44 protein-coding genes, 1 other RNA gene and 2 pseudogenes (2 of these 47 cut by a window edge) are annotated in these 57,671 nt (G+C 37.8%); 21 read left to right on the top strand and 26 right to left on the bottom strand.

The genetic code is table 11. The features are described 5' to 3' along the window. A protein-coding gene (locus ACFIML_RS05200; protein WP_375607004.1) for a hypothetical protein crosses the window boundary here: on the top strand, positions 1 to 365 show its 3' portion. The gene continues 49 nt to the left of window position 1, outside the view; the window shows 365 of its 414 coding nt (coding positions 50-414); its start codon lies beyond the left edge, outside the window; it ends in the stop codon at positions 363 to 365. Between the two features lie 1,344 nt (positions 366 to 1,709). On the opposite strand, the gene ACFIML_RS05195 is transcribed toward ACFIML_RS05200, so the two are convergent. Continuing rightward, positions 1,710 to 2,381, bottom strand: coding sequence for a hypothetical protein (locus tag ACFIML_RS05195; protein WP_375607003.1), 672 nt, complete (start codon positions 2,379 to 2,381; stop codon positions 1,710 to 1,712). A gap of 78 nt (positions 2,382 to 2,459) precedes the next feature. Continuing rightward, positions 2,460 to 2,875 (bottom strand): annotated as a pseudogene (locus ACFIML_RS05190) (DEAD/DEAH box helicase family protein); the annotation flags it as partial. 574 nt (positions 2,876 to 3,449) lie between these two features. Between ACFIML_RS05190 and ACFIML_RS05185 the strand changes: the two are divergent. The 4 genes from ACFIML_RS05185 to ACFIML_RS05170 all read left to right on the top strand — a co-directional run bounded on the left by ACFIML_RS05185 (position 3,450) and on the right by ACFIML_RS05170 (position 9,277). Further along, entirely contained in the window at positions 3,450 to 4,058 is a 609-nt protein-coding gene (locus ACFIML_RS05185; protein WP_375615091.1) for a fumarylacetoacetate hydrolase family protein, read from the top strand. Then, positions 4,055 to 4,687: a LysE family translocator gene (locus tag ACFIML_RS05180; protein ID WP_375615090.1), complete on the top strand. Its 633-nt coding sequence runs from the start codon at positions 4,055 to 4,057 to the stop codon at positions 4,685 to 4,687. Before ACFIML_RS05185 ends, ACFIML_RS05180 begins: the two co-directional genes overlap by 4 nt. Before the next feature lie 783 nt (positions 4,688 to 5,470). Then, positions 5,471 to 6,871, top strand: coding sequence for an amino acid permease (locus tag ACFIML_RS05175; protein WP_375607000.1), 1,401 nt, complete (start codon positions 5,471 to 5,473; stop codon positions 6,869 to 6,871). 1,014 nt (positions 6,872 to 7,885) lie between these two features. Beyond that, the gene (locus ACFIML_RS05170) at positions 7,886 to 9,277 is read left to right on the top strand and encodes an amino acid permease (protein ID WP_375606999.1); all 1,392 of its coding nucleotides are present in this window, start codon (positions 7,886 to 7,888) and stop codon (positions 9,275 to 9,277) included. A gap of 116 nt (positions 9,278 to 9,393) precedes the next feature. Here ACFIML_RS05170 and ilvC read toward each other — a convergent pair whose 3' ends face one another. From ilvC to ACFIML_RS05155, 3 genes are all read right to left on the bottom strand, one after another. Beyond that, positions 9,394 to 10,413, bottom strand: coding sequence for a ketol-acid reductoisomerase (ilvC, locus tag ACFIML_RS05165; RefSeq protein WP_375606998.1), 1,020 nt, complete (start codon positions 10,411 to 10,413; stop codon positions 9,394 to 9,396). 1,287 nt (positions 10,414 to 11,700) lie between these two features. Further along, complete coding sequence (locus ACFIML_RS05160) at positions 11,701 to 12,435, bottom strand: pyridoxine 5'-phosphate synthase (RefSeq protein ID WP_375606997.1); 735 nt, start codon at positions 12,433 to 12,435, stop codon at positions 11,701 to 11,703. Between the two features lie 84 nt (positions 12,436 to 12,519). After that, positions 12,520 to 13,641 (bottom strand): ATP-dependent RecD-like DNA helicase, encoded by a 1,122-nt coding sequence (locus ACFIML_RS05155; RefSeq protein WP_375606996.1) that lies wholly within the window; start codon positions 13,639 to 13,641, stop codon positions 12,520 to 12,522. Between the two features lie 1,012 nt (positions 13,642 to 14,653). Here ACFIML_RS05155 and ACFIML_RS05150 point away from each other — a divergent pair. The 5 genes and pseudogenes from ACFIML_RS05150 (at position 14,654) to ACFIML_RS05130 (ending at position 17,863) form a co-directional block, all read left to right on the top strand. Then, on the top strand, positions 14,654 to 14,989 hold the full coding sequence (locus tag ACFIML_RS05150) for a hypothetical protein (protein WP_375687545.1): 336 nt from the start codon (positions 14,654 to 14,656) through the stop codon (positions 14,987 to 14,989). A 2-nt stretch (positions 14,990 to 14,991) separates the two neighbouring features. Beyond that, positions 14,992 to 15,579 (top strand): NAD(P)-dependent oxidoreductase, encoded by a 588-nt coding sequence (locus ACFIML_RS05145; protein WP_375614619.1) that lies wholly within the window; start codon positions 14,992 to 14,994, stop codon positions 15,577 to 15,579. 474 nt (positions 15,580 to 16,053) lie between these two features. Then, positions 16,054 to 16,356, top strand: a pseudogene (locus ACFIML_RS05140) (MFS transporter); the annotation flags it as partial. Positions 16,357 to 16,366: 10 nt separating this feature from the next. Continuing rightward, positions 16,367 to 17,017: an MFS transporter gene (locus tag ACFIML_RS05135; protein ID WP_375614623.1), complete on the top strand. Its 651-nt coding sequence runs from the start codon at positions 16,367 to 16,369 to the stop codon at positions 17,015 to 17,017. Positions 17,018 to 17,122: 105 nt separating this feature from the next. Continuing rightward, complete coding sequence (locus ACFIML_RS05130) at positions 17,123 to 17,863, top strand: TauD/TfdA family dioxygenase (protein WP_375614618.1); 741 nt, start codon at positions 17,123 to 17,125, stop codon at positions 17,861 to 17,863. A 760-nt stretch (positions 17,864 to 18,623) separates the two neighbouring features. On the opposite strand, the gene ACFIML_RS05125 is transcribed toward ACFIML_RS05130, so the two are convergent. The 7 genes from ACFIML_RS05125 to ACFIML_RS05095 all read right to left on the bottom strand — a co-directional run bounded on the left by ACFIML_RS05125 (position 18,624) and on the right by ACFIML_RS05095 (position 27,446). Beyond that, the gene (locus ACFIML_RS05125) at positions 18,624 to 20,423 is read right to left on the bottom strand and encodes an acetolactate synthase 3 large subunit (RefSeq protein ID WP_375687542.1); all 1,800 of its coding nucleotides are present in this window, start codon (positions 20,421 to 20,423) and stop codon (positions 18,624 to 18,626) included. 271 nt (positions 20,424 to 20,694) lie between these two features. Further along, positions 20,695 to 21,567, bottom strand: a complete 873-nt coding sequence (gene miaA / locus ACFIML_RS05120) for a tRNA (adenosine(37)-N6)-dimethylallyltransferase MiaA (RefSeq protein ID WP_375687540.1) — start codon at positions 21,565 to 21,567, stop codon at positions 20,695 to 20,697. A 704-nt stretch (positions 21,568 to 22,271) separates the two neighbouring features. Beyond that, the gene (locus ACFIML_RS05115) at positions 22,272 to 23,795 is read right to left on the bottom strand and encodes a Do family serine endopeptidase (protein WP_375615085.1); all 1,524 of its coding nucleotides are present in this window, start codon (positions 23,793 to 23,795) and stop codon (positions 22,272 to 22,274) included. A gap of 151 nt (positions 23,796 to 23,946) precedes the next feature. Further along, on the bottom strand, positions 23,947 to 24,885 hold the full coding sequence (hflC, locus tag ACFIML_RS05110) for a protease modulator HflC (RefSeq protein ID WP_375615084.1): 939 nt from the start codon (positions 24,883 to 24,885) through the stop codon (positions 23,947 to 23,949). Positions 24,886 to 24,887: 2 nt separating this feature from the next. After that, positions 24,888 to 26,027: an FtsH protease activity modulator HflK gene (gene hflK / locus ACFIML_RS05105; protein WP_375606989.1), complete on the bottom strand. Its 1,140-nt coding sequence runs from the start codon at positions 26,025 to 26,027 to the stop codon at positions 24,888 to 24,890. 118 nt (positions 26,028 to 26,145) lie between these two features. Next, a complete protein-coding gene (locus ACFIML_RS05100) occupies positions 26,146 to 26,655 on the bottom strand; it encodes a dihydrofolate reductase (RefSeq protein ID WP_375606988.1) in 510 nt (169 codons plus the stop codon). Next, entirely contained in the window at positions 26,652 to 27,446 is a 795-nt protein-coding gene (locus tag ACFIML_RS05095; protein ID WP_375606987.1) for a thymidylate synthase, read from the bottom strand. The genes ACFIML_RS05100 and ACFIML_RS05095 overlap by 4 nt, the downstream gene beginning before the upstream one ends. A gap of 221 nt (positions 27,447 to 27,667) precedes the next feature. On the opposite strand from ACFIML_RS05095, the gene ACFIML_RS05090 reads away from it, so the two are divergent. The 3 genes from ACFIML_RS05090 (at position 27,668) to ACFIML_RS05080 (ending at position 33,186) form a co-directional block, all read left to right on the top strand. Beyond that, positions 27,668 to 28,975, top strand: coding sequence for an MFS family transporter (locus ACFIML_RS05090; protein ID WP_375607008.1), 1,308 nt, complete (start codon positions 27,668 to 27,670; stop codon positions 28,973 to 28,975). A 908-nt stretch (positions 28,976 to 29,883) separates the two neighbouring features. Continuing rightward, positions 29,884 to 31,194 carry an MFS family transporter gene (locus ACFIML_RS05085; protein ID WP_375606986.1) on the top strand — a complete coding sequence of 437 codons (1,311 nt, stop codon included), beginning with the start codon at positions 29,884 to 29,886 and terminating at the stop codon, positions 31,192 to 31,194. Positions 31,195 to 31,878: 684 nt separating this feature from the next. Next, complete coding sequence (locus ACFIML_RS05080) at positions 31,879 to 33,186, top strand: MFS transporter (RefSeq protein WP_375606985.1); 1,308 nt, start codon at positions 31,879 to 31,881, stop codon at positions 33,184 to 33,186. A gap of 68 nt (positions 33,187 to 33,254) precedes the next feature. On the opposite strand, the gene ACFIML_RS05075 is transcribed toward ACFIML_RS05080, so the two are convergent. Beyond that, entirely contained in the window at positions 33,255 to 33,560 is a 306-nt protein-coding gene (locus tag ACFIML_RS05075; RefSeq protein ID WP_375606984.1) for a DUF2853 family protein, read from the bottom strand. 96 nt (positions 33,561 to 33,656) lie between these two features. Here ACFIML_RS05075 and ssrA point away from each other — a divergent pair. The 5 genes from ssrA to ACFIML_RS05050 all read left to right on the top strand — a co-directional run bounded on the left by ssrA (position 33,657) and on the right by ACFIML_RS05050 (position 37,656). Continuing rightward, positions 33,657 to 34,013: a transfer-messenger RNA gene (gene ssrA, locus ACFIML_RS05070) on the top strand. A 178-nt stretch (positions 34,014 to 34,191) separates the two neighbouring features. Further along, on the top strand, positions 34,192 to 34,743 hold the full coding sequence (locus tag ACFIML_RS05065; RefSeq protein WP_375606983.1) for an SspB family protein: 552 nt from the start codon (positions 34,192 to 34,194) through the stop codon (positions 34,741 to 34,743). Positions 34,744 to 34,751: 8 nt separating this feature from the next. After that, positions 34,752 to 34,934 (top strand): DUF4169 family protein, encoded by a 183-nt coding sequence (locus ACFIML_RS05060; RefSeq protein ID WP_375606982.1) that lies wholly within the window; start codon positions 34,752 to 34,754, stop codon positions 34,932 to 34,934. Positions 34,935 to 34,944: 10 nt separating this feature from the next. Further along, positions 34,945 to 35,196, top strand: coding sequence for a ribbon-helix-helix domain-containing protein (locus ACFIML_RS05055; RefSeq protein WP_273788067.1), 252 nt, complete (start codon positions 34,945 to 34,947; stop codon positions 35,194 to 35,196). 120 nt (positions 35,197 to 35,316) lie between these two features. Then, entirely contained in the window at positions 35,317 to 37,656 is a 2,340-nt protein-coding gene (locus ACFIML_RS05050) for an ATP-dependent helicase (RefSeq protein ID WP_375686613.1), read from the top strand. Between the two features lie 56 nt (positions 37,657 to 37,712). Here ACFIML_RS05050 and ACFIML_RS05045 read toward each other — a convergent pair whose 3' ends face one another. Continuing rightward, positions 37,713 to 38,342, bottom strand: coding sequence for a DapH/DapD/GlmU-related protein (locus tag ACFIML_RS05045; protein WP_375615080.1), 630 nt, complete (start codon positions 38,340 to 38,342; stop codon positions 37,713 to 37,715). A gap of 139 nt (positions 38,343 to 38,481) precedes the next feature. On the opposite strand from ACFIML_RS05045, the gene ACFIML_RS05040 reads away from it, so the two are divergent. The 3 genes from ACFIML_RS05040 to ACFIML_RS05030 are packed head-to-tail and all read left to right on the top strand — an operon-like array spanning position 38,482 to position 41,803. Continuing rightward, a complete protein-coding gene (locus ACFIML_RS05040) occupies positions 38,482 to 39,063 on the top strand; it encodes an SCO family protein (protein WP_375606979.1) in 582 nt (193 codons plus the stop codon). 26 nt (positions 39,064 to 39,089) lie between these two features. Next, on the top strand, positions 39,090 to 39,959 hold the full coding sequence (locus ACFIML_RS05035; protein WP_375687537.1) for a 50S ribosomal protein L11 methyltransferase: 870 nt from the start codon (positions 39,090 to 39,092) through the stop codon (positions 39,957 to 39,959). A gap of 17 nt (positions 39,960 to 39,976) precedes the next feature. Beyond that, positions 39,977 to 41,803, top strand: coding sequence for an aminopeptidase P family protein (locus ACFIML_RS05030; protein ID WP_375687535.1), 1,827 nt, complete (start codon positions 39,977 to 39,979; stop codon positions 41,801 to 41,803). A 608-nt stretch (positions 41,804 to 42,411) separates the two neighbouring features. On the opposite strand, the gene ligA is transcribed toward ACFIML_RS05030, so the two are convergent. The 12 genes from ligA to ACFIML_RS04970 form a co-directional block, all read right to left on the bottom strand. Beyond that, on the bottom strand, positions 42,412 to 44,571 hold the full coding sequence (ligA, locus tag ACFIML_RS05025) for an NAD-dependent DNA ligase LigA (RefSeq protein ID WP_375687533.1): 2,160 nt from the start codon (positions 44,569 to 44,571) through the stop codon (positions 42,412 to 42,414). A gap of 112 nt (positions 44,572 to 44,683) precedes the next feature. After that, the gene (gene recN, locus ACFIML_RS05020) at positions 44,684 to 46,345 is read right to left on the bottom strand and encodes a DNA repair protein RecN (protein WP_375687531.1); all 1,662 of its coding nucleotides are present in this window, start codon (positions 46,343 to 46,345) and stop codon (positions 44,684 to 44,686) included. 6 nt (positions 46,346 to 46,351) lie between these two features. Next, positions 46,352 to 47,245, bottom strand: a complete 894-nt coding sequence (locus tag ACFIML_RS05015; protein ID WP_273790773.1) for an outer membrane protein assembly factor BamD — start codon at positions 47,243 to 47,245, stop codon at positions 46,352 to 46,354. Between the two features lie 158 nt (positions 47,246 to 47,403). Next, positions 47,404 to 48,288, bottom strand: coding sequence for a UDP-3-O-acyl-N-acetylglucosamine deacetylase (lpxC, locus tag ACFIML_RS05010; RefSeq protein ID WP_375687529.1), 885 nt, complete (start codon positions 48,286 to 48,288; stop codon positions 47,404 to 47,406). Positions 48,289 to 48,503: 215 nt separating this feature from the next. Continuing rightward, positions 48,504 to 50,267 carry a cell division protein FtsZ gene (gene ftsZ, locus ACFIML_RS05005; protein ID WP_375606973.1) on the bottom strand — a complete coding sequence of 588 codons (1,764 nt, stop codon included), beginning with the start codon at positions 50,265 to 50,267 and terminating at the stop codon, positions 48,504 to 48,506. A gap of 63 nt (positions 50,268 to 50,330) precedes the next feature. After that, positions 50,331 to 51,632, bottom strand: a complete 1,302-nt coding sequence (gene ftsA / locus ACFIML_RS05000) for a cell division protein FtsA (protein ID WP_375608236.1) — start codon at positions 51,630 to 51,632, stop codon at positions 50,331 to 50,333. Further along, entirely contained in the window at positions 51,629 to 52,540 is a 912-nt protein-coding gene (locus tag ACFIML_RS04995) for a cell division protein FtsQ/DivIB (protein WP_375687549.1), read from the bottom strand. Before ACFIML_RS04995 ends, ftsA begins: the two co-directional genes overlap by 4 nt. Next, on the bottom strand, positions 52,528 to 53,448 hold the full coding sequence (locus ACFIML_RS04990; RefSeq protein ID WP_375687527.1) for a D-alanine--D-alanine ligase: 921 nt from the start codon (positions 53,446 to 53,448) through the stop codon (positions 52,528 to 52,530). The genes ACFIML_RS04995 and ACFIML_RS04990 overlap by 13 nt, the downstream gene beginning before the upstream one ends. A 239-nt stretch (positions 53,449 to 53,687) precedes the next feature. Further along, positions 53,688 to 54,665, bottom strand: coding sequence for a UDP-N-acetylmuramate dehydrogenase (gene murB, locus ACFIML_RS04985; protein ID WP_375606970.1), 978 nt, complete (start codon positions 54,663 to 54,665; stop codon positions 53,688 to 53,690). Beyond that, positions 54,643 to 56,070: a UDP-N-acetylmuramate--L-alanine ligase gene (gene murC / locus ACFIML_RS04980; protein ID WP_375687525.1), complete on the bottom strand. Its 1,428-nt coding sequence runs from the start codon at positions 56,068 to 56,070 to the stop codon at positions 54,643 to 54,645. Before murC ends, murB begins: the two co-directional genes overlap by 23 nt. Further along, complete coding sequence (locus ACFIML_RS04975; protein ID WP_375608233.1) at positions 56,054 to 57,190, bottom strand: UDP-N-acetylglucosamine--N-acetylmuramyl-(pentapeptide) pyrophosphoryl-undecaprenol N-acetylglucosamine transferase; 1,137 nt, start codon at positions 57,188 to 57,190, stop codon at positions 56,054 to 56,056. Before ACFIML_RS04975 ends, murC begins: the two co-directional genes overlap by 17 nt. After that, positions 57,183 to 57,671: the 3' portion of an FtsW/RodA/SpoVE family cell cycle protein gene (locus ACFIML_RS04970; RefSeq protein ID WP_375606967.1), read on the bottom strand. Its footprint extends 666 nt past the window's final position; only the last 489 of its 1,155 coding nucleotides appear in the window; its start codon lies off the right edge, out of view — the gene reads right to left on this strand; the stop codon is at positions 57,183 to 57,185. The genes ACFIML_RS04975 and ACFIML_RS04970 overlap by 8 nt, the downstream gene beginning before the upstream one ends.

Below are 57,671 nucleotides of genomic sequence, written 5' to 3'. Positions count from 1 at the left end.
ATATTCTCTACCGTATTAAAGCATTAAAAGATTTTGCTGATATCAAAGAAGGTACCTTAGGCGGCTTTATTGAAAAGGAAGATAACCTCTCTCATGAGGGCAATTGCTGGGTCTATGATGAGGCTTGTGTCTATGGTCATGTAAGAGTGTATGAAAATGCAAAAATACGCCATTTTTCTCAGGTCTGTGGTCATGTCTATGGCAATGCCGAGGTCTATGGCTCTGTTTATGGAAATGCCAAGGTCTGGGGTAAAGCCTATGGCAATGCAAAATTAAACAGTCAAAGTAAAGTAAGTGTCGTTCCCAAAAAATGTGAGGTTTATGAAAACGATAATATTATCAAGATTACAGATACAGATAAATAAATGACAGGCATGGACGGCGCCTTCTTTATGGTTATAAACGCATATAAAATGCATTGCTATAAACATATCATAAAAGAGAGAGTAAAATAAAAGAAATCCGTGCCAAATGATATGACGCGGCTTTCAAAATGAATCATCCATATGGAGTAATGAGTGCATATATACAAAACGTATCATATTGCAAGCGCTCTATTATCATTATCTTTATGAAAACTTATCAAAAGGAATGTAAATGTTGCATACGATTTTTACTCACTCATTTTAACAAGAGAGCCTATAAACGCTTGTTATGGCTATCAAACGTATCAAACAAATCAAAACGCTTGGTAGCTTTATCAAAACCCGCTTTTTACATTTACGAGCGTTGGTTTTCAAAACAATCTCTCATAAGACAATAAACAACAGATTTTATCAAACGCAAGGCTTTAAAAACTGTTATAAACATCAGTTTCAAACATTTAAACATGCATTTAGAAAAGCTTTCATAAGCGTATTTTCATTTTGCACTCAAATGTAACTTCTTTGCAAATTAATCGCTCTATATTTGGCTAGCAAAATTAAGTAAAATCCCATGCCTTATGATGTTAAAATATTTTTGAATTTTGCTTGCTTATCTTTGCCTCAATAGCAGCCCCCAATTTTGGGGTGAGTAAATCACTAAGTTCATATTTTGCTCTGTGCTTTTAAACGGTAACTTTTAAAACGTTTTTTAGTACCATATCTAAGTAGATAGTATTCTACTGCTATGGCATTGTTCGTTTCCATTTTTTTGTGGAAACGAATACAGTTTCGTTTTTAAAAATTAGTATAGCTGTTGTGATGATACTATATTTATGCTTCTTACTTATCGTTTCTAAATTTTTAGAAAGCTTTTTTAAAAGCGATCTTTTCTTTAAATCCTTTTATGCAATCTTTAAAATGTTCGGTGTTATGATGATGCTGTTATAACAGCTCTCTATTTTATGCTTCTCAATTTTGAGAACTGTAATTTTATGTTTTTATCATGTGATTAACAATCCAATCATTAAAACAAGATATGATCTTTAAACGTGTGTTATCGATAATTCCAAACAATTAAATTTTAAAACAATGTGATTTGTGCTGTGATAAAAACGTGTCATAAAATTTATAAACTGTTATGAATGATATCTGCTTTTCATTTGAATGACACATGCGTTATAACATTTACATGATGATTTGCTTTTTATGGTCTATTCATACATGGCAATCTTATATAAAAAATAGTCAAATGAATCATGCATAAAAGTGTGGATTCTTAAGGGGATTCATATAAAATAATTACACTCAAACTATTGACTTTATTGTATTTTTTATTATTATATCTTATATGCTTGATAAGAGATGACCTTCGATCTCACCAACATTCGCACATAGCGTATGAAATCCACTAATCTTTTTAGAATTATCCTCTGTATAGCCATCAGGAGCCGTCAGATTTTGCGAAAGGTCAAAGGATAGCTCATTCGTCTGATCTTTTAAGATAAGATATATATAATAATTCTTTCCTGCTTCAAGATCTTGGTCAAAAGTCATCCTTCCATGCTCTGGAATGCCGTAAAAGAGGTACCTACCCCCCACATTCTCACCACCATGATAAAAGCGAAAACATGCCCCTTCATTGATCACAAGACCTTTTCTATTTTTCGGATCGGCTTCCAGAATTCTGTCAGGTTGATGAAAACGCACATCCTCTAAAAAATTAGTGGAAAGAGAACCTACATTACCTTGAAGTTCAGAAAGACTGTCACTGTTCCTCTGAGCCTTCTCTTGAACTTCTGTCAATGCACTCTTCGCTTCTTCCGCTAACACTTTTGCCTCAGAGGCGGCTGTATTCGCAGAATTTGTCGTTGCTGTCACCGTGTCTAATGAACTCCTGACCTCTCCAAGCCCTTGCTTCGTCGTATCAGCTTTTTCTTTTGCTTGCTCCGCAACACTCTTCGCTTCTTCCGCTGTTGTCTTCGCAGTCTCAGCTACTTCCTTGGCTTCTACAACCAAAGGTTCTACCTTATCCGCCTTAACCTGCGCTACTTCACAAATGATCAGATCAAATTCTGATAAACCGTATTTCTTTTAAGCATCCGAAATCACTTGGATTGATTGGTAAGTAGCAAACACCACAGTCATTGCATTTACTAATACTTTATTTTCTTTTTTCAAAGCTTTTAAGCATCAGTTGGTAGCTGATAGAGCGAGATCTGAGACATCGAGTTCGGCAGCAGCATCTTTGTTTTACGACACTTGCCAACTTATGTATCAGAATACACCACAAAGGAATGAAACGGTACTTCTGTATAGCGTGTCCATTCTCTTATTGTTTGTGACATCAAAGCCAGAAAAGGCACGAAAAACAAAACACGCTCTCCAGTTTCGGCTATTTGTTGTGCTATCTTAAAGCTGGTAAAAATCTTCTCCGTTCCACATACCATAATAAGTTTGCCACGGTCTGCTTCTTTTAAACCCTCATAGACTTTCTCATACTTTTGGATTTGTTGAAAAGTTATCCCTAATTGGTGCCCTAATTGCTTTTACGACATTCCCAGCATTTTTCTTTAAAAGCGAATTTTTTGCCTATAGAAATGCCGTTAAAATGTAGCTTTTTCTTTTCACTCTTAAGCTCCCCCCGCTGGGTGCGAGCACCCTCGCATTAGTATTCCGAGAGCCTGAAAGTATTGAACACGAAACAGATCTTTTCTTTTAGTGCTCATAGCACCTAGATATAGAAAAATATCCCATAATTCCGAGACACCAACAGAGTAGGCCATTTTTATGATCAAACTTTAGGGCTTTCAGACTCTACTGATCGCTGCGTAGATGAGTAAAATCACTCTTTAAGTAATAAAGTAATTTCAGGAAATTGGCAATCAAAATTAAAGTAATCTCAAAGACTATAAGATTGGGCACTCTTCAAAAGAGGATAATGCGAAGGGCTGTCATCGTGGTTAGTCATCACCCCACACAATGCTTCTTTTCCAGAAAACGCAAAACGCGATATAAGAAAAAATGTTGTTTGCAAAATTTTCTCTTGCCTATACAAAGAGAAAATAAAAAATTTGGAGGGCTCCCATGATAAATGACATCTACTGTGTTGGATACAATTATGTTGAACATGTTCATGAACTAGGCAATATTGTTGAAGATGAACCCGTTATCTTTAGCAAGCCAAAAAGTTCACTCGTTTTAGGCAATGAAATTTATCTTCCTAACTTTTCTAAAGAAATCCATTTTGAAACTGAAATTGTGCTCAGAATCTCAAAGGACACTTTCATGGTCACAGAGAAAGAAGCAGAAGAATGCTATGATGCCGTAGCAATAGGTCTTGATATTACCGCAAGAGACTTGCAAACAAAACTGAAAGAAAAAAAGCTTCCTTGGCTTTTATCTAAAGGATTTAAAGGAGCGGCATACGTCTCTGACTTCATAAACAAAGAAAAAATAAACAACCCAATAACCTTTACAATGAAGTTAAATGGCGAAACGAGGCAAGTTGGCAATACGAAAAATATGATCTTTAGCTTTGAGAAAATAATATCATTTTTAAGTCACTACATTCAGCTAAGGCGTGGTGATATCATATACACAGGCACTCCACAGGGCGTAGGAAAACTCTCTAAATTTGACAGAATAGAATTATATCTTGAAGCTCAATTAATCTCAGAGCTAAAAGTAGAATGAGTCATCAAATACTAACCTTTTTCATTGTTTCATTTTTTTTAGTCATCTCACCGGGACCAAACATGGCCCTTATCATCGATAATGCAACGAGATTGGGGAAAAAGAACGCATTTATGAACGTTTTAGGGTTATGTACAGCAACATATGCGCATGGAGCATTTTCCATATTAGGGGTATCAGCACTCATTCTCAACAACAAAACGCTCTTTCTTTTAGTAAAACTCATGGGAAGCTGCTATTTATTATATATGGGCTTTAAATCGATTAAATCTGGAATACACAGCTTAAATTCAAAAGAAAAAATATCAACGAATGAAAAAAGCATTGTCGGTACAACAAAGCTTTTTACCAGCTATATGGATGGTTTTTTGACACAAATACTAAATCCCAAAGTATCAATATTTTACATAGCAGCCTTTCCAAAATTCTTAGCTTCTGGCAGTAGCATTAAAAAAGGCTTTGAACTTGTAACGATACATTCCTTCAACATCTTTACATGGTTTACTTTAATGACCATTTTTATATCATTCGCAAGCGCCACTTTAAAAAAGAAAAAAATAAAAGGATACATTAATATTGCGACAGGAACAGTTTTATCTCTATTTTCTTTTTTCATTTTCTTTGGATAATGTTATTTCGATAACAAATTGTAAAGTTAATAGAGCAATCTTTTCCTGATTCTGTCTCTCACTATGAATAGCTAAATCTCTAACAGAGCTTATACAATCCCCAGTTCTTTTTTTCTTTGTATAACTGAATTACGTTGCATTTCTTTATCATACTCTCAAGGACGCTTGTGTAAACAATGTGAGTCTCTCGTAACATTTTATAAAATGTTACCAATGTCTAAACAAAATCCTTATTCATCACTTTAAAAGAAAGAACTATGATATTGTTCTTTTCCTTTGTGAAACAAAAGTAATTCCTTCTCACTTATGATAGCATCATAAAAATAAAAAAATGATTTTAGAAATCATTTAAATTTTCCATTAAAAATTGTTCTTAAATTAAGATGAGAACTCTCGAGTGCTATTTGAGTAAAAATTAAAACTCTCACCATTATGAATAATAATAAATAATGCACTGATTACAAATAATAAGTTTCAAAAAATTATAAAAACTCCTGACAACTTTCTGAAATAATTTTAAAAGCTCCACGTCTTTTAATGAACAATTTATTTGTTATTAATAACAATAAAAAGTTCCCTATTCAGATATCCGTTACGTTATTTAAGAGGAAAACATTCTCTTTTTTCAAAACCATATTCCTAAAACATATTCTTGTCTTTATCCACACAAAATCATAAAAAACGTTTTTTTCCTTTACACCTCATTTATATCATGCTTCGATACAGAATAATGCATTTTTAGTGTAATTTAATCTCAAAATAATTAAAGGGAACCCCCAAAAAATGAGCTATAAACAAAATTTAAAAGATGGTCCTCAGATGAAACTACAACGTGGCCTAGATAACCGTCACGTACAACTTATAGCCCTCGGTGGAGCTATTGGAACAGGACTCTTCATGGGATCAGGAAAAACAATTAGTGTAGCAGGCCCTTCCATCGTACTCGTTTATGCTATTATTGGATGTGCCCTATACTTTGTCATGCGTGCTATGGGAGAATTATTGCTTTCTAATTCACAGTACCGGTCCCTTATTGATTTTTCAACCGATATGCTAGGACCGGGAATCGCTTTCTTTGTAGGCTGGAGCTATTGGTTGAGCTGGGTTGTAACTGGAGCTGCAGATATTATTGCCATCATCACTTATATGCACTTTTGGTGGCCAACGCTTAATCCATGGATTGCCGTTTTTTCTTGCATTGGTTTCTTTTTAATTTTTAATCTCTTTGCCGTAAAACTATTCGGTGAACTTGAATTTTGGTTTGGTCTTATCAAAGTCGTAGCAATTTTAGCATTAATTGTTGTTGGTTTTTATATGATCGCTACGAGCTTTACTTCTCCCAATGGTACTGTTGCTTCTCTCAATCACGTATGGAACGATGGAAATATCTTTCCGCGAGGAATGACAGGTTTTTTTGCTGGATTTCAAATTGCCATTTTTTCTTTTGTTGGTATAGAAATTGCAGGAACAACTGCAGCTGAAGTCAAAAATCCTAAAAAAGTTCTACCAAAAGCAATTAATGCAATACCAGTACGTATTGTACTCTTTTACATCTTCTCTCTCATCGTGATTATGTCAGTCACACCTTGGGATCAAATTGTTCCAGATAAAAGCCCCTTTGTTTCGATGTTTTGGCTTGCTGGTATTCCGATAGCTGCTGGTTTGGTAAACTTTGTCGTTCTCACCTCGGCTGCTTCTTCGGCAAATAGTGGTATTTTTTCTACTAGCCGTATGATATATGGGCTTGCAACACAAAAAGGTGCTCCTCCAATTTTAGGTAAGCTTTCCAAATATCATGTTCCAGCCAATGCTCTATTCTTTTCCTGCTTATGTATTTTAATAGGGTATACAATTGCCTCACTCTCTCCAAGCCTCATAAGTGCTTTCACAATTGTGACGAGCATCTCAGCTATTGCATTTTTATTCGTATGGTCTGTAATTTTGGTTAGCTATATTGTATATCGTCGCAATCACCCTCATTTGCATGCTGAATCCGTCTACAAAATGCCAGGAGGAATTATCGTGTGCGGGATAATTTTAGTTTTCTTTGCTTTCATGCTCTATTTGTTAACGTTAGAAGAAGACACCCTAACAGCTTTAAAATACGGTATATTCTGGTTTATTTGCTTAGGCATAACCTATTTTACATTTGTAAAGAAAAAAATAACTCAAGGTAACAAATAAAGTCTATACATAAAACATCTCAAAAAAGGGTAATTTTAGTTACCCTTTTTCTACTTAACCTCCTCCCCAAACATCAAAAAACGACGATTCCTACCAGCGCCGGTTTGTGAACAATCCAGCTTATTAAGAGGGAATGCTGCTGATCATTTATATGGTTCACCTACATAAGGCTCTATGGGCTAGCCCTGCCCTGAATACTCACCACACATTATAAAAATACTTAATGCGTAAAAATGTTATATGCTTTATATCACTACTCTACACAACAGTATTTTACTGCACAATAAGATAAGAAACGAGCTATTCTGTAAAAAATTCTCTATAAACTTCACTGACATTGTTTACTAATAAAACATGAGATTTATCTAAAACTTTTTCCCCTCCAAAAGTTTATATTCAATTTTTTATCAAAATTAAAAATATAGCTTTAAACAGAATATATCTTAATAGCTATCTGCAATAAAAAAAGATTCTATGAAAATATTTTTCTATTTGTAATAAATTTTAAATATAAATAATTAAAGGTAAATTTTTAAATATATTTTTTAATATTTTAAATAATAGTCTAACTATTTAAACTTATTTTATTTATATATAAAGTTTTATATTTAATAAATTTGCAATTTTATTTATATTTAATATATTTAGAAATCTAAATTAATAAATAAATTTTAAATATAAAAGTTATTTATACAATAATTTACTATAAATAAATATATTAAATATAAATATTTATATAATATAAATAATAATTATATGTAATATAATTTATATTATATATAAAATATATTACATATGTATAAAATATAAAAAATCAAAAAAATGTAATAAAATTTATCTTTTGTTTCTTATATATAAAATAATTATTCCATTAATTAATAATGTTTTTGCTTTATTCTCATATAGTCATAGAAAAAAATTCCTTTACTCCCTAGCTATATCATGTTTCGATAGAAGGGATTACCTTTTTTAGGGTAATTTTATCTTAAAATAACTAAAGGGAACCTCCCAAAAATGAATAAACAAAATTTAGAAAAAAAACCTAAGAAGAAATTGCAACGTGGACTACATAACCGACACATACAACTTATAGCCCTTGGTGGAGCGATTGGAACAGGTCTCTTCATGGGATCAGGAAAAACAATCAGTGTAGCAGGGCCTTCGATTCTACTCGTTTATGCAATTATTGGTTGTGCTCTATACTTTGTCATGCGTGCTATGGGAGAGTTATTGCTTTCTAATACACAATACCGATCTTTTATTGATTTCTCAACCGATCTTCTAGGGCCATGTGCCGGATTCTTTATCGGCTGGACATATTGGTTGTGTTGGATTGTCACTGGAACTGCTGAAATTATTGCTATTGTCACTTATACACACTTTTGGTGGCCTGAACTCAATCCGTGGATTCCTGTTATAATTGGTCTTATGTCCTTTTTAATTCTTAACCTCGTCGCAGTAAAACTATTTGGCGAACTTGAGTTTTGGTTTGGTTTTATCAAAATCGTAGCAATTCTAGTCCTAATCGTTGTAGGATTTTATATGATCTTTACCGGTTTTGTCTCTCCAAACGGTACGGTTGCTTCTCTTAGCCATATATGGAACGGTGGGAATATTTTTCCGCGAGGAATTACAGGCTTTTTTGCTGGATTTCAAATTGTTATTTTTGCTTTTGTTGGCATTGAACTCGCTGGAACAGCTGCTGCTGAAGTAAAAGAGCCTCAAAAAGCTTTACCACAGGCTGTTAATTCAATACCAATCCGCATTGTATTCTTTTATATATTCTCTCTTCTTGTGATTATGTCTGTGACGCCGTGGGATCAAATCAGTCCAGAAAAAAGCCCATTTGTAACAATGTATGCACTTATTGGTATTCCAACTGCTGCAGGTTTGATGAACTTTGTTGTCCTCACAGCAGCCGCATCTTCAGCAAATAGTGGAATCTTTTCTACCAGCCGTATGATATATGGGCTAGCAACACAAAAAGGTGCTCCTAAGTTTTTAGGAAAACTTTCTCGTAACCACGTTCCAGCCAATGCATTATTCTTTTCATGTTTATGCATCTTATTTGGTTATGCCGTTGTATCGTTATCTCAAACACTCATAGCTGCTTTTACAATTGTTACGACAATTGCCGCAACTTTGTTTATATTTGTATGGTCTATCATTTTGATCAGCTATATCGTCTATCGTCGCAATCGTCCTCTCCAACATACTGTCTCTCCTTATAAAATGCCAGGAGGTGTTGTTATGTGTTGGGCGCTTCTTATTTTCTTTGCATTCATTATTTATTTATTGTCATTAGAAGCTGACACTGCCATAGCTTTAAAATATACTCCAGCGTGGTTTATATTTTTAGGGATTGTATACTTTCTTTTTGGAAGAAAGAATTATGCAAAAAATTAAAAAATAAAGCTTATGTTGCCAAAAACATATAAAAAAGGGTAACTAAAGTTACCCTTTTTTTTGATATTTATCTATAAAATTATAAAAGCTATTGATCAAATATCTCTGTAGAAGCTTCAATTACGCTCTTTATCAACCAAAGCGTTAGATTTTATCCAAGGCATCATAGAACGAAGTTTTTTACCAACTTCTTCAATAGGATGATTATCATTTAAACGCCGCATACTTTTAAAATGAGCAGCACCAGCCTTATATTCTTGAATCCAATTCGATGTAAATTTACCCGTTTGAATATCTTTCAATATACGTTTCATTTCTGCTCTGGTTTTATCCGTAATCACACGTGGACCAGAGATATATTCACCCCATTCAGCTGTATTAGAGATCGAATAATTCATATTTGCAATGCCCCCTTCATACATGAGATCAACAATCAGTTTCACTTCATGTAAACACTCAAAATAAGCCATTTCTGGTGCATAACCTGCTTCCGTTAATGTTTCATAACCAGCTCGAATCAATTCAACAAGACCTCCACAGAGAACCGCTTGTTCACCAAAAAGATCAGTTTCGCACTCTTCTTTAAAAGTTGTTTCAATCACCCCAGCACGTCCACCACCAAGACCACATGCATAAGATAATGCTACATTATGAGCATGCCCTGAAGCATCTTGCGCCACCGCTATTAAGCAAGGAACACCACAACCCCGTTGGTATTCATGACGAACTGTATGCCCTGGACCTTTAGGAGCAATCATCACAATATCAACGTTTTTTTTAGGTTCAATCAAGCCAAAATGAATGCTCAAACCATGCGCAAAAGCAATCGCTGCCCCATCGTGTAAATGATCATGAATATGTTCCTTATAAATATCAGCTTGCAATTCATCTGGCGTTGCCATCATGATGAGATCTGCCCATTTTGCTGCTTCAGCAACACTCACCACTTTAAAACCATCAGCCATGGCTTTTTTAACTGTTTCCGACCCTGGACGCAAAGCTATTTGCACATTTTGGACACCGGAATCTTTCAAATTTAAAGCATGCGCACGCCCTTGAGAACCATAACCAACAATGGCTACTTTTTTCCCTTTAATGAGATTAACATCCGCATCACGATCATAATAAACACGCATAAAAAAATTCCTTCTTTCTCTATTTAAACTGGATTTCAGATTACTTTTATTCAATAAGAAACATTATCTACAGTGCATCACACACTTATAAAGACAAAAAACACCGCTTATAAGAACACAGCAATTGAATAATTTTAAAGTTTACATATTGCATAGAAAAAACTGTAGTCCCCAAACATTCCTAAAACATATACGGATCCCCAAATAAACTTCAACTGCTATTCTACAAAAACAATAATTACACAAAATAAGATTTCTAAAGAAAATTTAGCTAATATTCTACTCTTTTATCGTGCAACAAAACGCTATATTCTAAAAATTAAGATACAACACACAATTTTTAACATGAACCAAATCAATATAGATAGCAAGAAAAATTACAAAATAACAAGTATTGTTTTAGTACAACCTTCAAAAGCATACACAGCAATATCTTTAGAATAATAGAGAAGACGCTTTTACTTGTTACATTCTTTAATAACCACGCCTCTCACGCAAAACAGAATGCCATTGTGTTATTCATTCATGCGCTTATTAAAAAATTCTTAATGCGCTCGAACTCTTTTCAATAGTCCTCTATAATAATCTAAGATTTATCGTACACGCCCCCCTTTACTTTATAAAGTTACAAGTTGATATCATCATTCTATTTTCTCGCTCCCAATATTGCAATAGCTCATATTACATTGAGCCTATTCATAAAAAGCATTTTGTGACTTTAAATCTGTTCGATGAAATCATCCCCCTTGCGCATCACAAGCAGAATTGCATGTGAATATGTCTTATGAACCATCGCATGGCAAAAGCTGCCGCAACATTAAACGAGCCCAAAAATGAAGACGATAACTTATATCTTTATGACGTAAAATGGTGATGCATAAGAGGTTTTACGTTACACTTTTCACAAGTAACACTGTGAAATAAGCTCAAACATATTAAAAGATATCTCTCAAACACCTTATGACGCTCAATAAATTTTGTGCACTGATCCATTTAAATTTCTTCGCCAATCCCTTATAAGAAAAATACTCTAAAAAACTATATTCCTTCGAAAAAATTATAGTAAGTAGATTTGGTAAAATTTCCTCATAATGGATGGTATATAAAAAGCATTTCATACCCTAAAAAACACAAAAAATAGAAAGCTACTAATAAACAGAGGAAAATAGAATATTTTATAATGTACGCTAATAGTGCTATTTATCTCAACATATATAAAATTGTTTTTTTAGATAAATTGATAAAGCTTTATAAAAATTTTTTCCCAATTTTATAGAGAAACAAAGATTACGATAATAACCGGATAAAACGCTGAACAGTATCATGCATTCCATACTCTAATGCATCAGCAATAAGCCCATGGCCAATAGAAACCTCATCAAGCCAAGGAATACTTTTGACCAGAGCAGGAAGGTTCATAAGTGTCAGATCATGCCCAGCATTCATACCTAACTGCAACTCTTTAGCTCTTCTTGCTGCTAAAACAAGTTTATTGAGCTCTTGATCTTGTTTTGTTTTATCCTGAAATTCACCACCATAAGGTCCCGTGTAAAATTCCACACGATCAGCACCCATTGCTTTAGCAATATCAAGACCATCGACAGCAGGATTAGCAAAAAGGGATACACGAATCTTTCTTTTTTTTAAATTCTGAATAATAGGTGCTAAAAATTCTGCATCATGAGCAAAATTCCACCCATGATCAGACGTTGACTGATCTGGATCATCAGGAACAAGGGTAATCTGGTCCGCATAATTTTCAGCGATATCCAAAAATTGATCACTTGGATAACCTTCAATATTAAACTCAGCCGTAGGAAAATTGTTCTTTATTAAACAGTATATATCTGACAAATCCGCAAAACGAATATGCCTTTCATCAGGGCGTGGATGAACCGTCAAACCTGCTGCTCCAGCAGCAAGCGCTATATGCCCAATATTTGTTATACTTGGCCACGGAAGATTACGTCGATTACGCAAAACAGCAACAGCATTAAGATTAACCGAAAGTTTTACCGCCATGCCCATTTCCATTTTTTTATAGTGTGTAACAAGATAGAAAAAAGGCATTTTCTATCTGAAACTGGGATGATACACACATTTTCTCTATCGAACAATCGTTAAATGCTCTGCTGCGCGGGTAATTCCCGTATAAAGCCAGCGTGCATACATATCACGAAATGCAAAACTTTCATCAAACAAAACGACGTTATTCCATTGAGAACCTTGCGCCTTATGAACCGTTAATGCATACCCATAATCAAAATCATCATATCGCTTTTTTAATTGCCATGAAATTTCTTGATCAGGGTTTTCAAACGCTGCTTTTAAAAGTTTAATCTTTGCTACCCCACGCTCACTTTCTTCTGGTTTCACAAGAAGATTAATACTTGGTTTAACGGTCTCCTTCTGTGAAGTCATCACCTTCCATAAAGAGCCATTCAACAAACCTTTAATGGGATCATTTCGCAAACACACCAGCTTATCTCCCGCTTGCGGATAATCTGCTGTAAATCCCTTTAACACACGCAAACGCTGATTATAAAGGTGGCGTGTACGATTAACCCCTACCAAGACCTGATCAGCATCCAAAACCAATTGTTGATTGACCTCTTTACGTGTAACAACGCGCGCTTCTCCATAGTCACCATAAGCAATATCGCGTCCTTCGCGCACGTCCATAGCAAGACGTATAATCGGATTATCTCGCGCTTGCCGATGAATTTCTGAAAGAAGAAAATCTGGTTCTCCATTAGAAAAAAAGCCTCCACCAGATATAGGAGGCAATTGACCTGGATCACCAAGAACAAGAATTGGCGTTCGAAAACTCATTAAATCACGCGCCAATTTTTCATCGACCATCGAGCACTCATCAACAATAATGAGTTTAGCTTGTGCAGCAGCACTTCTTCGATTTAACGTAAATGTTGGGGCAATAGACTTTTTTCCTGTTATTTCATCGGAAACTTCCTCTTCTCCACGTGGACTATAAATTAGCGAATGAATAGTACAAGCATTGCTTGCACCTTTAGAACGCAAAACCTGCGCCGCCTTCCCTGTAAAAGCAGCAAATTGAACAGAACCATCAACTGTCTCTGCAAAATAGCGTGCAAGCGTCGTCTTACCCGTTCCCGCATAGCCAAAAAGGCGAAAAAGAGGAGAACGCCCTTCCCTCAACCACGCGGCAACAGCCTTCAATGCATTATCCTGTTCCCGTGAAAACTGCATAGTTTACCAATATAAGTTTTGCATAAAAAGAGCAGTATTTTGAAAAAAACCGACTATAAAAAAAAACTTTTTTATTAAGAATTGCTGATACACGCCCATCTAACAACTTTCGTAGCACAATTATCAATTATTTACCCATTACTTTTTCAAGATAGTGTAACAATCTAAATTTTATCTATACATCGATCTTCTTGGTAATACCTTATACTTATCGAATAAAATATCATTTTTTACAATAGTAACACCAACAATGGAATATGCATATCTTAAAGTTAAAATAACACCTAGTATACGCTTTTTATAACCAAAATTTAGAATGAGAAAAAGAGCATTGCCTTTGCAAAACCCTAGCTAGAAAAATGTCCTTAACAGGATAAAAATAATGTAATTTTATGAATACTATTTTACACAAAAAATCAGCTTTCTTGCACATAAAAATAAAGTATATCTACTATTCTGAAATAATAATTAAATATATTAAAAACATTTTGGCAGAAATAAAAATAGCTCTCAACAAAACTACTTAATCCTATGATGATACACCTCTAAAGTTCCTATTTCCCTCTTATCATGATTTTAATAAATTTACTCTTCATGCTACAAATAACGCTTATATGAAGCACGCTTTATCTTGCACAAATATGGAGCTTTTTCTGTTTCAACAATAAAATATGGTTCGTAAATATGTCCTTCTTGATAGTCTATTATAAGAAAACTGGAACATGGTTTCAGTCCAGCGTAGCACTTCAGGTTTGTCCTCTAGAATATGAGAAAAGCGCAATTTTCCATCTACTGAGTCAAACTTTTTCTTTTTGTCGCAATGTTTTAAAGTTTATAAAAACTAACTGATTAATGCTATTCTTATTGCTATAAAATAACAATGAAATCAAGGGGGATAATTTGTTAATAGGCTTGGCGTTGTGCCAAAATATCAGCGGTAATATTGCTTTTTGTTTGTTTTAGAAATGAAATAATGAACTCAAATATTGATGAATGAAACAGGAGGTTTAAATTGAAAATATTAATTCCAGACGACTATCAAAAAGCCACCCTAACATTACAGTCTATTACAAAATTAATGAAATCACATGAAGTGCTAGTTATAAATAATTTAGCTAAAGAATGTGATTTAGAAGATAAGCTCAAAGGGATCGATATTCTGATCTTAATCAGAGAACGGACTATAGTTGATAGAAATCTTCTCCTAAAACTGCCAAATTTAAAATTGATCTGCCAAACAGGCCCTATAGGTTCACATATTGATATAGAAGCTTGTAGAGACTTGGGAATTGAAATATTAGAGGTAGTGGAGATCCAACTTCTGCTGCTGAATTTGCGTGGCTCTTAATTATGTCTGCGCGTAGAAAACTCTGTAAATCTGTATCTGATATAAAAAAAGGACGATGGCAAACAACATTTGGCAACCAAATGAAAGGAGCTACTCTTGGAATATTCGGGTTTGGGCGTATTGGTAAAATGGTTGCTCAATATGCTCAAGCTTTTGGCATGTCCATTTTGGTTTATGGGAGCGAGCGTTCAACGCAAGAAGCAAAAAATTTAGGTTATCATTTTACGCATTCAAAAGAAGAATTTTTTACACGTCCTGACGTTATATCCGTCCATTTACGTTTAAGCGATAAAACCAGAGAAATCATAAAATTAGATGATCTATTGAGCATGAAAACTCATGCTATTTTTGTCAACACAGCGCGTTCAGCTTTGGTTGAAAAAGGGGCGATAGAAAAAATACTAAGTTTGGAAAATTCAACTTACTTTGCACTGGATGTTTATGACAGCGAACCAGTATATGAGAGCAAATTATTGCAATCAGATAGAGTTCTTTGCACACCGCATCTGGGCTATGTGACTGAAGAAAGCTTTGAGAATTATTTTGAAAAAGCTTGCCAAAATATAGCTTCTTTTATGAAGAGCACTTAATGCCGGCTGAGCCAATGTTTGTAAAATTTATCTTATATCGCTAGCGTATCAAGTTTGCATTACACATAATAGCGTATTTCCTTAAATTAAGCATATTCCTTAATTTTCATATTCATACCAATCGTATTGACAGATTTTTTATGTAATCAGCATAAAATACCTAATTTATTGTTCCAAGCATTATTAAAAAAGGCTACTTCATTGGAATACACTTTAATTGGAGGGGGACTGAGTGAGCAATAATAAAATTATAGAAAAAATTATTATAGATGGATTATATCGCTTGTTGCCACGATCGCTCAAGCATCAGCCTGCTTCTTTGTTCAAAGGATTGGTCCTTTAGCTGAATTTTTTAAGAATGATTTTTCGCTTAGTGACTCTCAGATAGGTTTGCTGTCTTCAGCAGCGCAGTTCCTACCTATTATTGGGTTAATTGTAGCAAGCTAATTACTAGACAAGTTTAACAAGCGCTATATTGTTGGAGTTGGCGCGGTCGGCGTTTCTTTCGCTCTTTTGTTGGGAGCAATTGCAGATAACTCTATTTCCCTTTTGGTCTGTTTACTAATTGTAGAGGGATTTTATAGTTCTGCTCAACCTGGTGGCGCTAAATCCGTTTCGTCATGGTTTCCACAATCGCAGCGCGGATTTGCAATGAGAATAAAGCAGGCGAAGCTACCATTAAGTGTGGGGGTATTAGCTGGGATAGTTCTTCCTGCGAGTGCGCTTATCTATGGCATACAAGGTGCGTTTTTGGTCGGTGCCATCGTTTCTTTTTTAGGGGGGATGTATATTTATTATTTTTTATCACTCACCAACAAAAGTTGTAGCTATCGCTCCAGAAAGCAAAGCAAAAGTTTCGTTCTATGCAAATGTAAAGTCTCATCTTGCGATGTTAACTGCACCACATATGAAGAATATTATTTTTTCAGGCGTTTCACTTGTGATCGTTCAATATGTTTTAACCATTTTTATAACGATTTATTTTTATAGAATCTATCACCTGTCTTTAGATAAAAGTGCTTATTTGTTTTTTGTTTCACAGGCTTCTGGTGCCTTAGGAGGAATTATTTTAGCAGCGTGGAGTGATCATTGTAGAAAAGGACGATTTTTTCCTGTCTTGTTTTGCATGATTGCAGTCGTTTTTGGATTTTTAATATTAATTTTGGGCATAAGTGGATCCATAATTTATTTAACTATTTTATCTGCTTGGTTAGGTTTTTTTGGATTAGGATGGTATGGCCCTTGGGTCGCCTATATTGTATACTCTTCACCGAAAGAAAGCGTTGGCTTTTCTCTGGGTTTAGCAATGTCTGTAAATCAAATCGCAATTATTACTGCTCCACCATTATTTGGATTAATCCAAGATTTTACAGACACTTATTTACTAACATGGCTGATTTTAATTATTGTTTTTTCACTTTTCTTAATAAGAAAGTAGGGAAAAATAATTGGGGAGGAAATTATAATGATCAATGAAAATACTTTTGAGTTGAGCTAAAAAATAGCATTTTCGCTGCTACCCCATAGAATATTGGCAATTCTGATGAATCAAAAGGTATCTATTACCCCTAAACCATATTTAATCTTTGAAAATCTTCCAATTGATAGACAAATTAATACGTCACCTAATCCTTATAATTTAGATGCGTCTTGTAAAAGTGGCTATATTAGCGAAAATTTAATTATGATGTTTTCTTTATTGATTGGAGAGCCTTATGCAATTAAGTTTGAAGGCGAACATATAGTCAATAACCTAGTTCCTTTAGAGGATAATAAAAAAGATTATACAGGATTAGGATCTGAAGTTGAGTTAGATTTTCATATAGAAAATGCTGCACTAAAATTTATAACGGGTTTAAATTTATCTCCTAAAGGGATCCTTTTATCTGGTGTTCGCAATGATGTTGATGGTCCGTTAACGAGAATATCTGATGCACGTCTCGCTCTAAAACTTTTAAGTGAGGAGGATTTGAGGAACTTAAGGGATAATTTATATATAATTAATGTTCCCTATAGATGGAGAAGAAATGGAGTAACCTCTACAAGTAAAGTGCCCCTCGTTCAAGGGGACGGTGAATTCCCAGATATCAGCGCTGTTTTTTATCCGGGCATGTTAGAGCCACAGTCAAAAAAAGCCAAGGAAGCTTCAGATCATTTTAAGGCTGTATCTTTTGGAATTGATGTACAACAGGGAAGATTATTATACATTGATAATAGAATGGCTCTACACTCTAGAGATAAATTTTTTGGATCATTTGATAGTTATGAAAATCCAATGCGATAGATTCAAAGAGTGTTTGGTCTGCAGATTTATGGAATCATAGATATGTAGAACAAATAAAAGAAAGAGTATTTAATTTTCAATGTTAATGTCCTGATAATGATATAATGGTGAGTATTATTCTGGTTTATATATATTGACGATACATCTCATATGTATAGATTTTTCCCGCATAATCAGGTGAGGTTACTAGCTAATTATAAGCTATGGTGGCCAATTGATTTTCTATGGCTGCATTCGCTTTTTGTTATTTTCGCCATTCCTTTCAAGCCTCTAGGGGGATTTTCCTATCAAGCCCTTGAAAGAGCTATTTGGAGTAGTTTCATAATGCAAAACCAAAACATAGTGACAAACTTTTCTATTGTTTTCACAAGTATGACGGTTTGCATGGTTGCACCCTTCAAGCATGGTGGCTTTTTTTCTTGCACGATGAAATCTTTCATATATGAGACAACATAATTAATTTATAACAGATAATTCAATGTATTATCTAAAAAATGCAACGATATAGCTATTAATGTGAACATATGAATTTAAAAAAAACAAACATCGCGTACAAATAAATTCAAACATAATTTGGCACACGACTTATAACATTTTTTAGATAAACAAATAATAATACACCCTATGTCTTTAAACACAGAATGAAAATAATAAAATGAGTTCTAAGAATAATAGAAACTCTCCACAAAGAAGAGACAGAGATGAAGCCTCCAAAGACTTCATCATCACCATCCTTCACCATTTTGTTAACATATTCATTTTATACAAGAATCTTTCCCTCGGAAGAAATAGCATTTGCAATAGCTTCTTCGCTTGCTTCATCGGGTAATAACATCTCATTATGGGCACATCCCGATGGGATCATAGGAAAACAGTTTTCTAAATGATAAACACGACAATCAAAAAGAACAGGCTTATCACAATCAATCATCTGCTGAATTTTATCATCAAGTTCATCGGGTTTTGAACAATGAATCCCTACCGCTCCATAAGCTTGTGCCAATTTCACAAAGTCAGGCATAGATTCCGTATAAGAATGAGAAAGACGATTACCATGCAGCAATTGCTGCCACTGGCGGACCATTCCCATATACTGATTATTTAAAATGAAAATTTTCACCGGTGTGTCATGCTGAATAGCTGTTGCAAGCTCTTGAATATTCATCTGAATGGAGGCATCACCAGAAATACATACAACAAGCGCATTAGGATGCGCTATTTGAACACCTATAGCAGCAGGTAAACCATACCCCATCGTTCCAAGACCACCAGAAGTCATCCAGTGTTTTGGTTCATCAAAATGATAATACTGCGCTGCCCACATCTGATGCTGCCCGACATCCGTTGTAATATAAGCATTCGCATCTTTGGTAAGAGCATAAAGTCGTTCAAGAGCATATTGCGGCATAATGACATCTTTTTTCTCCGCATATGCCAATGAATTACGAGCTTTCCAACGGTTAATTTGCGTCCACCACGCCTCACGGACTTCACTGTTAAACGCTGGTTGTTGTATCTTTAAGAGTTGCGTCATATCTCCTAAAACACAAGCCACATCACCAATAATTGGAACTTCTGCTTTTACAATTTTATTGATAGAAGAAGGGTCAATATCAATATGAATAATACGCGCATGAGGTGCAAATGCATCAAGGCGCCCCGTGATACGATCATCAAATCGTGCTCCAACAGCTAACATGACATCACAATCATGCATGGCCATATTAGCCTCATAGGTTCCATGCATTCCAAGCATTCCAAGCCAATTTTTATCGGAAGCAGGATAAGCACCAAGTCCCATTAATGTTGAAGTAATCGGAAAATCCCCCAATTGAACCAAATTACGTAAAAGCTGTATAGCTTTCATCCCTGATGAAATAACACCACCACCAGAATAAATAATAGGACGTTTTGCCTCAACTAAAAGAGAAACGGCAGATTCAATAGCCTTAGTATTCCCTTTCAACGATGGAAAAGAATGTAAAGACTCCTGAACTTGAGGTGCTCTATAAAATCCTGAAGCAAATTGAACATCCTTAGGAATATCAATCAAAACCGGCCCAGGACGACCTGATTGAGCAAGAGAAAAAGCTTCATGAATAATAGCTGCAAGATCATTGACATTTTTAACCAGCCAATTATGCTTCGTACAAGGCTTTGTAATTCCAACTGTATCTGCCTCTTGAAAAGCATTTGTTCCAATCACCGTTGTTGACACCTGCCCAGAAAAACAAATAAGAGGTATCGAATCCATAAGAGCATCTTGCAAAGGTGTAACAGCATTCGTTGCCCCTGGACCAGAAGTCACAAGCATAACCCCTACCTTCCCTGTGCTACGTGCATAGCCTTCAGCCGCATGCCCTGCAGCTTGTTCATGACGCACCAAAATATGCTGGAGTGTATCTTGGTGATAAAGAACATCAAAAATAGGCAAAACAGCCCCACCAGGATAACCAAAAATATGTTCAACGCCTTGATCTATAAGAGCTTGAACCACTATTTCAGCGCCCGACATTATTTTTCCATCTGCACTCTCTTGCTTTCTTGGATCATTTCTCATTTTTCCCACTCACCTACTTTATAGGACAATAAAAAAAGCCCCTAACGGAGCCCATAAAAAAAGCCCCCAAAGGAGCCTATTACACAACACATACTGTATGATTACCCCCATTATTCCAACGTATAAAATATATAAAAAATTCCTTGTAGAGAGATTTTTAATTCCATTGATACCATTCGTCAATAAAAAATTATATTTTCTAAAAAATTTCTTTTTCACGAATTATCTTTTATCTTTCGATAAGTTTTTTTGCAAAGCTATAACTCTTTTATCAAAAAGTAAGCATCCATTCTTCATCAAATTGATTACGAAACCATGTCATTTGTCTTTTTGCATATCTCCTCGTTTGTATTTTTACCGCTTCAAGAGCATTCTCAAAGCTTCTATATCCATCCAAATAAGCCATAAATTCAGGTACACCAATAGCCTTCATTGCTGGTAATGAAGGGGAAAGTTTAAGTTTTTTCATAGCCACCACTTCTTCTAAAGCTCCTCTTTCAATCATAGAATCCAAGCGTTTATGAATACGTTCATAAAGCAGAGGACGTGGTGGCATGAGAAGAATTTTTTCGGTCAAATTCGGCGCAATGATAGGTGTTGTTTTTTGTTTCTGCCACCAACTGAGCGTCTTACCGGTTGCATCATAAACTTCCAAAGCACGGACAATACGCTGTCTATCGTGCGAAGAAATTTTTTCAGCAACATCAGCATCAATCTGTAACAACTGGCCATAAAGACTTTCAGGTCCTTCTTGATCAAGCAGCAGACGCCATTTCTGCCGCACAACATCTGGAACATGAGGAATTTCCGCAATCCCTTCCAAAAGAGCACGAAAATAAAGTCCTGTTCCGCCAACAAAAATAACTGATCTCAAAGAAAAAGTAGCCAATAGCTTCTCAACATCACACAACCATTGCCCTACTGAGTAATTCAACGTAGGACTCACATGACCATAAAGATAATGGGGAACAATCGCAGTATAAGCCTCTCTCGGCCGTGCTGTTAAAATATTTAAAACATCATAAACCTGCATTGAATCAGTATTAATAATGAAAGCATTTTTTTCTTTAGCCATTTGCAAGGCAAGTTCTGACTTCCCACTTGCCGTTGGCCCCGCTATTAATGTAACTGTTCTCTGTGTCATGAATAGCAATTTCTCCCAATCAATAACTTATTGCAACATGCAGACACCCCCAAAGCCACTGTATTTTCTCTCCATGATCATAGAGTAAATACTTCAAACAAAAATACGAACACAAATTCTCTTTAATACAAAGAAAATCCTATGAAACTTATAAAAAAGAAAAAATGGACTTAATAACAACACCAAAGGAATTTCCAAGCATTTTTTGCTATCATAATTCAATAACAAACCACAGCTATAATAATTCTGTCCGTTAATGCCATTAAAAACATACTCTTTGTCATCATTTATGAAAATAATACTGAGTTTAATCTATACAATCAAATAGCTTTATTTTTTCCTATAAAAATAGCATGCTACGCCGGTTTATAATCAGAGCCTTATAAAGCATCATATCAATACCATTTACTTGCGCATCACAAGCAGAGATAAAAATGGACTTAAGAAAGGTGTACCAATATCTCTTATGCAGCATTTCAAAGTCTAGGCTGTTACAATATTGATAACTGAAAAATACTATGATGGCACCAATTTATACTTTATATCCAGCATAAAGATATAATGATTTCCTATAGATTTTATATTGCACACCCCATGCTCTCTATCGTGAAATGAGCTTGAGAAACATTGAACATCACATGCCTGACTTGCAAAAGACCCCATATACTAAAGCTGCTAAAAAACAAAAAATAATTTTTCAAACATCAATCCATTAAAATCGTTACGAACCGTAACTCTCCATCTGGACGCGCAACAATAAAGAGAGCATTTTTTCGTCCAGCTTCACGTAATTTATGAATACGTCTCTTAGCCTCATCAATTGTTGTGATAGAACTCTGATTGATATCAACTATCACTTCACCAACGCGAATACGCTTTTTATCCGCTGCACTATTTTGTGCAACAGCTGTCACCACTAGTCCTCGAAGTTTATCTGAAATTGAATAACGATGACGCAAATCCTCTGTCAGTTCAGATAACGTCATGCCCATAAATTGCATTGTCACGTTTTTCGACAGATCTTGATTTTTTTTATCATCAACTTCTTCTGTATCTTCATTTGGATCTGTTTCAATCAAACGTCCAAGCTTAACTTTTACTGTTTCTTCTTGCCCATTGCGTAAAACAGTAACGTCCACCACTTTTCCTTCTGAACTTTCTGCAACTAAACGCGGCAAATCACGTGCATGCTTAATTTTGGAATTACCAAAGGAAAGAATAATATCTCCAGTTTGTAACTGGCTATTATCTACATTATTTTCTTTCGTCTGTTCTATTTTACCAGCCACCAATGCTCCCACAGCATTGTCCAATTTTAAACTTTTTGCAATATCCTCTGTTACCGGCTGAATACGAATAGCCAACCAACCACGCCTTATTTCTCCAAAATCACGCAATTGATTAATAACAGAAAGAGCCATATCCGATGGAATAGCAAATCCAATACCGATAGATCCTCCAGAAGGTGAAACAATTGCTGTATTAATGCCAATAACTTCACCATTTCTATCAAATAACGGACCACCAGAGTTGCCTCGATTAATCGCTGCATCTGTTTGAATAAAATTATCATAGGGACCAGCATTAAGGTCACGGTTACGTGCAGAAATAATGCCAACTGTTACACTTCCACCAAAACCATAAGGATTTCCAATAGCCATAACCCAATCACCAATACGTGCCTTTTCTGAATCACCAAAACGCACAGCCTTTAATTTTTTACTTCCTGCATCGACTTGAAGCAAAGCCAAATCAGTTTTGCTATCCTTTCCAAGAAGCTTTGCCTTTAATTTTGTTCCATCCGTAAAATTAACTTCAATATCATCAGCATCAACGATAACATGATAATTTGTAACAATAATCCCTTTTTGCGCATCAATCACAAAACCAGACCCTAAAGAACGCACCTTTTGAAATTGACTATCTTTTTGACCATCTTTAGGTGTAAAGAAATCACTAAAATATTCCTCCAACAATGAATCTTTTGGGATAATGGGTACCGCAGTATTTTCATCCTGTTCTGTTCCTTCAACAGTCTGTGCTGTGGAAATATTCACAACTGTTTCCAAAAGCTCAGAAGCTAAATCAGGAATAGAAAGCAATGCCTTGCTTGTCTCGGCTCCCCAAGACAAACTCATTGATCCTGATAGGAACAAAGTCACACAAAAAACAACTCTTGTGATAAAAAACTTCAAAAACGTACTTTTACTCACGACACTTCTATCCATGATATGCCTTTAACCAAAGCCGTAAAGAGCCCTACTAAATTTATCTATGTAAAACCCGCACGGCTCGATACTCTCTACCACTTTTATCATAAAAGAAAATGCTCACAGATTATTCTTTTCATGCAAAATCTCGGATCTGCAATCCGTTATTTTATCTATTCTCTCCTGATTTTGAATCAGTTTTACTAAGTCCAGTATTCATTGTCGGTAAGAATGCTTTATTTGCCTGCGGTGGATTACGAAAATAGAAAAAGAAATCCTCATTTGGAGAAATCACCATCGGTGTTTTCTCTAAATTCTTGTATTGTTCCATCGCCAACCAAAAATCGTAAAAAGACGGATTAGCCTCCCGCGCATTCAATAAAAGACGAATACTTTCAGCTTGACCTTCACCACGGGTAATTTCAGCATCACGTTTTGCAGCTGCTACGATTTCTTCATATTCACGATTAGCTTCTGCCACAATACGATCTCGTTCCTGCTGACCACGAGCTCGAATATTTTCCGCAGCAGCTTCACGTTCAGCTGCCATTTGCCGATAGACATCTTCTGAAACAGCATCGGTCAAATCGGTTTTACGAATACGCACATCAACAATGGTAATACCCAACGAGCCTGCATCTACAGAAAACTGCTTCTGTACCTCAGCCATCATCGCTCCTCGTTCATCCGATAAAGCTGCTTTAAATTCTCGCTTACCATAAACAGCACGCAAAGCGTCAATAAACCGTGGTGCAAGGTTTTCACGTGCCGCAATTTGTGGACGCCCAGAAGCAATGCGCTGTAAAAACAACTTAGGATCTGTAATACGGTAAATAAAGAACGCATCCACCTCATAATACGCACCACCACGAACCTGTACAGATTGTGTAGGAACATCGTAACGCAATAACCGATTATCAACAATGATCATCTTATCGATAAAGGGCGCCTTGAAATAGATTCCAGGATTAGATTCTACCTGAACAATTTGTCCAAAACGCTTAATTGCTACTTGTTGACGAGGATAGACGATAAAAACGGACATCCACAAAATCATCAAAACAAACACTATAGCACTAAAAACAAACAAAAAGCGAGATTGCTGCATAATTAATCTCCTCCAGCAATACGAGAATCTAAGAGTAACGCAGGACGCGCTGATGTTGCCTTTACTTTTTCTGATGACTTGCTACGCAACAATTCATTCAAAGGTAAATAAGGCACCGCTGGAGAATTTGCCTGATCAAGAACCAGCTTATTTGGTGAAGAAAGAATCCGCCCCATCGTCTCCATATAGAGACGGTAGCGCGCAGCTTCTGGTGAAATCGCAGCCTCTCGAGCTATTGCCTGAAAACGTTCAGCACGCCCTGTTGCCTCTTCAACCATTTGTGCCTTTTCACCTTTTGCGATTTCCCGTGTGCGTGAAGCTTCACCATTTGCCAAACCAATTTTCGTAAAACGCACACGATTCCCCTCTTCAATCATTCTTCCACGTTCCTGCTCCGCCTGCTGAACAGAATTAAACGCAGCAGCAACCTTTGTTGGAGGAGCAGCTTCACTGATAGACACACGGCTTATTTCGACACCAAGTTGATATTTATCGACAGTCAACTGGATAATCTTTCTAACGTCATTAGCAACTTCTTCTTTCTTGTCACGTAAAACATCATCAACCGGCCGCGAACCAATGACCTCACGCATTGCACTCTCAGCAACTTGGCGGACAGTTCCCTCTTGATCATTCACATTGAATAAAAACTGACTAGGATATGAAATCCGATAGTAAACAGAAAAATTAACATTAACGATATTCTGATCACTCGAAAGCATTAAACCATCACTTTGTTGCGCTTGACCAGGCTTTCCACCAATCGCGATTGTTTTTTCCGTTAAAGGTACTTTCATATAGGTCTCAATTGGCCAAAAATGAAAATGCAAGCCATCACCAATAATGCCTTCTTTAGGGATGCCAAAGCGCAGCTCTACCGCTTGTTCATTTTGCTGAACAATATAAATTGACTGGTATAACCAAAAAAACGCAATAAGCAGAAGGAACAAAACAGAAAGACTACTTCTCCCAAATTGTTTAAACTGATCCTGCCCTTTGCGCAAAATATCATTAAGATTAGGACCATTTTCGCTACCATGATTGCCACCAGAACCAAAGATATTCTTAGCTGGTGTTTTTTTTTCACCACTGTTTTTATCGCCACTCCACGGGCCACCACCATTTTGATTTGTCCAGGGCATTATCACCTCTTTAACTGATTACCACTACTCGAACACCAACCATTTGCTTGATCTTATAGGGTGCCTATTACCTCATTATAATACAACTGATAACCCCTTCCACTTCATATTACAAAAATTATTTCCGCTCATAAACAACAAAACGTGTCGGATGACTATCTTTATCCCCTTTTGGAATATCTTGTGTTTGCACAATAGTCCACTTTTCTTTATCAAAAACAGGAAAAAAACTATCACCTTCTATAGAGGCTAAAACTTCTGTAAGGAATATTTTATCAGCCATAGGCAATCCTTGTTGAAAAATTTCCCCTCCCCCAATAATAAAAATTTCCTTTACATTATTTTGAGAAGCAACGCTTGTTGCAAGAGAGCAAGCTTGCGATAAAGAGTGAGCAACAACAGCCCCTTCAGCGTTGAAGGTACAATCACGCGTAATGACGATATTTGTACGCCCTGGTAAAGGGCGCCCAAGAGAATCCCAAGTTTTTCTTCCCATAATAATGGGCTTACCCAATGTCAAAGCTTTAAAGCGTTGCAAATCCGTTGATAAATGCCAAGGCATGGCACCTTCACGACCGATAACACCATTTTCTGCAACCGCAGCAATGAAACAAATGGAAATCATCATATTGCTACCGGCGCCTTAATATGGGATTGTGCTTCATAATTAAGCAATTCAAAATCCTCAAATTGAAAAGAAAAAAGATCTGTTACCGCTGGATTTATGCGCATACATGGCAAAGCATTTGGTCTACGAGACAATTGATATTTTGCCTGTTCAAAATGATTAGAATAAAGATGAGCATCCCCCAGAGTATGAATAAAGTCGCCTACTTTAAGACCGCTTACTTGCGCAATCATCATCGTTAACAGTGCGTAGGATGCAATATTAAATGGAACACCTAAGAAAATATCCGCCGAACGCTGATAAAGCTGACAGGACAATTTTCCCTCCGCAATGTAAAATTGAAAAAGACAATGGCACGGAGGTAAAGCCATTTCTTCTATTAATGCAGGATTCCAAGCTGATACAATCAAGCGACGAGAATCTGGCATTTCCTTAATCATTGTTAAAAGATTACTAATTTGATCAATATGGCGCCCATCAGGAGCAGGCCAAGAACGCCACTGATAACCATAAACAGGACCAAGATCTCCTTTTTCATCAGCCCACTCGTCCCAAATTGATACACCATGCTCTTTCAACCATGCAATATTTGTATCACCTTTAAGAAACCACAAAAGCTCGTAAATAATTGAACGTAAATGTAGTTTTTTTGTTGTCAACAATGGAAATCCTGCTTGTAAATCAAAGCGCATCTGATACCCAAAGATAGATCGCGTTCCAACGCCCGTCCGATCTGTACGATCAATACCCTGATTTAAAACGTGGGATAAAAGAGCCAGATATAATTTCATGAGGGTTATTATGTCCGATTCTCCTCATTATAGAAAATAAAAACTGTAAAATTCGTACAAACATAATTCAAATCTTTATCCGAAAACATCTTACACAAGAAATTATCGTGATCTGACTAAAATTTTTATGCAAAAGATAAAATACTATAGACAGCTTCTGAAGAAAAGAACATAGAGTGATAATGAACAAAAATGGTGAACGTGAAATGAAGGGATTGACTATGGAAAAACAAGAATCTTTAGCATCACATGATACGCAAAAACGTATCTGGGCTATTGTATCCAGTGCATCAGGTAATCTAGTAGAATGGTATGATTTTTATGTTTATTCTTTTACATCCATTTACTTTGCATCACAATTTTTTCCCTCAGATGGCGATGTCGTTGCACAACTTTTAAAGGCCGCTGGTGTCTTTGCTATTGGTTTTCTTATGCGCCCAATCGGCGGATGGCTCTTTGGCTTCATTGCTGACCGCTATGGACGTAAACGCTCAATGCTTATTTCTGTTGGTATGATGTGTGGTGGTTCTTTCTTAATCGCCATACTTCCTACTTATGAAACTATTGGAATGGCAGCAGCAATTCTTTTACTTTTACTCCGAATGCTTCAAGGACTTTCTGTCGGGGGTGAATATGGTACGACAGCCACTTATATGAGTGAAGTGGCACTCAAAAACCGCCGTGGATTTTTTAGCTCTTTTCAATATACCACACTGATTGGTGGACAACTTCTAGCCAGCCTGGTTATATTCATTCTAGCACTTTATCTCACAGAGGATCAACTAAAAGCATGGGGATGGCGTATTCCATTTGCCATTGGGGGCCTAGGAGCAGTTGTTGCAATTTACCTCCGTCGTACACTTCATGAAACAACCACAGAAGAAAATCGTTCTAAAAAGCAAGCTGGTAGTCTTTTAGAGCTTCTACGCAATCACAGGAAAGCTTTTTTTCTAGTTGTTGGCTTTACAGCTGGGGGATCGCTCACATTTTATACCTATACAACTTATATGCAAAAATATCTGATCACAACCACCGGCTTTGATAAACATACTGCAACAACAATCATGACTGCTGCGCTCTTTGTTTTCATGTTACTTCAACCTGCATTTGGTTTTATGGCTGATAAAATTGGAACAAGAACTTCACTGCTTATTTGGAGTGTTTTATCTATTATCTTTACGATTCCTGGACTTCATGTAATTGGTAACACTAATGAAACATGGATTGCTCTATCAGTCATTATTGGAATGCTATGCATTATGAGCTTTTATACATCCATCTCTGGTATTGTAAAGTCAGAAATGTTTCCCGCTTCAGTGCGAGCAACAGGTGTTGGATTCTCTTATGCTATTGCCAATGCAGTGTTTGGCGGCTCTGCTGAATACGTAGCGCTTGAATTAAAAGACCTTGGATACGAATCTGTCTTCTATTTTTATATAACCGGCATGATGATTATTGCATTCATTGCGGTTCTCTTGATGCCCGATGCGCGCAAAAAAGGATATTTACAAGGAGACGATATTCATTAACTTTTGATGTTAACAAAAAAGCCCAGTATTCTGGGCTTTTTGTAATTCTTTCCCATAGAAGCTTAAAGCGCACGATTTTTTATCTCTTCAAACACCTAAAGAAGAAATTTTCTCTCCTGCATATACTGCTTATAAAAATAAACAGCTGCATATTATTATGAATAAATGCTTCTTTTGCTGAAGATAAAAAATTTTTGATTTATTTTAATACCCCCCATTCCCACTCAAAATCGAAGAAAAGTGATTATCTTTCAAGAAATTTTATCAATAATAAAGATTCCACTCATGATTTTGTTTAATACGTTCTTAATGGTACCCCTCATGAAACACAAATCCTTTCATGAAAAGTAGAAAATACAATTATATTATGAATTCGCACACTTTTTTGAGAAACATTTCTCAATATACCCAACTCCATTTCACAACGGCACCCGTGAATGACATAACGTAAAAGCCCCGTAAAATATAAACATGGTCATCACTCTCTTTACACTTAATAAAAGTGCAAGCCGCTATTATTATACTATTGACGAACTCTTAATATTGTACTCCCCCTTAACACTTAAGATCATTTCTAAAAAGTATTTTAACTGATACACCAACCTCGCATGCAATAGTCAATAACATCATTTTACGAAACAACATCAAGCATATAAACTAAAGAGTATCATATCTTCATAAATACTCTGCATATGCAAATAATTCACAATCAAACAAAAAACAATATTTCCTTAAGGATAGATTTACGCAATATAACAACACCATGAGCCCAAAACAGCACTGATAGATCTAGAAAAAATCTTTATGTTTCCCTAAAAATTTATCATGATACAATGGCGTTTTTATAATGCACATCGTAAATAGCTTTAAAAAGAAGAAAAGTTATAAATCTAAAAGGGGAATACTTCATGAATAATCAAACAACTTTAGATCCACATGATACAAGGAAACGTATTTTTGCTATTATATCCAGTGCATCCGGTAATCTGGTAGAATGGTACGACTTTTACGCTTACTCCTTTGCATCGGTTTATTTCGCTTCGCAATTCTTTCCTGAAGATGAAGATATCGTTACACAATTGTTAAAAACGGCAGGAATCTTTTTTATTGGCTTTCTTATGCGTCCAATTGGAGCATGGCTCTTTGGGTTTATTGCTGATCGTTATGGACGTAAACGCTCAATGCTTATTTCTGTTTTTATGATGTGTGGGGGCTCTTTTCTCATTGCCATACTTCCCACTTACAAAACTTTGGGAATAACAGCAGCATTCCTTCTCCTTTTTGTCCGTATGTTTCAAGGGCTTTCCGTTGGCGGTGAATATGGTACAGCCGCAACGTATATGAGTGAAGTTGCGCCCAAAAATCGTCGTGGTCTCTTTGCTTCTTTTCAATATGCAACAACGATCTCAGGTCAACTTCTGGCAAGTTTTATAATATTTATTTTAGCCATTTACCTTAACGAGGATCAGTTAAAAGCATGGGGATGGCGTATTCCCTTTGTCATTGGTGGCTTTGGAGCAATCGTTGCAATTTATCTGCGTAGCTTGCTTCATGAAACAACAACCCTCAAAAGCCGCTCTGAACAACACGCTGGTAGTCTTAAAGAACTTTTTCGTAATCATAAAAAAGCGTTCTTTTTGGTTGTTGGCTTTACAGCTGGCGGATCACTCACATTTTATACATACACCACTTATATGCAAAAATATCTGATCACAACCACTGGCTTTGATAAACAAACCGCAACAACAATAATGACTGCCGCCCTCTTTGTTTTTGTGTTACTCCAACCGCTTTTTGGTTCGCTAGCCGATAAAATTGGAGCAAGAGCTTCACTCATCAGTTGGGGTGTATTATCCATTATCTGCACCATTCCTGTACTTAAAATGATCGGGAATGCCCATAATCCATGGACAGCACTCTTAATCATTATTGGAATACTCTGTGTTATGAGTTTTTATACGTCCATTGCTGGTATCATAAAAGCAGAATTGTTCCCTGCTTCAATCCGAGCAATTGGTGTTGGCTTTGCTTTTGCCATTGGCAACGCACTGTTTGGCGGTTCTGCTGAATATGTAGCGCTTGGATTAAAAAATATGGGATACGAATCTGTTTTCTTTTTTTACATCGTTGGTATGATGGTCATTGCACTCATCTCTATTCTTCTTATGCCTGATATAGATAAAGGAGGATATCTCGATAAAGACGATAGACTTCATTAAACTTATTTTCTGGATAAAAAAAGCCCAAGAAATTGGGCTTTTTTTTGATCTCCTCTCCACCCTAGTAAAGAACGAAAACCCGCCCCGCATTCGTCTTACAAACAACTCAGTTTCTCTTAAATTATCTATAGTTACTACCCTCTTTATGTAATTTACTTGATAAGATTCTATGGGCAAGCCCTCCCCTAAATACTTATCATGATATCTGAAAAACACCTCATACGGAAAACCTTATCTGAATCCTCCCCCCCTAAAAAATAATGTATTATGGCGCAAAACGATAAGTAAGGACTTAAAAGTCCCATTTTATACTATTTAACCCTTATGAAATAACTTAATTTTTTCTATTACTTCTTGTAAAATCCATATATTTTATAACATCAAATTATCATTAAAGTAATTAATATAGTATTATTATAATAAAATTTGAAGATATACTTATATACATTTTCAATGTATATTTGTCATATAAACACAATTAAAATTAATATGATAATTTTTTCTAATAAAAAAGTAAAACTCTTAAAAATAATAACAATATAACTCCAATAAATCATCTTAAAGAATTTCTCTAAGAAATTATCATGATACAATTGGATTTTTCTGGAAATCATAAAAAATTATGTTTAGAAATTATATTTAGAAATAAATATATGGACTATAAATCCAAAAGGGGAACAATTCATGGAAAATGAAACAATTTCAGCATCACAGGATGCAAGAAAACGTGTTTTTGCTATTATAGCAAGCGCATCAGGAAATCTCGTAGAGTGGTATGATTTTTACGTTTACTCATTTGCATCAATTTATTTTGCATCACAATTCTTTCCCTCCGATGGTGATACGATTACGCCACTGTTAAAAACCGCGGGTGTGTTTTTTATTGGCTTTCTTATGCGCCCTATTGGAGCTTGGTTTTTAGGATTTATCGCCGATCGTTATGGACGTAAACGCTCGATGCTTATATCCATTTTTATGATGTGTGGTGGCTCTTTTTTCATCGCCATACTTCCCACCTATGAAACCTTAGGAATAACATCAGCAATCCTTTTACTTTTAGCTCGGATGATGCAAGGACTTTCAGCGGGTGGTGAATATGGTACAGCAGCCACTTATATGAGCGAAGTTGCTCTCAAAAAACATCGAGGGCTTTTTGCTTCTTTCCAATCAGCCACCCTTATTACAGGTCAACTTCTTGCCAGCTTCATTATATTTATTCTAGCATCTTATCTCTCTGAAGATCAGTTAAAAGCATGGGGATGGCGCATTCCTTTTGTGATTGGTGGTTTCGGGGCAGTGATTGCGATTTATCTGCGTCGTTCTCTCCACGAAACAACCACGAAAGAAAGCCGCTCTCACAAACACTCTGGCAGTCTTAAGGAACTTCTCACCAAGCATACAAAAGCCGTTGTCGTAATTGCATGCTTTGCATCAGGAGGATCACTCACATTTTACACCTTTACGACTTATATGCAAAAATATCTGATCACAACCACCGGCTTTGATAAACATACCGCAACAACGATTATGACAGCTGTACTATTTATTTTCATCCTATTCCAACCCATAGCTGGTATCATAGCCGATAAAATTGGAACAAAAACTTTACTTATCATTTGGAGTATACTCTCTGTCATCTTTACATTTCCTGGACTCTGGATAATCGGTAATACGCATAGTCTATGGGTTGCCTTATCGGTCATTATTGGCTTGCTCTTCATTATGAGCATGTATACATCCATCTCTGGTGTCGTAAAATCAGCAATGTTTCCCTCTTCAATACGTGGATTAGGCGTTAGTATCTCTCATGCCATTGGTAACGCTTTATTTGGTGGTTCTGCTGAATACGTTGCGCTTGGATTAAAAAAGTACGGTCATGAATCACTCTTTTATTTTTATATAACCGTCGTGATGATCATGGCATTCATTGCTCTTCTCTTTGTCCCGAGTATGCGTAAAGGGGGATACCTCCAAGAAGATGAAAAACATTAACCCTTTTTATAAACGAAAAAAGCCCAAGAGATTGGGCTTTTTTATCATTATCGCAAATTTAATATTGTTTAAATTTTATGAAGTGCATTAAGGTGCTTAGCAACTAGATAATAAAAAGTCAGTCGACTTTTTCTACGCTCTCCAGACATCATCTCAGCCACTTTTGAAACGGCCATTTTAGCACTCTGTTCATCAGCTTCTAAAACATCTTGAACCCATTTTTCAACACGTTCTAACTCTTTTGGATCCGATGTAGCAACAAGCGCTGCATCCTGCTTTTTCATCACTAAAGCTAAACGACGGCTAAGTCGTTCTACTGCTGCTTCATCGGGATTTGAATCATATAGTTTAATATCTGCTAAATTATTTGTCATTTTGCATCATCTCCTCTCCAAAAATGAGCGGACTATAATTTACAGCCGCATCATATAGCTCTATAAATAATTAGAGGATTAAAAATATTAACAACCCCCCTTTTCCTAAGACTGTTCTTCATCTATATTTAAAAGGCTGGTTTACCAGCTATGGTAATAAATGGACGGTGAAATAAACCTATTGGACCCGGGGGCGGTACCCGGCGCCTCCACCAAAATATAAGAAAGCAAAGTTATATTTTGGTGGGGGCGAAATAGGATCGACAAGGGTGTAAAGATCGCTCTTTTACTCGGCATTGTACCACCGTTATCGGGCTAAATGAGTAGTTGCAAATGACAACTATGCGGAAGCACGTCTCGCCGCTTAAGGTGGTGTGAATGTTTCAAATTGAGTCTTAAACCGTCGCAGGTTTAAGCGGGGTTCGGAGGCACCTGGCAACAGAAGCCTTCACTTTTTAAATGTTGTTGATTGATCTTTCAGACATTATCAGACATTATTTACCATAGAGTTTCGTATTTATTCGATTTATTGAGGTGCATCGTAGAAAAAATCTGCTAATTTAAAATATATTCTATCACACAATATCAATACGCCCCATTCTGCTACGTGAAATAAAAGGAATAAACTTCGATGGTTAAAGATCAAATCCGTTACGATATTCTCGTTCAGGATGCACTTCGTGGAGTTATCCGTAAAGTTTTATCGGAAGTTGCCAAAGCAGGTCTTCCGGGAAATCATCATTTTTTTATAACTTTTTTGACAAATGCCCCAGGCGTTAAAATTTCTCCTCGGCTAAAAAATCGCTATCCCGAGCAAATGACAATCGTCTTACAACATCAATTTAGAGATCTCAGTGTTTCAGAAACAGCTTTCGAAGTAACCCTCTCTTTCAGGGAAATAACCGAAAAGCTCGTGATTCCTTTTACTTCCATTCAAGTCTTTTATGATCCTGTAGCAGCATTTGAAGCAGCATTTGATCTGCCCTCAAATCTGACCTCTGGAGAAAGTGAACATTCAGAAAATACCTCAACTACGCCCATTACCTTATCAAACAAACAAAAAAAAGAAAATACGCTTACAAAAGAACAAAATCTCAGTACAAATATAGAACCTTCAAATAACGATGCAAAACAAAATCAAAGTGCTGATGTTGTCTCTTTAGATTCCTTTCGGAAAAAATAATTTTTCTCATGACTGAATTGATTAATCTTCGCCAATTTCGAAAACAAAAAAAACGTACAGAAAAATCTCTTTGTGCTGAGCAAAATCGTTATCGTTTTGGACGAACAAAAACTGAAAAACTTTTTGAGCAACAAAAATCTTTAAAAACGCAAAAATTTCTTGATCAAAATCGTTTACGAAACGACGAATAAAGGTGGAAAAATGCACGAAAATAATTCTATCGATTGGTCAAAAGTCATTCCACGAAAGATATCTGTTCGCGTTGATGGACACGCAACAAGCGTTTCTTTAGAACCACCATTTTTAGATATTCTAAAAGATATAGCCCGCAAAAAAGGACAATCTTTAGCCTTTATTATTACCGATATTGATAGCAAAAGACCACAACAAGTAAATCTTTCGGCCTCGTTACGCGTTTATGCCCTTCAAAGCGTTCTCACCCAACGCCTTTAATGTTTGTGCTTATTTTTTTACGTTCTCTTTCTGTCTGTTCAACTGAAACTGTTGTGACTTTTTAAGAGAAGTTTTTTTAATCTAGAACTTCAATGAAAAAAAGACTACAAAAGAGATACAATGAGTAATTTTTCTGATCACACCATACCTTTCTTTGAAGAAGATTCCCCTCCAGACCATGATAAGGAAAATTCTGGGTTTTCTTCCCCTGTCCTAAAAGAAAAAAAATCATATAATACAAACTATTTAGAACAGCTCAATCCAGAACAGCAACAAGCTGTTATGAATACTGAGGGGCCTCTTTTAGTTCTTGCAGGTGCTGGTACTGGAAAAACACGCGTTTTAACAACCCGTATTTCTCACATTCTGCGCTCTGGACTCGCCTCACCTCAACAAATACTTGCTGTCACTTTCACCAACAAAGCAGCCCGTGAAATGAAAACACGTATTGGTGAACTTATTGGAGAAGTTGTTGAAGGTATGCCTTGGCTTGGAACCTTTCATTCCACTGGAGCTAAAATTTTACGCCGTCACGCAGAGCTTGTTGATTTAAAAAGAAACTTTACAATTCTCGATAGCGATGATGTTCTTCGACTTTTAAAACAACTTATTCAAGCTGAAGGATTAGACGATAAGCGTTGGCCCGCACGAAACCTTGCCATGATGATTGATTCTTGGAAAAATCAAGGACTTTCACCAACACATATCTCAAAAAGTGATGCTCATTCCTTTGGTAACGGCATGGGACGTGAACTTTATCACAGTTATCAAAATCGATTAAAAGATCTTAATGCTTGTGATTTTGGTGACCTTCTACTTCATTCTATCTCTATCTTCCAACATAATCCAGATATTCTTCGCGAATATCATTCTCAATTTCGTTATATTCTTGTCGATGAATATCAGGATACAAATACAGCACAATATCTTTGGCTTCGCCTTTTGGCCCAACATCCTCAAGGTCAACATGTTAATCTTTGTTGTGTTGGCGATGATGATCAATCCATTTATGGATGGCGTGGTGCAAAAGTCGAAAACATATTACGTTTTGAAAAAGATTTTCCTTCTGCTAAAATTATTCGTCTAGAACGCAATTATCGCTCAACATCCCATATTCTTAAAACCGCCTCCCATCTCATTGCTCATAACGAAGAAAGACTGGGAAAAGTCCTTTTTTCTGCTCAAATAAAGAGTGAGGAAGAAAAGGTAAAAATTCATTCAGCATGGGATTCGGCAGAAGAAGCACGAGCAATCGGAGAAGAGATCGAACGCGCACAACAAACCGGTCATGCATTAAATCATATGGCTATATTGGTACGCGCATCATTTCAAATGCGTGAATTTGAAGATCGCTTTGTAACACTTGGCCTTAATTATCGCGTCATTGGTGGTCCTCGTTTTTATGAGCGAATGGAAATACGTGATGCCATGGCTTATTTACGCGTTGTTGTCCAACCTACTGATGATTTAGCTTTTGAGCGTGTTATTAATACACCAAAACGCGGCATAGGAGATGCAACCCTGCGCATTCTTTATGAGAGTGCACGTGCACGTGCTGTTCCTCTCTTTTCTGCTGCCGCAGACATCATTGAAACAGATGAATTAAAGCCTAAGGCACGCAGTGCGTTACGAATCCTTATTGAAAACTTCCGCCGCTGGCAAAATATGCTTCAAGACACTCCTCATAGAGAACTTGCCGAGATCATCCTTGATGATTCTGGTTATACAAACATGTGGTTAGAAGATCGCTCACCAGAGGCTCCTACAAGACTAGAAAATCTTAAAGAAATGATTCGTTCCATGGAACAATTTGAAAATCTTCAAAGTTTTTTGGAACATGTTGCACTCGTTATGGAAACGGAAAATAATGAAAATATGGATGCAGTCAACATCATGACCCTTCATTCAGCCAAAGGACTTGAATTTGAAACAGTTTTTCTTCCAGGTTGGGAAGAAGGACTCTTTCCCCACCAGCGCTCATTAGATGAAGGTGGACGTTCAGGATTAGAAGAAGAACGGCGTCTTGCTTACGTAGGTCTAACAAGAGCAAAAAAACATTTGCATATATGGTTTGTATCGAATCGAAGAATTCATGGACTTTGGCAACCTGCTCTCCCCTCCCGTTTTTTAGATGAATTACCAGCAGAACATATAGAAGTTGTAGAAATGGAAACATCCTATGGTGGTTATGGAAAATCTTCCTTTCAACATCACGATTCCTTTTATAATGACTATGCAACACCAAGACAAAAGCGTGCACAAAAAAACAAAAATATTGAAGGGAAAGTTATCTCTCAATCACTCTCTCATGCACCATCAGATTTTTCTGTCAATGATCGGATTTTTCACATAAAATTTGGTTATGGTCATATTACAGCAATAGACGATCATAAATTGACAATAATGTTCGAAAAAGCCGGAGAAAAGCGTGTACTAGATAATTTTGTAAACAAAGCTTAATTACAAGCAAACCACGATCAGTTTTTTCAAGAAACCACTTTATTTTATTCTGAATGTCATTTCCATTTGCGAACAAAGGCTTCAATGGGCAAATTTTGCATATCAGGCAATGCGTTGTGAATTTTATCAAGCGGCCAATCCCACCAAGCCATATCTAAAAGGCATTCTATCACATGATTGGGAAAACGCATTCGCAACCGTTTAGCAGGCACCCCAACGACAATCGTATAAGGCAAAACATCTTTCGTTATAACAGCGTTCGCGCCAATGATAGCGCCATGACCAATTGTCACCCCAGGCATAATAACCGCACCATGTCCAATCCACACATCATGCCCAATAATAACACGTTTTGCATAACGCCTTTCACGAAAACCACTATCTAATGCCATATAACGAAAATATTCGTTTGGACGATAGGTTATTTTATGCGTTGAAACGCGCTCCATAGGATGCTCCAACGCATTCATTCGTACATGAGATGCAATAGAACAAAAACGCCCAATATCGCTATAAATAGCCTCACTGTTACGTTCTAAATAAGAAAAATCTCCAATGGTTACATCACGCAAAACTACCCGCTCATTAATTTCCACATAGCGCCCTAATTTACAACCATGCAGCTGTGCTGTCGTATGGATACGAGGTTTACTTTCATGAAATCGAAGATCGTTTTCAATATTCATTCTTACCTTCCATCAATTGCTTCATCAATAAATATGGAAAGACATACCAACCAAACCAATAAAATCAACCATGAAACAAACATTGCAAAACAAACCTGCCGATGTTACAATTTCTTGATCTATCTAAGAGAGTCAAACTATGAAAAATGTACTCCGCATTTTAGGGCTAACAGTTATATTTCTTACGGGGATTTTTATTTATGATGCATTTATAAATAAGCCTTTAGGTGATAACTTTACGCTCACTGATTCAAATGGAAAAACGATTACCGAAGCGGATATTCGAAGCCAGCCTTCAATAATTTTTTTCGGCTTCACTATGTGTCCTGAAATCTGCCCTACCACACTGATGAATCTTGATCGATGGCTTACAGCACTTGGACCTGAAGCTGATAAGTTAGGAGTATGGTTTGTGACTGTTGACCCCGAACGTGATACACCAGAAGTACTCCATAATTATCTCAGCAATTTTAACAATAAAATCGTTGGTATCAGTGGAGATCCTGATAAAGTTCATAAAATGGTCAATTCTTTCAACATCGTTGCTGAAAAAGTCCCTGAAACAGATGAAAACTATACATATAACCATACAGCAGCAATTTTTTTACTCAAAAAAGGTGGAAAATTAGCTGGCGTTATCCGTTATGACACGAAAGAAAGCGATAGCGAATTAAAAGATGAAATCGCCATTGAACGGCTAAAAAAACTCATATCAAACTAAAAAAGCCAATCAAAAGAAAGAACAGCATGTCGCAACAAATTCGCTTCTATTATACTGCTTTTAAAAGTGAAGCAGAGCAATTTTATACCCTTATAGAAAGAGCTTTTGATGAAGAAGGATATCCTCTTGCTCTTATAGAGATAGATGAACAAAATGCTATATATGAGCTTTCTCTATATGTTGATCAAGACAATCAAGAAGACGCATTGAAACGTTTTGCAAGCGTTCTTTCTGTAGATTCTGATAAAATTAATATGGAAGTTTTACCCAATATTGATTGGGTACAAAAAAGTCTAGAAGGACTAAAACCTGTACATGCTGGTCCTTTTTTCCTTCATGGAAGTCACAACAGAAACGCCATTCCAGCTAATGTTCTCCCTATTGAAATTGAAGCAAATCAAGCCTTTGGAACAGGACATCATGGGACAACAGCTGGTTGTTTGGAAATGATTGCCAAAGTAATGAAACACGAAAATCCACAAAATGCCCTTGATCTTGGAACTGGTAGTGGAGTCTTAGCCATTGGCATAGCAATGCTCAAGCCCATTAGTATTCTCGCCTCCGATATTGATCCTATTGCTATTCAAGTTGCACAACATAATATCGAGCTTAATGGCGTAAAAGAGTATATTACAGCTGTTACAGCAACAAGTTTTACCCATGAACACATTACAACACGTGCGCCTTTTGATCTCATTGTTGCCAATATTCTTGCCAATCCTCTCATTGAACTTGCGCAAGAAATGGTAAAAGCCCTTAAAAAAGGGGGATCACTTATACTCTCTGGAATTCTTGAAGAGCAACACGCCTACGTTTTAGATACTTATATAAAACAAGGACTCAAGCATATCGAAACATACCACCGTCAAGGATGGGTAACGATACATCTGAAATAAAATAAAAGGACGTTGTTATGTATCAATCTTTTGAGGCAACAACAAATCCCACGCATGCTGCAAAACGCATTGCCTCCCTTCGTAAAGAACTTGATCGCCTTGGGCTCGATGGTTTTCTTGTTCCACGGTGCGATGAACATCAAGGAGAGTACGTCCCTCCTCATGCTCAACGCCTTAGCTGGTTAACCGGCTTTACTGGATCAGCTGGGATTGCACTGATTTTAAAAAACAAAGCCATCATATTTACAGATGGGCGATATAAGCTCCAAGTTCGCCAACAAACTGATCCTGATATTTTTAATTATGAAGATCTCATAACTTGTCCTCCCTCACAATGGCTTGAAAAAAATGGTCAAAAACTTTCTATTGGTTTTGATCCATGGCTCCACACGATTGCTGCCACCGATGCATTGAGAAACGCATTAGAAATGAAAGCAGGTGGAAAACTTGTAGAAGTTCAACATAATCCCATTGATCTGCTCTGGCATAATCAACCAAAATTACCACAATCTGCCTTATCAATTCACCCTCTCAAATATGCTGGGTGCGATACAGATGAAAAGTTGGCATTGATTTGCAGATATATACAAAAAGCAAATGCAGATGCTTTTATTTTTACAGACCCCTCTTCCATTGCATGGACATTCAATATACGGGGCAATGATGTTTCCAACACGCCTTTTTCCCTTTGTTTTGCTCTCATTCCCATCCAAGAAACACCAGCTTTATTCATTGACCGCAAAAAACTTGGTGGAGAACAGAAACAATATCTAGAACGTTATGCAAAATTATATGAACCAGAACAGCTTATTCCCAAGATCAAAGAGTATATTCAAAAAGGGACAGTGTTTGCCTTAGATCCACAGCTAACATGCGAAAAATTACGAACTGTTATTGAAGAAAAAAATAGCTCTTTTATCACACTTACCGATCCTGCGGCTCTACCACGTGCCATTAAAAATGACACAGAACTCAATGGCACACGCAAAGCACACCTACGCGATGGTGTTGCCCTAACCCGTTTTTTTTCTTGGTTAGATAAACAAATACCAGGGTCAATAAGTGAAATTTCTGCTGCTCAAAAATTAGAAGAATTTCGCATAAATACAGCAAACGAAATGGGAGAAAAACTTAAAGATCTTTCTTTTGATACAATCTCAGCCGCAGGGGCAAATGGTGCCATTATTCATTATCGTGTAACAACGCAAACAAATAAACCACTCAATGCTGGTGAACTTTACCTCGTTGATTCAGGTGGACAATATCGTGATGGCACGACTGATGTCACACGCACAGTAGCAATTGGGAATATTGGAGAAGAAGAAAAACGCTGTTTTACGCTTGTCCTCAAAGGCATGATTGCTCTTTCAACTGCAAGATTTCCAAAAAGCACACGCGGACAAGACATTGATGCTCTTGCACGCATTGCATTGTGGAAAGCTGGTTTTGATTATGCCCATGGCACCGGTCATGGTGTTGGATCTTATCTTTCTGTCCATGAAGGACCGCAAAATATTTCTCGCAAAGGGTGCCAAGAACTCATCTCCGGTATGATTCTTTCAAACGAGCCAGGCTATTACCGCGAAGGCGCTTTTGGTATCCGTCTTGAAAATTTGATGATTGTGAAGCCAGCACAAAAAATTGATGGTGGAGATATAGAAATGCTCTCGTTCGAAACACTCACACATTGCCCCATCGATCGACGGTTAATCCTTCCAGAGCTTTTGACACAAGAAGAACGACAATGGCTCAATGATTACCATGCGCGGGTTTATCAGATGAATGCGCCTTACTTAAATGAAGAAGATAAAAAATGGGCAAAAGAAGCAACAATGCCCCTTTAAATGAAGCAACGTATAACTTTTACTCTTTCTACAAAACATTACACCCTTCTCTTTTAAAGAGAGAAGTGCGAATTTACCATCAGCAAACACAAAAAATGCTTCTATGAAATACTTCAAGTTTTTTTGCAGATACGACAAAAGCCTTCCAAAATTGAAACAGAACGGGATACACTCGCAAAAGATAATGCTTATCAATTATCCTCCACCATCTCCACATGAGTTATAGCCTTATTCTGCTATATAGAAATTTTCATTATATTTTGTAATCTTCCGCGTTACATTTCTAAAACGCCCATTATAACCAACTTATTACGCCGTTTAGATTCAAAAATTCTGCATATTTATTTACAATTTTTACCTTGCTTCACAGTAATAATTTATATCTTTTACTAATAATAACCTTGCATATTCTTCATCATAATAGTTTAAGTTTAATATTTAAGTTCAATGTTAATTATTTTAAATAACGTAATAAATATCAAAATATATGGCGCTCTGTTTTTGCAAAATAAACAGCCCCTATTATCCCCCTTTTTGATTTCATCCCCCCCCAAAAATGTAAGAGCGATAATCATACAAATAGCATACGATCTTCTAGAAAACATCCTCTAAACATTATGTTTCTCAATCAGCTGTAGCCAAGCCTCTTCATCGATAACCTCAACACCTAATTCTTCAGCTTTAGCCAATTTGGAGCCCGCTCCAGGTCCTGCAACAAGAAGATCTGTTTTTTTAGAAAGTGAACCAGATGTTTTGGCCCCTAATCGCTCTGCCAATGCTTTTGCTTCATCACGTGACATATGTGCTAAAGTTCCCGTAAAAACAATGATCTTCTCCGCTATTGGTGAAGAAGCTATCATGATAGGTGCCTCATCAAGAGGTGTTACTTCTTCAAGCAAAACAGACAAAACTTCACGGTTATGCGCTTCTCTATAAAAATCAACAATTGCGCCCCCTACCTGTGGTCCAATTCCTTCAATATTGGTAAGTTCCATCCAAGCTTCATTGCCTTCTTTGTTTTCCTGCTCACATGGCATAAATGCTTCCATAGCCGCCGTTTCAAAAGCTGTATAATTTTGATATGCTCGTGCAAGGCGGCGTGCATTCACCTCTCCAACATGACGAATCCCCAATGCAAACAAAAAACGGCTTAAAGGAATTTCGCGGCGTGCATTAATGGCATCATACAGTTTCCGCACTGAAACAGTACCAAAACCTTCCATATTTTCTAAACGGATCAAAGACTTTTCTTGGCGCCGTTCTAAAGTAAAGATATCAACTGGTGTATGAATACAAAGCGCCTCATCTTGAGCATGGAAAAAAAATTCTACCTGCTTTTTACCCAAGCCTTCAATATCAAACGCATTGCGTGAAACAAAATGACGAATACGTTCAATCGCTTGTGCAGGACAAATAAGCCCACCGGTGCACCGACGCACCGCTTCTCCTTCTTCGCGAACAGCATGACTCCCACAAGCGGGACACAGATGAGGAAAAACAAAAGCAGAAGCATCTTTTGGACGTTTTGCAGCAACAACATCAACAATTTGAGGGATTACATCACCAGCGCGTTGTACAATCACGGTATCACCTACACGAATATCACGGCCTTCACGAATGGGCTCTCCTTTATGGCCAATTCCCTTAATATAATCCTCATTATGCAAACTGGCATTGGTCACCACCACCCCACCAACAGTAATAGGTGTAAGGCGTGCAACAGGCGTCAAAGCTCCCGTACGACCGACCTGAATATCAATATCTTCCAAAAGCGCCATTGCTTTTTCTGCTGGAAATTTATGGGCTATTGCCCAACGCGGCGAACGAGAAACAAATCCCAAACGCTTTTGGAGCATCAAATCATTAACCTTATAAACAATGCCATCAATGTCATAGCTTAAAGAATGACGGCGTTCTTCTATATCACGATAATAGAAAATAATTTCTTCTACTCTCTTAAAGACTTTTATTAATGGATTGATAACAAAGCCATATTCTTTTAGCTTTTTCATCATCTCTATTTGACTTTCTGCAAATACTTCACTCACTTCACCACAAGCATAAGCAAAAAATTGAAGCTTTCTGCTGGCGGTTATCCGTGAATCAAGCTGACGGAGCGAACCAGCCGCTGCATTTCGAGGATTGGCGAAGGTTAACTTTCCCTTCTCTTGTTGGCTTATATTAAGAGCTTGGAAATCTTCCCGTCCCATATAAACTTCGCCGCGAACCTCGATTACCTCAGGAAAATCACCTTGCAAAACTTGTGGAATATCAGCAATTGTTCGAGCATTTGCCGTCACATTTTCACCGACAGTTCCATCCCCACGCGTTGCCGCACGCACAAGCCGCCCCTTTTCGTAGCGCAAAGACAAAGATAAACCATCAATTTTTGGCTCCGCTGTTATTTCCAACACTTGTGTTTCTGGAAGACGTAAAAAACGACGAATACGCTCAATAAATTCAGTAACATCTTCAGAGCTAAACGCATTATCAAGTGAAAGCATAGGCTGTGCATGAACAGACTTTTCAAACTTTTCAGAAATTGGTGCCCCAATTTTATGTGAAGGAGAATCAACACGAATAAGCTCTGGAAAAAGAGCTTCAATTTCTGCATTACGGCGGCGCAATGCATCGTATTCTGCATCAGAAATTTCAGGCCGATCATCACGATTATAAAGCACATCATGACGTGCAATTTCTTTTGCCAACCACTCTAATTCACTTTCTGCTTCAACAGCTGAGAGATTTTTAACTGCATCTTTGTTCATAAAATCTATTCCAAATTACGAGTTACTGCCATAAGGACTTCCACGCTTCCTCATAAAGTGAATCGCAAATAAAAATAAGCTTTCCAGTATTTTTATCACTGGCTAATTACCTTTATGCGAGAAGCTTTTGAGCCGCTGCACGCGCTTCTTCAGTAATCTGTTCTCCTGCCAACATACGAGCAATTTCTTCTGCACGTTCATGCTCTTCCATTTTATGAATAGCAGTAACAAAGCGTCCTTTATCATGACTCTCAATTTTCGAAATAAGAAAATGACCATGCGCTTTCGATGCAACCTGTGGTGCATGCGTAATAGCAAAAACCTGAACACGTTCTGATAAGCGTTGCAACCGTTGTCCAATAGCCGCTGCAACAGCCCCCCCAACACCTGTATCAATTTCATCAAAGATCAGCGTCGGTGCTGATCCTCGATCAGACAAAACAACTTTTAATGCCAACAAAAAACGAGACAATTCACCGCCAGAAGCCACACTAAGCATCGGTCCAGCTCGTGTTCCAGGATTTGTTCGCACCCAATATTCAATACGATCACATCCCTCTGCACTCCGCCTTTCCACATCACTTTGCATTTCAACAATAAACTCGGCCCTCTCTAATTTCAATGCCGGCAACTCAGCCATCACGCTTTCAGACAAGTGTTTTGCAACCTCTTGACGTTTTATTGACAACGCTTGTGCTAACATATCATAATTTTTCTTTGCCTGCTTTGCCTCATCTTCAAAACGTGTCAATATAGTCTGAGCCTCTTCAAAATCAGCGAGTTCTGCGTCCATTTTATCGCGTAACTGAATCAATTCATCCGCAGAAACTTGATATTTACGAGCAAAACCCCGAAGAGAAAAAAGACGCTCTTCTATCCGTTCCAATTCATCAGGTTCAAAATCTAATGCTCGTATTGCCGTCTCAATACCTTCTTGTGCTGTTGCAAGTGCATGCAATGCCTCATCAATAGATTTCACCACTGGTGCAATAAGTTCTTGCGCCTCAGGAATTTTCCGCTCCAAACGCCTCACCAAATTAGAAAGCACTGGAATTGGTGATTTTTGACCCGTTAAAAGATCATCCGCTTCTTTAATATCTGTCGCTATTTTTTCTAATTTAAGCATATCAGCACGACGAAGAGAAAGAGCTTCCTCTTCACCAATTTTAAAATCAAGCTTTTCAAGCTCTTCTACACACGCACGAAGATAATCAACCTCCCGTACAGCACTCTCTACTTTAAGACGCTGCCGTTGCAAACGCTCCTCAAATTCACGCCATGTGTGATAACACTGACGCAAATTTTCCACTTCATCTTCAAGACCACCAAAGGCATCTAATAATTGGCGATGTGTAGCAACATCAACAAGCGCACGATCATCATGTTGTCCGTGGATTTCAACCAACAAACGGCCAACACTCCGCATCAATGCAACACTAGACACCTGATCATTGATAAAAACACGGCTACGTCCATCACTTGATTGCACACGTCGTAAAATAATATCACCCTCATCATCAAGACCATTCTCACGAATAAGTTGACGTGCAGGATGTGAAACAGACACATCAAAAACAGCTGTAACCTGCCCGCGGTCAACCCCATGACGCACAAGCGAAGCATCACCCCGCCCCCCTAGAGCAAGTGATAAAGCATCAAGGAGAATAGACTTCCCCGCACCCGTTTCTCCAGTTAAAACCGTCAACCCCGCTGTAAAATGAATATCGAGCGTTTCGATCAAAACAATATTATGAATCGAAAGCTGTACCAACATAGAGAATCAACGTACCCTCTTCTTATCACCACCTAAAGCATTTGAGATCCAAGAAGATTTATGCTCACGTGGCGATATTTTATTCTTCTGCAAGAGATTATAAGAAAATTTATACCACTCACTTTTGGGATAATTACGTCCTAAAATAGCTGCTGCCGTCTGTGCTTCTGCCGTTAAGCCGAGAGCTAAGTTAACTTCCGTTAAGCGGAAAAGTGCTTCTTCAATTTGATTTGTATCAGAATACTCTTCAACCACGGTACGAAACCGTCTACTTGCCGCAAGATAGCGCCGCCCCTCTTCATAATAGCGGCCAATCTGCATTTCTTTACCAGCTAGCTGTTCGCGACCAAAACGGATTTTATCCTTAGCATCCTTGACATACTCAGAATTAGGATAACGCTCTATAAGAAGCTGCATAGCAGCAATAGCACGTTTCGTGTCACGTTGATCACGCGTAACATCAGGAATCCGACGGAAAGAAGAAAGACCAATAATATAGTACGCATAAGCCGAGTCAGTCGACCCTGGATAAAGCGTAATATAGCGTTGAGCCATACTAATTGAATCATCATACTTTCCGAGTCGATAATTAGTAAAAGCACCCATCACAAGAGATTTGCGCCCCCAATCTGTATAAGCGTACTGTTTTTCAATCTTCAAAAACTTTTTCGATGCGTCCCCAAGCCGCCCACTTTCAAGGCTAGCAAGCGCTTGATTATAGAGAACATCTGGCGGCTCTATTTTCAAAACATAAGCAGATGGATCAAGGGTCTTTTTCTCTTTAAAGAGGCATCCCGCTAACATACAAGTGCTTCCCAAAAGCACCACCCCCAATATCTTGCGTACAATGTTAGATTTTCTATATGTCATATTTCCAATGCACACATGAGATTTTTTCATATTTTTTCCGGCCTCCACAGAATATCACCTTGTAGCAAAAACAATTTATCAAAGGTTTTATACCATATCACTATAAAATCCACATAACCAATTTAGCAGTTCAGGTCAATCATCCCCTTAAAAATCAAATAAATAATAAAAAAATCTTGTCAATTTTTTTACTCTTTCCCTAAAAAGCTTTTTTCGTAATATGATTCGTCTGCCAAAACAGCCTTCACCAATTGCGCATTAATTCTATGCCCACTACAATAAGAACGAAATAATCCAATAAAAGGTGCACCAAGCAAAGCAGTATCACCAATCGCATCAAGCATCTTGTGCCGAACACATTCATTCTCCCAATAAGGACCATCGGGATTTAAAATTTTATCATTAAGGTCGATAACAAGAGAATTTTCTAAAGAAGCACCTCTCGCCTTTCCAGAAAGCCTTAATTCTTCCACGTCTTTGATAAAACCAAAAGTGCGCGCACGTGACAAATCATCCCTAAACCCTCGTGTGGTAAGATCAAAACTGAAATGTTGCTTACCAATAGCAGAAGAAGGAAAAGAGATCGTTATATCAAAACGACGTCCATTAAATGGCAAAAGCTCTGCAACACCATGAGCTCCTTCAACCCGCAACGGCTTTTTTATAATGAAATAAGAACGCAAGGCATTTTGCTGTACAATACCAACATCTTCAAAAGCTTGGCAATATAGCCACGCTGAACCATCCAAAATAGGAATCTCATTATGTGACACTTCAATAATAAGATTATCCAAATTATAAGCAGCAATTGCTGCCATCAAATGTTCAATTGTTTCAACCCTTACATCTCCATCTCCAAGTACTGTTGATAATTCAGTTTTTCCTGTTTGCGATGCATGGGCTTGAAATATTTTCTCTGTTCCGTCTAATCCACAACGCTTAAAAACAATACCGCACCCAACATCCGCTGGACAAACCTTTACCACTGACAAACAGCCACTATGAACGCCAATCCCCTTAAATGTTACTGCTTTTTTAAGAGTAGACTGATATTTTGGTACTAAACTCATCATATCATTTTATTAAATTGCTTGTACATCTTTTAACAAAATTTATAAAACTATAAAAAATATTCATAGTAAATAATAAAAAAAAAACCGCTTATTGTAAGCGGTTTTTTTTAAACAAAGTATTTTATTCAAAAAACAGTAATATATTTTACTGTATAATTTTTGACTGAGCATTAAAGAAATAATAAAATTTCTTACTTTACCTCATTTTTCATCAATTAATTTGCCTGACGACGTAAAAATGCTGGTATTTCCAACTGATCTTCTTCACTTATAAAAGTACGCTGATCTTGTGGTACCTGAGGATGCAGCTCACCAGAACGACGTGGAACATAAACAGAAGCATCTTGAGAAAGCGCCTGAGAGTTTTTATTGTAAACATGAGACTCTTTCTGCTGAGACGATCTAACAGCAGGCTCTAACCTCGCTTCTGGCTCAGCTTCTTCACGATGTGTCAAGCTCTGTTTCAAACGCTGCCAAAGATTACGAGGACCTTGATCAGTCACAAATGTTCTTTGGCTTTGTCCATGAGCAACAGGAGGAAAATCCTTTAACTCAGGCATACGCATTGGAGCGCGCGCTTGCATTTGTTTTGGTTGCACTGGCTTTTCTGTTTGCTTCACAACCCCTGTCATCTCATCAAGAACATGCGCTGTTGCCTCCATACTCACGGGAGCCGCCATCGCTTGTTGAGAACCGCGGCTTACTTGCATACGAGGCACATTTAATTTCTGTTCCTGAACAGCATTTGAGCCATACGCAACAGCACTCGTCGCACTTCGTGTCGTCATTGCTTCTACAGGATGTGCAAAAATTTGACTTTTGGGACGGAACTGTTCTCCGGTTGATTTACCCTTCTCTATTTCAAGTGATTCGATCACTTCTACCATTGACTCAGAACGCAGAGGCGATGATTGAACATGAAAAGAACTGTGTGACGTTCCAGGATCGCTTTTGCGTATTGAAGAAGCAGGCCTTTGAATCTGAGGATGAGAGGACTGAACCACATCACTAACTTCACGATCGATACCGGTCGCAACCACAGAAACACGAATAACACCTTCCAATGACTCATCATCAATAGCGCCAAAAATCACATTTGCATCAGCGTCCACTTCTTCACGAATACGATTAGCAGCTTCATCAACCTCAAAGAGAGTCATATCACGACCACCCGTAATAGAAATCAGTAAACCACGCGCCCCACGCATAGAAGTATCATCTAACAATGGGTTCGCAATAGCAGCTTCAGCAGCAGCCAAAGCACGCCCATCACCAGATGCCTCACCGGTTCCCATCATGGCTCGACCCATTTCGTGCATAACAGAACGAACATCAGCAAAATCAAGGTTAATCAAACCCTCTTTAATCATCAAATCCGTAATGGAAGCAACACCAGAATAAAGCACTTGGTCAGCCATAGCAAAAGCATCAGCAAATGTTGTCTTATCATTTGCAATACGGAAAAGATTTTGATTGGGAATAACAATCAATGTATCGACAGACTTTTGTAATTCTTCAATACCAGCCTCTGCCGTTTTCATACGACGTGCCCCTTCAAACTGAAATGGCTTTGTCACAACACCAACAGTCAAAATACCTTTTTCACGCGCTGCGCGAGCAACAACGGGAGCAGCTCCTGTTCCAGTTCCTCCCCCCATACCAGCAGTAATGAAAACCATATGAGAGTCTGCAAGATGATCAATAATTTCATCAATACATTCCTCCGCCGCCGCTTGCCCAACTTCCGGTAAAGCACCAGCACCCAAACCTTCTGTCACAGCTGCCCCAAGTTGGATAACACGTTCAGCCTTTGACATAGCCAAAGCCTGTGCATCCGTATTTGCAACAACAAAGTCAACTCCCTGAAGACCAGCATTTATCATATTATTCACGGCATTCCCGCCACCACCTCCAACACCAAAAACGGTAATGCGTGGCTTCAATTCCGCGATATCTGGCCGATGCAGATTAATCGTCATTTTCTTTTCCTTCTCATAAGACACCGCAAGCCAAAGCGATGAAATTTATCCAACTAGACTTAACTAAAAACTCTCACGCAACCACTGACCAACACGCTGAAAATACCCACGCGTGCCCATCGATAAATGATTTCCTGCCGCCTGCATTGTTTTTTCTTCAAAACCCACCAATTGCGGATAAATTAACAACCCAACAGCAGATGTAAACGCCGCCCCTTTTGCAAGAGAAGGAAGCCTCGAAATACCTAAAGGCCGCCCGATACGAACATTTCTTCCTAATATAGTACGTGCCATTTCTGGCAATCCTGTTAACTGGCTTGCTCCCCCAGTCAAAATAACACGTTTACCAATGATGTGACCAAAACCAGAACGATTTAAACAATCACGGACCATTTCTAAAATTTCTTCAACACGCGCACGAATGATACGCCCAAGAACTGCGCGAGGATATTGAGTTTCACGCTGTTCACTCCCAATTTCTGCTACATTAATCATTTGCCGCTCATCAGCACTTGTTAAAAGTGCTGAACCATAAACAACTTTTAAACGTTCCGCCTCTGTTAAAGACATAGAAAATCCGCGCGCAACATCAAGAGTGACATGATGCCCCCCAACAGCAAGAGCATCTGCATGAATAAATTTCCCCTCAAAAAACACTGAAAATGTTGTTGTTCCACCACCAAAATCAATACATGCAGCCCCTAAACGCGCCTCATCATTCATCAAAACAGCAAGACCACTTGCAAAGGGAGTAGCAACCATTGCTTCAACACTCAAATGTGCACGATTAATACAAGTTTCTAAATTACGCAAAGATGCTGTTTCTGCTGTTACCACATGCACATCAACACCAAATGTTTCCCCTGCCATGCCAATAGGATCAAAAATTCCTTTATCTCCATCCAATACATAAGAAACTGGAACTGAGTGCATAACATGACGTTCAGCATCAAAGGCTTTGCGCGAAACATCTGAAAAGGCCATACGCATATCACGCTTGGTGACTTCACGACCATTCAAATGGACCTTTCCATTAATCAAAGCACTTTGTAATCGACTTGAGGAAAAATTCACAATCACTGAATCCACCACCAAACCCGCCATTTTTTCTGCCGCATCAACAGCCAAGCGTATTGATTGCTCTGCTGCAAACATATCCATCACAACACCAGATTTAATACCGCGTGAACGCTGCACTCCAAAGCCCAGAATTTCCGTAGAATGTGTACGACCATGTAAATAGTGCGCATGCTTCAAAGGACGCAAACAAGCAATAAGACAAACAATCTTACTTGAACCGATATCAAGAACCGTTAAATAACGTGTTTTACGTCCCCCCAGATGATGTGATCTGAGCAATGTCATAGGCTTCCTGCCTTTCGCGCTTTTAAAATACGTTCTTCTTCTGCTACAGTAGTATGATAACGCTCCAACGTTTCATCTGATAAAGAAACAGTAATTCGATCAGCAAGACGTAAATCAACACTGAGAATATCGCGAGATAAAAGATCTTGCATTGTACCGGACGAAACAAGAGAAGAAAGCCTTTCAAGCGCACCACTTTCAGGCAACATAACGCGCATTCCGTTATCCAAAACAAGATCCCAACGCCGATCCCCTACCCGCACGAAAGCACGAACACGATTATATATTTCCGGATAAACTAACAGCGCTTGAATAAACACTTTAGCAGCATTTTGCGCCCCCTGCCCAACCACAAGCGGCAAATTCCAAACATTTTTCCCTTTAAAGGGCACAATGACACGACCTGTATAATCAACGATATCGACCAAGCCATCGTGTTGCCAAATGGCATAAGGTTCACGCTCCACGATAGAAATCCGCATTCTATTAGGATAAATCTTCTGAACATTAGCGGATTGAACCCAAGGCTGTTTTTCCAAAAGAGAGCGTGCTCTTTCAACATCAAAAGTGAATATAGAGGATGCAACATCAAGTTTTAAAATTTTCAAAATATCCTGCTTTGCTAAGCGGTTATTCCCTCTTATATCGACATCTACAACCACAAAACCACTATCTGATATTATCGTGTTTACGATCACAGCCATCTGACCACTTGATGAAAGCCCATAAAAGGCCGTCACCAAGAAAAACCATACAACAGCAAAAGAGCCATAATGGCGTGGAATATGAATATTGACAAAAACAAACTCAAACATAAACCGAAGAAAACGACGATAAAGACGTGGCAAAGCCGGCACTGAAAGCACCTCCATCGGAATATTCGTTTTATTAATACTCAACGCATGCATGATGCGTCCTCCACTATCCATTGAACAATATCGCCATAAGTACGACCGCTCGCTTTTGCAATATCAGGAAGAAGAGACGTCGATGTCATACCGGGTTGCGTATTAATTTCAAGCCAAACCAATTCTCCTGTTTTCTCATCAAAACGAAAATCAGAACGGCTAACACCTCGACACCCTATCGCCTGATGGGCTGCTAAAGACATTCTTTGCACACTTTGGTAAATATTTAGTGAAAGTTGTGCAGGACAAATGTGAAGAGAACCACCCGTTTTATATTTTGAGTCATAATCGTAGAATGGAAAGTGTTTATCGGGAAGAATTTCACACACATCCAGCACTTCGTTCCCCAAAACAGCACAAGTCAATTCACGACCAGGAATATATTTTTCAATCATTACCTCATCCGCATATCCCCACTCAGCTCCCCCAATATTATGCGGCGGCGCAGCTTCATTTCCTTGAACAATGACAACACCAAAACTTGATCCTTCACACACAGGTTTAATTACATAAGGAGGCTCCATGGGATGTGTTCGACCCAAAGCAAAGCGGCTCATGATACGAGAAGGAGCAACACAAACCCCAACATTTGCAACGATAATTTTTGCACGTCCCTTATCCATTGCCAAAGCAGATGCCATCACGCCAGAATGAGTATAAGGAATTTTTAAATATTCAAGAATCCCTTGAATCCGGCCATCTTCACCAAATGGACCATGCAATGCATTGAAGGCAATATCAGGCTGCAACTGTTCAAGAACAGAAGCAATATGAGCGTCAACATCCACGCGGCTCACGCGATACCCCTGCACCTCTAGAACATCAGCACAAGCCGCCCCTGAAGATAAACTTACAGACCGTTCAGAAGAAAAACCTCCCATTAATACAGCTATATGTTTATCTTTCATAATAAATCACCCTCTTTCGCATACTATATGTAGTCTATATAGAATACATCAGCACCACATACAGGAAAAAACAAAGTTTATCCTTGCGAATCAATAACCTAGCATTTTGCATAATGAATCAGACTCAAAAGCTTGATGCAAGAGATTCTTTGTTAATTTATTGATTCTTAATAGAAATTTTTTATTATCTCTTTGAAATGACTCAATTTTTTATTTTCACTTTTTTAGTGAACAATAAATCAATGAAATGGATCAAAAGGAGGAACACTTCGACCACGCTCAAATTGACCAATACGCTCTATTTCCCATTGTAAAAGGTGGGCTGAATGTGCAAAAACACGTGCACGCACTGTTTCTCCCAATGCTTCAAGATCATATCCTGTTGCTTGCCCTGTATTGATCATAAAATTACAGTGCATTTCGCTCATCTGAGCACCACCAATCCGTAAACCACGACACCCTGCCTCATCAATCACGCGCCACGCAGATATATTCTCAGGATTTCTAAAAGTTGATCCACCGGTCTTTTCACGAATAGGTTGCACTGTTTCCCTATGGAGGGCAACTTCATCCATAGCAGCACGAATATCATCTTTATTACCGGTTTGTCCTTCTAATAAAGCAGCAGTAAAAATAAACCCTTCAGGAATATCACAATGGCGATAGGAATAATGCATATCTTTCAAACTCAAAATATGACGTTTTCCTTTACGATCCAGCGCATAAACCTCAACAACACGTGCTGCGGTTTCAACACCATTTGCACCCGCATTCATTTTGAGTGCCCCTCCAAGACCACCAGGAATACCGTGATAAAAATGAAAACCCGCGATTTCTGCCTTTAAAGCAGCGGTAGCTAAATGTTTATCGGCCGTACCTGCACCAACTAAAAAACGTTTTGGAGAAACTTGTTGCACTTGCCCAAAACCTTTTGGCGAAAGACGAATCACAACACCAGGAACACCCCCATCACGCACCAGCAGATTAGAACCTATTCCTACAATTGTTACAGGAATAAATTCAGGCAAATTTTGAAGAAAAAGAGCTAAATCTTCCTCATCAACAGGCTGATAAAAAAGTTCTGCCAACCCACCAGTGCGAAACCACGTCACCTTACGCATCTCAACATTAGGTGTAAGCTTGCCTCTTATACCCCCCAACAGTGGTTGCAATTGCGCCAATAACGCCTCACCATCAATGTGCTGAAAATTTATCATGACCATCAAGTACCGACAACTGATGAGGCAATGCACACGCCCATTGTGTGATATTGCCTGCACCAAGAAAAACCACATAATCCTCTGCCTGAGCAAATGTTGAGACAATAGACACAACATCTTCCAGACCATGTATTAAGCGCACATCACGATGACCAGCCATTTTAATATGCTCTACCAATTCTTGAGAACCAAACCCTACGATAGGCTCTTCACCAGCCGCATAAACGGGTGTAATCAACACTGTATCTGCATCATTAAAGCAAGTAGCAAAATCATCAAATAAATGATACAAACGTGAATAACGATGGGGCTGAGCAATTGCAATTACGCGTCCTTTTGCGCTCTCACGTGCTGCACGCAAAACAGCCTTTATTTCAACAGGATGATGGCCATAATCATCAAATATTTCAACGCCATGCCAATTTCCTGTTTGCGTAAAACGCCGTTTTACTCCGCCAAATTCTGCTAAGCCTCTTTTTATAGCTTCATTTGAAATGCCAAGTTCATGCGCAATAGCAATCGCCGCCGTTGCATTGGCAACATTATGCTGCCCTGCCATGGGCAAAAGCAAATTTTTTAACTCAATCTTTCTTCCTGTTTTGCGTGAGCGAACAAGAACATCAAAATGCGTTTTTTGACCATCCATCGAAAGATTAAGAAAACGAACATCCGCTTGTGGATTTTTACCATAAGTGATCACCCAACGATCATCAATACGGCCCGCCAATGACTGAACCTCTGGATGATCAAGACACAAAACAGCAAAACCATAAAAAGGAACATTTTCTACGAATTGCCGAAAAGCCTCACGCACAGCATCAAAACTTCCATAATGATCCAAATGCTCAGCGTCAATATTAGTAATAACAGCAATATCAGCAGGCAGCTTTAAAAATGTACCATCACTTTCATCAGCTTCAACAATCATCCAATCGCCATCTCCTGTACGAGAATTCGTACCATAAGCATTAATAATACCGCCATTAATCACCACTGGATCAAAATGACCAGCATCAAGAAGGGCTGCGACCATTGATGTGGTTGTTGTTTTACCATGTGTACCACCCACTGCAATTGCACGCCGAAACCGCATCAGCTCCGCCAGCATTTCTGCACGTCTGACAAGCGGCAAATGTCTTTCCTTTGCAGCAATATACTCAGGATTTGTTTTTTTAACGGCAGTAGAAAAAACAACAACCTCTGCATTCCCTAAGTTTTCAGCACAATGACCTATATGAACGTTAATTCCTTTTTTCCGTAAACGTTCAACATTTGCACTTTCAACTTGATCTGACCCTTGAACTTTATAGCCAAGATTATAAAAAACCTCCGCAATTCCACTCATACCGATCCCCCCGATTCCGATAAAATGGATAACGCCTATATCAAGTGGCATTTTCATTAAAAAGCTCCTCTTTTATATCTGACAACAATCGCCCTGCAATTAAGGATTCAGCCATATCAGCAAGGCAACGGGTTGCATGAGGTTGCCCAACTTTTTTTGCAGCAAGCGCTTGTTTTTCTAATAAATGGGGCGCACAACAAGCGTGCATTAAAAGAGAAGAAAGCTTTTGTGCATTTAAATCTTTTTCTGATACAATTTGCGCACCACCTACACGAGCAAGCAGAGCTGCATTGGCAGCCTGATCATGATCTAAAGCATGGGGATAGGGAACAAGCAAAGCAGGTCTACCAATCACCGCTATCTCACAAACGGATGAAGCCCCAGCGCGCGACAAAATAAAATGAGCATGTGCCATACGTTCAGCCATATCATCAAAGAAAGGAGCAACCTCTGCTTGTACGCCCATATCACGATAGATTTTGATCAACCCTCCTGCTTCACCGCGAACTTGCTGTACAATTCGCAAGCGTTTACGGTTCTTATCATCGAGTAACGCAATGGCTTCTGGAACAATATGTGAAAAAGCAGAAGCCCCTTGGCTACCACCAAAAATCAAAAAATTAAATGGCGTTTCCCCCTCTGAAGAATGATAAGGAATTTCGGCCGCCTTCAGCACAGCCTCACGGACAGGATTCCCCGTTAAAAGCATTTTATGGGCATAAGCGCCATTTGGCGACAACAAACCACCAGCGATTGCACGCACAAAAATTGCCAACATCCGATTGGCACGCCCCATAACAGCATTTTGTTCATGAATAAATGTCACACGCTTTGTTAAAGCCGCAATAAAAAGAGGAGGAAAGCTCGGATATCCCCCAAATCCTCCAACAAGAACAGGACGTAATTTATAAAACAACGCCAACGATTGCCCCATTCCCCTTAGTAAAGACCAAAACGTCTTTATCAGAGCAAAAGGATGGCGGCGTATAAATGTTGCCGATGAAACGATATGTGTATGCTCTTCATCAAAGCACCGAACAAAAGGGCGTGCTCTTTCATCTGTTATTAAATGAACATCATATCCACGCTCCCTTAATTCAACACCAAGGGACTCAGCAGGAAAAAGATGTCCACCTGTACCACCAGCCACCAAAACAATAACTTTTTTATCATTCATAAGGCGTATCCAAGACAGAAGAGGAAGAAAAAGCTGAAAGGCGTGCTTCTGGCCAACGACGTGTTAAACTGAGCAAAATGCCCATTGAAAACGCAATCGCCACCATCGAAGAACCACCATAAGAAATAAAAGGCAATGTCATGCCTTTTGGAGGAATTAAGTGAAGATTAACGGCCATATTAATAGCTGATTGAAAGCCAATCATCATTGCTATGCCAGTAATACCAAGACGTATAAAGCAATCACGTGTATTCATTGCTATATACAATGAACGCATAACGATAAAACCAAAAAGCATCATAATTAATAAACAAAGAATAATACCATATTCTTCAGCAGCAACGGAAAATACAAAATCTGTATGGCTATCAGGAATAATACGTTTTACTGTTCCCTCCCCAGGACCTTGCCCAAACCAACCACCATTCAAAATAGCCTCACGTCCAACATCTACTTGAAAGGTATCTCCTTCACCTGTCAA

The organism is Bartonella sp. AC62GZZY, assembly GCF_042196525.1.
Classification (GTDB): domain Bacteria; phylum Pseudomonadota; class Alphaproteobacteria; order Rhizobiales; family Rhizobiaceae; genus Bartonella.
This window is presented reverse-complemented; position numbering and strand designations above follow the sequence as displayed.

Bases quoted from the DNA above. Each gene is read 5' to 3' on its own strand.
- recN (WP_375687531.1), bottom strand. From the start codon at position 46,345: ATGTTGGTACAGCTTTCGATTCATAATATTGTTTTGATCGAAACGCTC.
- ACFIML_RS05175 (WP_375607000.1), top strand. From the start codon at position 5,471: ATGAGCTATAAACAAAATTTAAAAGATGGTCCTCAGATGAAACTACAA.
- ACFIML_RS05125 (WP_375687542.1), bottom strand. From the start codon at position 20,423: ATGAGAAATGATCCAAGAAAGCAAGAGAGTGCAGATGGAAAAATAATG.
- ACFIML_RS05185 (WP_375615091.1), top strand. From the start codon at position 3,450: ATGATAAATGACATCTACTGTGTTGGATACAATTATGTTGAACATGTT.
- ftsA (WP_375608236.1), bottom strand. From the start codon at position 51,632: ATGACATTGCTCAGATCACATCATCTGGGGGGACGTAAAACACGTTAT.
- ACFIML_RS05170 (WP_375606999.1), top strand. From the start codon at position 7,886: ATGAATAAACAAAATTTAGAAAAAAAACCTAAGAAGAAATTGCAACGT.
- ACFIML_RS05095 (WP_375606987.1), bottom strand. From the start codon at position 27,446: ATGAAATTATATCTGGCTCTTTTATCCCACGTTTTAAATCAGGGTATT.
- ligA (WP_375687533.1), bottom strand. From the start codon at position 44,571: ATGAACAAAGATGCAGTTAAAAATCTCTCAGCTGTTGAAGCAGAAAGT.
- ACFIML_RS05130 (WP_375614618.1), top strand. From the start codon at position 17,123: ATGAATCAAAAGGTATCTATTACCCCTAAACCATATTTAATCTTTGAA.
- ACFIML_RS05155 (WP_375606996.1), bottom strand. From the start codon at position 13,641: ATGCAGTTTTCACGGGAACAGGATAATGCATTGAAGGCTGTTGCCGCG.
- murB (WP_375606970.1), bottom strand. From the start codon at position 54,665: ATGATAAATTTTCAGCACATTGATGGTGAGGCGTTATTGGCGCAATTG.
- ACFIML_RS05085 (WP_375606986.1), top strand. From the start codon at position 29,884: ATGAATAATCAAACAACTTTAGATCCACATGATACAAGGAAACGTATT.
- ACFIML_RS05090 (WP_375607008.1), top strand. From the start codon at position 27,668: ATGGAAAAACAAGAATCTTTAGCATCACATGATACGCAAAAACGTATC.
- ACFIML_RS05050 (WP_375686613.1), top strand. From the start codon at position 35,317: ATGAGTAATTTTTCTGATCACACCATACCTTTCTTTGAAGAAGATTCC.
- ACFIML_RS05100 (WP_375606988.1), bottom strand. From the start codon at position 26,655: ATGATGATTTCCATTTGTTTCATTGCTGCGGTTGCAGAAAATGGTGTT.
- ftsZ (WP_375606973.1), bottom strand. From the start codon at position 50,267: ATGACGATTAATCTGCATCGGCCAGATATCGCGGAATTGAAGCCACGC.
- ACFIML_RS05045 (WP_375615080.1), bottom strand. From the start codon at position 38,342: ATGAATATTGAAAACGATCTTCGATTTCATGAAAGTAAACCTCGTATC.
- ACFIML_RS05015 (WP_273790773.1), bottom strand. From the start codon at position 47,245: ATGAAAAAATCTCATGTGTGCATTGGAAATATGACATATAGAAAATCT.
- ACFIML_RS05035 (WP_375687537.1), top strand. From the start codon at position 39,090: ATGTCGCAACAAATTCGCTTCTATTATACTGCTTTTAAAAGTGAAGCA.
- ilvC (WP_375606998.1), bottom strand. From the start codon at position 10,413: ATGCGTGTTTATTATGATCGTGATGCGGATGTTAATCTCATTAAAGGG.
- ACFIML_RS05145 (WP_375614619.1), top strand. From the start codon at position 14,992: ATGTCTGCGCGTAGAAAACTCTGTAAATCTGTATCTGATATAAAAAAA.
- ACFIML_RS05075 (WP_375606984.1), bottom strand. From the start codon at position 33,560: ATGACAAATAATTTAGCAGATATTAAACTATATGATTCAAATCCCGAT.
- hflK (WP_375606989.1), bottom strand. From the start codon at position 26,027: ATGCCCTGGACAAATCAAAATGGTGGTGGCCCGTGGAGTGGCGATAAA.
- murC (WP_375687525.1), bottom strand. From the start codon at position 56,070: ATGAAAATGCCACTTGATATAGGCGTTATCCATTTTATCGGAATCGGG.
- ACFIML_RS05180 (WP_375615090.1), top strand. From the start codon at position 4,055: ATGAGTCATCAAATACTAACCTTTTTCATTGTTTCATTTTTTTTAGTC.
- ACFIML_RS05055 (WP_273788067.1), top strand. From the start codon at position 34,945: ATGCACGAAAATAATTCTATCGATTGGTCAAAAGTCATTCCACGAAAG.
- miaA (WP_375687540.1), bottom strand. From the start codon at position 21,567: ATGACACAGAGAACAGTTACATTAATAGCGGGGCCAACGGCAAGTGGG.
- lpxC (WP_375687529.1), bottom strand. From the start codon at position 48,288: ATGATGAGTTTAGTACCAAAATATCAGTCTACTCTTAAAAAAGCAGTA.
- ACFIML_RS04990 (WP_375687527.1), bottom strand. From the start codon at position 53,448: ATGAAAGATAAACATATAGCTGTATTAATGGGAGGTTTTTCTTCTGAA.
- ACFIML_RS05040 (WP_375606979.1), top strand. From the start codon at position 38,482: ATGAAAAATGTACTCCGCATTTTAGGGCTAACAGTTATATTTCTTACG.
- ACFIML_RS05160 (WP_375606997.1), bottom strand. From the start codon at position 12,435: ATGGCGGTAAAACTTTCGGTTAATCTTAATGCTGTTGCTGTTTTGCGT.
- ACFIML_RS04995 (WP_375687549.1), bottom strand. From the start codon at position 52,540: ATGCATGCGTTGAGTATTAATAAAACGAATATTCCGATGGAGGTGCTT.
- ACFIML_RS05065 (WP_375606983.1), top strand. From the start codon at position 34,192: ATGGTTAAAGATCAAATCCGTTACGATATTCTCGTTCAGGATGCACTT.
- ACFIML_RS04975 (WP_375608233.1), bottom strand. From the start codon at position 57,190: ATGAATGATAAAAAAGTTATTGTTTTGGTGGCTGGTGGTACAGGTGGA.
- ACFIML_RS05080 (WP_375606985.1), top strand. From the start codon at position 31,879: ATGGAAAATGAAACAATTTCAGCATCACAGGATGCAAGAAAACGTGTT.
- ACFIML_RS05115 (WP_375615085.1), bottom strand. From the start codon at position 23,795: ATGGATAGAAGTGTCGTGAGTAAAAGTACGTTTTTGAAGTTTTTTATC.
- ACFIML_RS05060 (WP_375606982.1), top strand. From the start codon at position 34,752: ATGACTGAATTGATTAATCTTCGCCAATTTCGAAAACAAAAAAAACGT.
- ACFIML_RS05030 (WP_375687535.1), top strand. From the start codon at position 39,977: ATGTATCAATCTTTTGAGGCAACAACAAATCCCACGCATGCTGCAAAA.
- hflC (WP_375615084.1), bottom strand. From the start codon at position 24,885: ATGCAGCAATCTCGCTTTTTGTTTGTTTTTAGTGCTATAGTGTTTGTT.